Origin of the sequence: Paenibacillus sp. NFR01 (assembly GCF_900111565.1) — a bacterium.
Taxonomy (GTDB): domain Bacteria; phylum Bacillota; class Bacilli; order Paenibacillales; family Paenibacillaceae; genus Paenibacillus_AQ.
Genome location: NZ_FOIK01000002.1, coordinates 229,003 through 286,673, shown reverse-complemented (window position 1 = coordinate 286,673; position 57,671 = coordinate 229,003). Strand labels below are relative to the sequence as shown.

Here is a 57,671-nt window from a genome sequence, read left to right as displayed (position 1 = left end):
GGATGAAGTGGCGCGGCGCCCGCTGCTGCATGCGCTTAGACGGATCGAGCCGAGAGTGGAGGAGACGCTTGAGCTTGAAATCGCGCCGGAAGGGCTGGCGGCGTGGATGACGCTGTTCCGCGAGCTGCAGGCCGCCGAGATCTGGGCGACCCATGGCGCATGGATCGCGCGCGAGCGGCCCGCCTTCGGGCCGGACATCGCCGCCCGCTTCGCCTGGGCGGAGCAAATCGCCGGAGCGGATCACGGCCGCGCGCGGGCCCAGCGCGGCGATATCGCCCTGCAGCTCCGGCAACTGCTCGGGGATGACGGCGCGCTCGTCATCCCCACTGTGCCCGGCGCGGCTCCGCTCCGCGGCGGGGACGCCGCCCAGCGGGAGCGCAGCCGCAGCGGGGCAATGATGCTGACCTGCATTGCCGGCCTGGCCGGCCTGCCGCAGGTCACCTTGCCGGTGAGCGGCCCCGGCGGGCTGCCGCTCGGCTTGTCCGTGGTCGGGGGCCACGGTCAGGACCTGCGCCTGCTGGCCTGGGTGCAGCAGGTCTGGGGATGGTAAGGCGGAATGGCCTGGAAGTAAGCCTGCAGCAAGCGTTTTGACGCGCTGTGGGCTTTTTGGCATGCAACTAAATTATTCAAAAATATACGTAACGAGTTAGATAACTTTACATAAAATACGTAAAAAACAAACTTTACTCTTTTCTAAAGCAGTCATTTTAAATATAATGTTACATAAAGTAACATAAAGGACGCATTGACACAATTAATCGAACAAAGGAGGGGTGGTCATGCATCTTACCGTTGAAGAAGCGTTGTCCATTTATCCTTTATCCGAAGCGAGACTGATTGCCGGCTCCAAAGGAAAACACCGGGTCATCAAGTCAATCAATGTCATGGATGCTCCCGATATCTCCGACTGGATCAAAGAAGGGGAAATGCTGCTGACGACTGCTTATCTGATAAAAGACAATCTGCAGGAGGCCTCGAAGCTGCTACGTACGCTTAACCGGCGCGGCTCGGCGGGGCTCGGCATCAAACTCGGACGCTTTTGGAACGCGGTCCCTGAAGCGTTGATCCAAGAGGCGGAGGCGTTGAATTTTCCGCTGATCGAGCTGCCGTTTCAGTTTACGTTCTCGGATCAGATGAACGGTTTGTTCCGGGCAGAGCATAGCCGCAGCACGAATGTTTTGCAGGGCGTGTTGGAAAAACAGCGCAAGCTGATGCGGTTTGCTCTGCGTTCCGGACGCGGCCGGCCCTTGCTCGAGGAGATTTCGGAGGTTGTCGGATATCCCCTGGCGATGATCGGCTCTCGCGGTGAACTGGTGTTCAATAATACGGAATACTCGAAACAGGAACTGCTGGAGGGCTGGCCGTGGCAAAAGAGCAACCGGCGCTTACGGATCGGCGGACAAACGGGCTACAGGATTCCGCTGGTGCAAGGAGAGAAAGGTCTCGGTTATGTACTGTACGGGCCGATCGATCCGCAGATTCTTCCCGTTGAAGAAAGCTTGTTTGTGCAAGGGGCGGAGCTGATTGCCTATCACGTCGATCTTGGGCTAGAGGAATGTTTTGCGCAATCGGCGCATCGGGAATTCGCGGAACAGCTGCGGCGCTGCCTCGCCGGCAGCTTATCCTGCGACGAGTTGGCCCAAACGGCAGTCCGTCTGGATATTTCGCTTCTGCAGGCGCCGTTCCGGATGCTGTTGACCGGGGCGTCAGGAAGCGGCGAAACGCGTCCCGGCGAATTGCTGCAGTTGAAGGAAGCCTATGCCAATCATCCTCAATTGGGCGGGCTGGATGCTGTGCACGTGCTGCTGGAGGACGGTTTGTTGTCGTTATTTCCGGCTGAACCGTTTGCCCCGGATGATTTTTGCACAGCAATCGAGGATGCGATCGGTGAATTGAAATTGGCGGGGGGCGTTCAGCCGAAAGCTGCGCTGAGCAGCGTTAAGACGAAGACGGAAGGCGTGCGCGAGGCTTTTGCGGAAACCAGGGAGTGTCTGGAACTGCTGAGTCGCGGAGGCGGCCATGTCGTGCATTACCGGCAGCTCGAGCTGCCCTTGCTGCTGAGCCGCTTGCCGCTCGAAGCAATGGAGAAATATTGCGCAGATGTACTGCGCGGGTTGATGGTGCGCGAACCGGAGTATGTCAAGGAGATGCTGCGTACGCTGGAGATTTATCTCGAAAATGACGGCCACGTCAACGAGACGGCCAAGAAGCTGTTCATCCACCGCAACACTGCCACCTACCGGATCGAAAAACTCAGCGAACAGCTGGATGTCGATTTCAAAAGCATTGATGATCTGCTGCGGCTGAAGCTGGTATTTATTTTTCGCGCGCTGCTGGAGATGAAATAACTGTAAAAATAAGGAGGGAGCTGCATGAACGACGATGAGATTGTCCGTTACATCCAGATGCATGATGCTCCCGCCGTCCTTGCTTCATTAGTGGCGACGGAAGGGCATTCGTACCGCAAACGAGGCGCGGCGATGCTGTTCTTTGAAGGCGGCGCGCTGGGCAGCTTGAGTCCGGGTTGCCTGGAGAGCGATCTGGCGCTGCGGCTTCCGGAGGTTTGGGCAAGCGGAGCGCCGGAGCGGGTGGAGTACGACATGCGCACCCCGGATGATTTCGCCTGGGGTGAGGCCGTTGGCTGCGGAGGTAAGCTGACGGTCATGCTTGAGCCTGTAAAAGGCGAATTGCGTAAGGTTTTATTGGAAGCTGCCGAATGGCTGGGCAACGGCGATGCCGTTATGTTGGAGCGGAGCGTATCGGGATGGCGTTATGAATACCGGTTAACCAGCGGAGCGCCGGAAGCTGCGGCTGCGGCAGGCGTGGTGCGGGCGGCAACCGCAGCGATGGTTCCGCCGGAAACGGAAGAAGTGCCGGGGGCTGATGCGGTTCTGCCTGTATTCGCAACAAGGTTCGCCCCCAAACCGCGGCTGATCCTTTTTGGGGGAGGGCTGGATGCGGTGCCGATTGCAGAGCTGGCTGCCCGCAGCGGGTTCCGCGTTGTTTGGAACGATTGGCGGGAGGGAGCGGCGGCAGAAGGCATATATGCCGCAGAGCGTGTAATCTGCCATCCGAATGAAGCAGCCGCGAAGCTTGCGATTGGCGGCGGCGATTATGTGCTCGTCTGCAGCCATCAAACGCAGCGGGACCGGCAGTTTTTGAAAGGGGCTCTGGCTGCCGCCCCACGGTACATCGGAATTGTTGGTTCAAGAGCGCGAATTGCGCTGCTGCTGGAGGGTATGGAGACGCCTGCGTCGGTGCATGCCCCGGTGGGCTTGGCGATCGGAGCGGAAGGGCCGGAAGAAATTGCGGTCAGCATCATCGCCGAAATGATTCAGGAGCGGAGAAAACGCGCGAAGCCGCTGGTGAAGGGAGAAGAGTGTGATGAAAATAGCAGGGATTTATCTGGCGGCGGGCCAGAGCCGTCGCATGGGCGTATCCAAAGTATCGCTGATGCTGCCCGGGGAGGTGCCGCTCGGAAGCGTCGCGCTCAGTGAACTGGAGAGCTGCGGGCTTGAACCGCTGGTCGTCGTTGTCCGTGCCGATGATCCATTGAGCTGGCTGCCTCCGGCCAGGGAAGGAAGCGGAAGGCGGACCGAGACCTGTCTGACGGCACATCTGGGCTTGTCTTTTTCGCTGCGCTGCGGGCTTAACGCCGTGCTTCCGATGCAGCCCGATGCCATCGTTGTTGCGCTGGCGGATCAGCCTTTCGTCAAGGCGGCTCTGGTGCGAGAGCTTATCGGGATCTTCAAGGCGCACCCGGAGCTGGATTATGTAGCCAGCAGGAACGATGGGACGGCAATGCCGCCGGTACTGTTCGGCAGATCGATGTTTATGGCGCTGCAGGGGCTGGACGGAGATCAAGGGGCTGCAGCCTTGCTGCGATCGCCGGATTACAAAGGGCGTGTGCTGTCGCCGGAATCCGCGCTTTGTTTTATGGACGCCGACACGAAAGAGGATTTCGGAAAAATACAAACCGAATGGCTAATGAGGAATGGCTCATAGATCCATGCGGCATATTTTCGCACTTGTGTAAGAGAATATCACATATTTTAAGTTAATTTTTTTGCACTATTATGCATTAAACACAAAATTAACACATTTTATTATAGACACAGCCAAAGCTATGTTATATAAATTTACGTAAAGGCTGTGGCTAAGTATAGTAGAGATACATTAATGGCGCAGCCATAATGAGAGATTTCCTGGAGGAGGAGAATTATGAAAAAAAGGGGTCAGGCATTATCGATCAGCTTTGTCCTTGTGTTTCTGCTCGCGGTGATTATGGCCGGCTGCGGTAACAACAACAACTCGGCGGGTGCCAATGCAGGCGCCAATGCAACCGAAGCTCCGGCGGCAACCAATGCCGGAACTGCGGAAACGGCAACGGAAGCGCCGGCGGCGGAAAAGCCGAAGGTCGCATTCGTATACATCGGGCCTCCGGGCGACGGCGGTTACACGTACCAGCATGATCAAGGCCGCCAGTACATGGAGAAGGAGCTCGGCATTAAAGCGGACTTTGTAGAGAACGTTCCGGAAAGTGCCGATGCCGAACGTATCATTACCGAGCTGGCGCAAAGCCATGACATCGTGTTTACGACAAGCTTCGGATATATGGATTTCACGCTGAATGTGGCCAATAAATTCCCGAATGTGAAATTCGACCATGCTTCCGGCTATAAGACGGCTGCGAACATGGGAACTTACTTCGGCAAGAACTATCAAGCCAGCTATCTCACCGGCATCGCGGCGGGCAAAATGACCAAAAACAATCACCTCGGTTATGTCGGCGCCTTCCCGATCAGCGAAGTCATCTACAACCTCAACGCCTTTACGCTCGGCGCTCAAAGCGTCAACCCGGACGTAAAAGTCGACGTGGTTTGGACCAACACCTGGTATGATCCGGCGACCGAACGCCAGGCGGCCATCAGCCTCTTGGATAAAGGCGCGGACGTACTCCTCGCTTACCAGGATTCTCCCGCAACCCTTCAGGCGGCTGCCGAACGCGGCGCATTCGCAGGCGGCAATGATTCCGATATGAGCAAATACGCTCCAGACAATTATTTGACCAACCCGGTCTGGAACTGGGGCGAGTATTACGTGAAAACCGTTAAATCGGTGATGGACGGAACCTGGACGAATGAGCAATACTCCGGCGGTATGGCTGACGGGATGATCGAGCTGGCACCGTTCGGCAACAAAGTGCCCGACGATGTGAAGCAGCTGGTGGAAGACGCCAAAGCCAAAATCATCAGCGGCGACCTGGATGTATTCACCGGTCCGATTTCCGACAACACCGGCAAAGTCCAAGTACAGGAAGGCCAAAAGCTGACGCTGGAGGAAGTACTCTCCATGAACTGGCTGGCTAAAGGCGTGGAAGGCACGATTCCTCAATAATTGTTGGAGTCTTAATCGCATACTGCAAGAAGTTATGGGTGGGGCGGGTTCCAAGGCAAGCGGAACCTACCCCACCTATACTACAACTATAAGGAAAGGAGCGTCCCACAATGCAACAGTATTCGGTAGAAATGCGCGGGATCGTGAAACGGTTCGGTTCGGTAGTTGCCAGCGACCAAGTCGATTTTTCGGCAAACGCGGGTGAAATTCATGCGCTGCTTGGCGAGAACGGAGCAGGTAAAAGCACAGTCATGAGCATGCTGTCGGGGGTGTACCGGGCGGATGAAGGCGAAATCCTCATTCACGGCGTACCGGCCAAAATCCGTTCCCCCAAAGATGCGGCACAGCTAGGCGTCGGCATGGTGTTCCAAAACTTCAGACTGGTGCAAAGCCTTACGGCAGCGGAAAACATCGTGCTTGGCGAAAAGTCGTCTTTTTGGCGGGGGAGCAAGTGGATTAAACGAAAGCATGAAGAAATCGAAGCGCTCGGCGAGCGTTTCGGACTGAAGTTCCCGGTGGACCGTCCGGTCTGGCAGCTGTCCGTCGGCGAGCAGCAGCGGGTGGAAATCGTCAAGACGCTGTACCGGGGCGCGGACATCATCATCCTTGACGAACCGACCTCGGTGCTTACGCCGGGCGAGGTAGAGCAGCTGTTTGAAACGCTGCATGTCATGAAGGCAGCGGGAAAAACGGTCATTATGACCACGCACAAAATGAAGGAGGTTATGGCTTCTTCCGACCGTATCTCCGTCATGCGCAAAGGCAGAATGATTACCACGCTCGTGACCAAAGAAACGAACGAACTCGAGTTGGCCCGGCTGATGGTCGGCAAGGAAGTCAGCATTACCCGTCAAGAAAGGGAGGAGCTTGCCGGCGAGGATTTGCTGGTCGTAAGCAATCTTGAAGTCTATGCCGACCATGGCCGTAAGGCGCTCGACGGCTTGTCGCTGAAGGTTCGTTCGGGGGAAATCGTCGGTGTGGCCGGCGTGGCCGGAAACGGGCAGAAGGAGCTGGCCGAGGTGCTCACCGGCTTGCGGACCTGGCGCAGCGGAGAGATCGAGTTTGACGGCAGTCCGGTCAAGACGGCCTCCGTCAGAGGCGCTATCGATGCCGGCATTTCCCACGTACCGGAGAACCGGATGAAAAGCGGACTCGCCGGACGCCTGGGATCGGTCGACAATCTGCTGTTTAAATCGTACCGCAGCAATGAGCATTCGCGATTCGGCTTTCTGAAGGCGGCGAAAAATCGTTCCTGGTCCCAGGAACTGGTGCACCGTTTCAATGTCAAAACGCCTGAGCTGGAAACGCCGGTACAGCAGTTGTCGGGCGGCAACCAGCAGAAGCTGCTGTTCGCCCGGGAGGTCAGCCACCAGCCGAAGCTGATGGTCGCCGTCCATCCGACGCAAGGTCTGGATGTCGGCGCAACCGCAGGCGTTCACGAGCTGCTGATGGAGCTGCGCGCATCCGGAAGCGGGGTGCTGCTCATTTCGGAGGATCTGGATGAGCTGCTGCAATTATCCGACCGCATTTTGGTCATTTATAACGGTTCGATTATCGGCGAAAGCGATCACGAGCAGGCGGACAGGGAGCAAATCGGCCTCCTGATGGCCGGCATCCGCGAGCGCGAGAAGGAAGGAAGTGCGGTATGAGTCCAGAGCATGGCAGTTCCGCCGGAGTGGCGATGACTCCGAAGGCGGCAAAATCCTTTAATTTGTTTAAATTGCGGCTCGAATATGACGCCAGCCGTACCCGTTCTCCCTGGTGGTCGCCGGTATTGTCGGTCGTGCTTGCCCTGCTGCTCTGCGCGATATTCATCGCTGCCAACGGCATGAACCCGGTGACGGTCTACGAAAAAATGTTCAAAGGCGCATTTGGCACCTCCTACGGCTTTACTGAAACGATGGTCAAGGCGATTCCGCTGCTGCTCTGCGGACTCGGCATCGCCGTTGCTTACCGTATATCCGTCTGGAACATCGGCGCGGAAGGGCAATTGACGGTTGGCGCAATGGCGGCTACGGCGGTGACGATATATTTTCCAAATCTGCCGTCGTTCTGGGCAATTACGCTGATGCTGCTGTTCGGAACGGCTGCCGGCGCTTTATGGGGGCTTCTGACCGCGATTCCGCGGACCCACTTCGGCGTCAATGAACTGATTACTTCATTAATGCTCAATTACGTTGCGCTGCTGGCGCTGGATTACGTCGTCTTTGGCCCGTGGAAGGATCCGAAGGGCTTTAATTTCCCCGGCTCGCCGATGTTTACCGCGGCGCAGTCTTTGCCGGTGCTGGGCTCTACGCGGCTGCATATCGGATTGATCTTTGGCCTGGTCGCTGTACTCATCTACTATTTAATGATTAAGTTTACGCGTTGGGGGTATGAATTGAAGCTGATCGGCGCCAACCCTACGGCGGCCCGTTATGCGGGAATTCACATCAAACGCCATATCATCATCGTCATGCTGATCAGCGGCGGACTAGCCGGAATTGCCGGGATGGCCGAGGTTTCCGGCGTTACGCACAAGCTGATGCAGGGCATCTCGCCGGGTTACGGCTACACGGCCATCATTGTCGCCTGGCTCGCCAAGCTGAATCCGCTCGGTCTCATCGTAACGGCGATTTTATTCGGCGGTTTGATCGTCGGCGGCTACAGCGTGCAGACGATCGGCCTGCCGTCGTCCATCTCGGAAATGCTGCAGGGCTCGATCCTCTTTTTCCTGATCGCGGGCGATATGATTCACCGGTTCCGCGTCCGGAAAAGCGCGTAGGACGGAACATTTTTTCCTCCGATAAGAAGGGAGCTTTATTATGGACTTCACGACACAGCTAATCATTGCGGCCATTTCCGCGGGAACGCCGCTCCTGCTGGCCACGCTGGGCGGCATTCTGAACGAACGCGCCGGCATCATCCAGCTCGGTGCCGAAGGGCTGATGCTGATGGGCGCGGTCAGCACTTGCATTGTCTACATCCGCAGCGGCAATCTGCTGCTTGCGCTTTTGGCCGCCATTGGGGTAACGGCCGTTCTCGGGCTGGTGCATTCCTTCCTTACCGTAACGCTGAGAGCGAACCAGACGATGTCCGGCCTTGCGATGACGCTGTTCGGCAGCGGACTCAGCGCGTATCTTGGCAAATCGATCAGCGGGCTGCCGCTGCCGGGCACTTCGCCGAAGCTGCACCTCGGTTGGCTGGAGCCGGTTCCGGTGATCGGAGATATTTTCGGGAAGCTCGATTATATGACCTGGTTTAGCCTGCTGCTCGTCGCAGCGCTGCACTTGTTGATTCACCATACCTCATTCGGCCTGCATTTGCGGGCAGTCGGCGACAGCCCGGCTACGGCGGATGTCATGGGCATCCGCGTCCAGCTGATCCGCTACAGCTACGTTACAATCGGAGCGGCGCTCATCGGCCTCGCCGGCGCGGATATGGTGCTGGCTTATGCGCCGACCTGGAACGAAGGGTTGACGGCCGGCCGGGGCTGGATCGCCGTCGGTCTGGTGATTTTCGCCAGATGGAATCCGCTTCGCGCACTCTTTTGCGCTTATTTCTTCGGCGCGCTCGATTCGCTCGGCTTCCGCATTCAGCTGCTCGGCAGCGTCATTCCGTCCTATTTCCTGAAGATGATTCCTTATGTATTGACCATCCTCGTGTTAATGTATCTCGGATACCGTAACCGCAACAAGCCTTCCGGCACGCCGGAATCGCTGGGCGTTCCGTATATCCGCGAACAGCGCTTCTAAGCGGATTGATGTTACAGAACAATGTAGAGTGATGCAGTTAAAGCTATGGCGCAGGCCAAGGAGGCGGATGTTGGATGGAAGCCGCATATGATCACCGGTTATCGCCGCCCTGCGTCCATCAGCCGGTCGGCTTGCAGGAAGCGTGGGCGCTGAAACGAATCTATGGAGACCAAGCGATCTATGTCTCCGGAGGAACGCTGATCCGGACCTGGTGGGAAGCAGGAACGGCAGCGGTGCCGCCGCATTTGATCGATCTGCGCGGCATCGCAGGCATGGAGGGCATTTCGGCCGAAGAAGCGTTTATCTCAGTGGGGGCGTTGACGACGCTGGAGGATTGCCGCCGCAGCGGCGGGCTGCAGCGTCATTATCCGGCGCTGGTTGAAGCCGCGCGGGGCATCGCCGCCCCGCCCGTACGCAATCTCGCCACGCTGGGCGGCAATATCGCCTCCGGTTACGGCGATATTCTGCCGGCGCTGCTGGCGCTGGAGGCGGACATTGCCGTGTTCGCCGGCAATGTCCTGACCGTCAAGCCGCTGGAAGCCTGGCTTGATGAGCGCTGGAGCGGCGGCGGCGAGTCTGCCGCCGCGCTGGTGGCCGGCATCCGCCTGCCGCTGGCGGATGCGGAACCCGCGGAACACAGGCTGAGCCTGTTCCGCAAGGTCGGGCGCCGCGAGGCGTTTACGGCCTCGCTGGTCACGGCCGCCGCCGCCGCGCGGCTGGAGCCGGGCACGCGCCGCTTCCGCGGCGTGCGCCTGGCCGCCGGCGGCGGCAGCGGGCGGCCGCTGCGGCTGCGCGCCGCAGAGGCGCTGCTGGAAGGCGCCGCCTGCGATGCGGCGCTGCTCGGCCCCGTCTTCGAAGCGATCATGGCCGAATTCGCCACCTACGGCGATCCCTTCGCCAGCGAAGCGTACAAGAAGAACACCGCAGCCAATCTGCTCGTCTCCGAGCTTTGGAAGTTCATGCAGGCGTAAGCATTAAGCTTAGCCCGCAGTTTGCCTTGAAGGTCCATGAATGTCAATTCGAACATCGAAACAAAAGTCCGATACGGGAAACTTAAGTAGATGGAAGGAATGCAGGCATGGGCTTTTTTAGTCCTATCATTTTAAATTTTACAAATAATTTGGAGTATATATCGAAAGGAGCGGAGCGCTATGCTGCTGAACAGGGAGTCCAGCGGGGCGCGCTGGCGGACGCGGCCCGACGGAGCGGAGAAGGTGTCCGGGCAATTGAAGTATTTAACCGACCTGACGGCCGAAGGGATGTTGACCGGCCGGGTGCTGCGGGCCCGGGAGCCTCATGCCCGCATTCTCGCCATCCGCACGGAGAAGGCGCGGGCGCTGCCCGGCGTGCATGCGGTGCTGACGCATGAGGATGTACCCGGCCTGAACGGATTCGGCATTGCGCATCCCCACCAGCCCGTATTCTGCTTCGATAGAGTGCGTTACACGGGGGATGCGGTGGCGGCGGTGGCGGCGGAGAGCAAAGAGCTCGCCGAATATGCCCTCTCCTTCATCGAGGTCGATTACGAACCGCTGCCTCCGCTGGTTGATCCCGAAGAAGCGATGAAACCGGAGGCGATGCTGCTTCACGAGGAGGGGAATGTGCTCCACCATACCGAATTCCGCAAAGGCGATCCCGCAGCGGCATTTGCAGGGTGTGCGCATATTGTGGAAGAGACTTATTACACGCCGCGCCAGATGCATACCTATATGGAAACGGAAGGCGGCTTGTTCGTCCCCGGGCCGGACGGCAGGCTGACCGTATATTCGGCCACGCAGCACGGCCTGATGGACCGGATGCAGCTGTCCCGCATTCTGGACCTGCCGGAAGAACAGATCCGGGTCGTCTCCAGTCCGATCGGCGGTTCGTTCGGCGGCAAGGATGAACTGAATGTGCAGCCTTACGGGGCGCTGCTGGCGCTGTGCACGGGCCGCCCGGTGCGGCTGCATCATTCCCGCGCCGAATCGGTACGCGCCGGATTGAAGCGCCACCCGATGAAGATTTCGATGAAGACCGGCTGTGATGCGGACGGGCGGCTCCTGGCCCATCAGGTGCGCATCATTGCCGACACCGGCGCATATGCGACGCTCGGAGCGGAAGTGCTCAACTTCTCGACAGAGCATGTGAACGGTCCGTACCGGATCGGCAATGTAGAGGTAGAGGGCTTCTCCGTTTATACCAACAACGGCGTTTCGGGCGAGTTCCGCGGCTTTGGCGGGAATCAGGCGATTTTTGCACTGGAAGGGCAAATCGAACGGCTGGCTGACAGGACCGGCATCGATCCATGGGAGTTCCGCCGGCGTAACCTGCGCCGATACGGCGATCCGGGGCCGCTAGGCCAGGAGATTGCCCAGACTGAAGGTGCCATGCAGGTGTGGCGGGCGCTTGCCGCGTCGCCGCTGATGGCAGGCGGACCGGAGGCGGATTCAGATGTGGATATGGATGCGGATGACCCGAGCGACAAGGTTACCGGCTGCGGGTCGGGTGATCCCCGCACCGCCGAGCCTTGGATCGTCACGGCAACAGGCGCGGCGATCGCGATGCACGGGGCGGGACTCGGCTTCGGCATTCCTGACCCGGGCGGCGGCCGCTTGAAGCTGGCGCTGGACGGCAAGATCGAAGCGGTATTCGGCTACGAGGAATTCGGCCAGGGACTGATCGCGACAATGGAGCAGATGCTGGTGGAGCAATATGGTTTTGCTGCCGAAGATTTGCGGATCATTATCGGCGATACCGACGTCGTTCCCAACAGCGGTTCAAGCACCGCCTCGCGTTCCACCAGCATGATGTGGATGGCGCTCCGGCGGCTGCATCCCGAGTTTACGTCGCTGCTCATCAAGGAAGCTTCCGCCAAAACCGGGATATCCGCCGAAGTGCTGCATACCGGACCAGGCGGCATCTGGCATAAGGAAGGCGGCAGAATTATAACGTATGCCGAGCTTGTGCAGGAGCGGACGGAGCCGCTCGTGTGCGAGACGGTCTTTCATTATCCGACGACGCCGATGAAACGGGTGGGGGCGCATTTTTTATACACGTACGCCGCCGTTGCCGTAAAAATAGAGATCAATCTGCTGACCGGCAGAGTGCGTGTGCTCGACCAGTACCACGCAGTGGCCGCCGGACCCGTAGCGAACCCGCAGGGTTATCTCGGGCAAATCGAAGGGGGCAGCAGCATGGCAGTCGGCTTCACCCTTTCGGAGGACGCGCTGATGTCGGGTGGGTATTATGTGACGAAAAATATGGATACCTACCTTGTGCCGACGATTGCCGATATGACGGGCCGCATTCAGGTCGAAGCGATCGAAGAGCTGCCGGAGCACGACACGTACGGACCGCGCGGCGTCGGCGAGGTCGGTTCGGTCACGTTGGCCCCGGCCATTGCCGCCGCAGTATATAACGCAACCCGTAAACGGTTGAACCGTTTGCCGATCGAACCGGAATGGCTGCAAGAGACACCTTTTAACATGCGGAAGGCGGTGAACGAACGTGCAAATTCCTGAAGAGCCAGGCATCCTCCAGCATCCGGTATCATCTGAATTCATCCTTGAATGCTCGGTCAACGGCGAAGCGGTGTCGCTCCGCGTTCCGCCCAGCCGGCGACTGATCGATGTGCTGCGCGAGGATTTGGGTTTGGCAGGCACCAAACGTTCCTGCGAAATCGGCCGCTGCGGCGCCTGCATGGTGCTGGTCGACGGCCGGCCGGTCAACAGCTGTCTGGCTATGGCGTATCAGTGTGCGGGCACGGCGATTACGACGATTGAGGGGCTGGGCGGCGCGGAGCTGCATCCGGTGCAGCGCGCATTTTTGGAAGAAGGCGGATTTCAATGCGGATACTGCACGCCGGGGATGGTCATCTCCGTGGTTGCGATGCTGCACAATCACCCGCAGCCGACGGCTGAGGAAATCGACGAAGCGTTGTCCGGCAATATTTGCCGGTGTACCGGTTACGGCGGCATCCGGCGTGCGGTGGATAAAGCGATAGAAAGCTGGGAGAGCCGATGAGCATACAAGAGACCCTTACCGTGGAACAGATCAATGCGATGGATCAAGAATCATTTACGAAAGCTTTAGGCGGAATTTTCGAACACTCCCCTTGGGTTGCGGAAGCGGCCTACCGGCATCGCCCGTTTGCTTCGGCAGAAGTTTTGCATGAAGCCATGTTGGGTGAGGTCCGGGAGGCGGGAGAGGAGAAAATTCTGGAGCTGCTGCGGGCCCATCCCGATCTTGCGACAAGGCTTAAGGTTACGCCGCTGTCAGCGGCGGAGCAGCAGGGCGCCGGTCTGGACCGGCTGACCCCGGAGGAATTCGCGGCGCTGACGGAGCTGAACGCAGCTTATACCGCGAAATTCGGTTTTCCGTTTATTTTGGCCGTTCGCGGCAAGACGAAGGAAGAGATCATCGTGTCCATTTCCTCCCGCGTGCTTCGGGCTTATGAAGATGAACGGGCGCAGGCGCTCACTGAAATCGGCAAAATCACCGGGTTCCGGCTCAGCGATCTGTTCCAGTTACCGGGAGGATCGCTGTCATGAGCGGGCGGCTGACGACGCATGTGCTGGATCTGTCGCGCGGGATTCCGGCGGCCGGAATGAAGCTGGAGCTGCGGCGGCTTTCTGGGGCAGAGAAGTGGGAGCTGGTGCGCAATGCCGTCACAAATGGCGACGGGCGCCTGGATACGCCATTACTGGAAGGGGCCAAGTTTGTCACCGGCAGTTACGAGCTGCTGTTTCATGCGGGTGAATATTTTCGTGCTGCAGCTGCAGAGGCTGATCCGGCGGGGGGGCTTTTTCTGGACCAGATTCCGATCCGGTTTCAGGTCGCCGATTGTGCGGCGCATTATCATGTTCCGCTGCTCGTCGCCCCGGGAGGCTACAGCACGTACAGAGGCAGTTAATTTCCAAGGCATGCAGCCTGTAGATCAGAAGCGGAGGTGGCCCATAGAATGGAACAATCATTTGAGCTGATTATCGTTAACGGAGAAGTGGTTTTACCCGGCGAGGTGCGCAGGCTGGACGTCGGCGTCCGGGATGGAAAAATCGCCGCGCTCGGCAGCGGGCTGCCGGCGGGCGAGAGCACACGGATGATCGATGCGCAGGGGCTGTACGTGCTGCCCGGCATGATCGACATGCATGTGCATTTCAATGAACCCGCCTTCGGGCATTGGGAAGGCTTCCGTACCGGTTCGGCCGCGCTGGCTAAAGGCGGTTGCACCTGCTACGCGGATATGCCGCTCAACGGCAATCCGCCGACCGTCAACCTCGAGGCGCTGCAGCTAAAAGCGCAAGCGGCGGAAGGACAATCAGCTGTCGACTATATTTTCTGGGGCGGGCTGGTTCCGGGCAATCTGGAACAGCTGGAGAAGCTGGCTGCCGCCGGAGTCACGATTTTTAAGGCCTTCATCTCCAATCCCGGCGGCAGCGGGGAAGGCCGTTTCCGCGAAGTGGACGACGATACCTTGTTTCAGGGAATGCAAAAAATCGCCGCACTCGGCGGCATTCTCGCCCTGCACGCGGAGAGCGAGGATATGACTGCCGCGCTGTCTGCAGCGGCGGTGCGCGAAGGACGAAGCGGGGCGCGGGATTTCGCGGCCGCGCGTCCGCCGGAGGCTGAGCTGGAAGCGGTAAGGCGGGCGCTGCTGTACGGCGAGCGAACCGGGTGCCGGCTTCATTTTGTGCATATCAGCACCGCGGAAGCCATCGAGCTGATTCATGCTGCCAAAGCGCGCGGCCAGGATGTCTCCGCCGAGACTTGCCCGCATTATCTCCTGCTGGACGAGAGCAGCATGGAGACGCTGGGGCCGGTCGCCAAATGCGCGCCTCCGCTGCGCAGCAAAGCCGCGCAGGAAGCTTTGTGGACGGCGCTGGCCGAAGGTAAAATCGATCTGGTCGCCTCGGACCATTCTCCTTGTCCGCCGGAACTGAAGCTTGATCCCGCGATGACCTTTTTCGACGCCTGGGGCGGGATTTCCGGCGCGCAGAGCAGTCTGGAGCTGTTGTTCCATGAAGGCGTGAACCGGCGCGGACTGCCGGTTCCGCTAATCTCGTCGCTGCTGTCGGCGCTGCCGGCGAAGCGGTTCGGTCTTGATCACCGCAAAGGGGCGATCGTTCCCGGACTGGACGCCGACCTCGTGCTGCTCGACCCGTCTGCTTCGTATACGCTTAAGGCCGAGGATCTGCTGTACCGGCACAAGCATAGCCCATATACAGGCATGACGTTATCATGCCGGGTACAGGCCACGATTAGCCGGGGGACGGTGGTTTACACCGCCGGTGCCGGGGATGGCGTACTGGCCGAAGGCGGCGGAGCGTGGCTGCGGCTGGGCCGGAAGGCGGCCGCGTTATGAGCGCGGCCGCGATTCAGGCTCCGGCCGGGGCGATGCTGAAGCTGCTGGAGGAGCTGGCTGCTTTTAGCGCGCCCGGTCCGGGAGTGACGCGCCTTTTATATACGCAGGAGTGGTGCGCCGCCCAGCGGCATATCTCCGAGACTATGGCGGAGCTGGGGCTTGACGTCCGCAGCGACCGGGTCGGCAACGTGTACGGCCGGCTGGCCGGAACAGCGGACGATGTCGGCGCAGGCGATAAGGTGATCCTCACCGGCTCGCATATCGATACGGTGCGGTGCGGCGGCAAATATGACGGCGCCTACGGCATCGCAGCCGCCGTGACAGCGCTCGGTTATTTGCGTCAACGGTTTGGTCCGCCGCTGCGCACAGTGGAAGCCGTTTCCTTTAGTGAAGAAGAGGGCAGCCGCTTCCCGCTTGCCTTTTGGGGCTCCGGCCATGTAACGGGGCTCTATAATGGAAGTGAGGCGGAGCGGACCGCCGATCCCGCCGGCGTGACACTGCGTCAGGCGATGGAAGCCTGCGGGCTGCCGCCGTTCGGGCCTGCGGGCAGCGGCGATGCAATCTCCGGCAGTTCCGCCGGGGCCGGGGTGCCTTCGGGCATTGCCGCCTACATCGAGCTGCACATCGAACAGGGGATCGTGCTGGAGGAAGCCGGGCTGTCGCTAGGCGTCGTCGAGGCGATCGTCGGGCAGCGGCGGGCAGAGCTCATCCTCCGGGGGAGCGCCAATCACGCGGGTACGACGCCGATGGGGCTCCGGCGTGACGCACTGGCCGGAGCGGCGGAAATGCTAGCCGGCATGGAGGGGCTAGCGGTGACCGCCGGCGACCCGCTGGTGGCGACCTCCGGCCGGCTGGAGACCTTTCCGGGCACACCGAACGTCATCCCCGGCGAGGTGCGCTTTACCGTAGATATTCGCCACAGCGAGTCTGCCGTGCTGGAGGACTTCTGCACGCGACTATTTGCCGATTTTGCAGCCATTGCCGCACGGCGCGGTCTCGAACTGCAAGTGAAAGAAACATTGTCCACGTCGCCGGCGGCAATGGACCATCAGCTTCGCCGTTCTCTTGAGCGGATCTGCCGCGAACAGGGACGAAGCTGGCGCTCCATGGTCAGCGGCGCGGGCCATGACGCCCAGTTGTTTGCGCCGCTGTGCCCAGCGGCCATGCTGTTTGTACCGAGCCGTGGGGGAATCAGCCACGCGCCGGAAGAATATACTTCGCCGGAAGAACTAGCCGCGGGACTTGATATACTAACGATGCTACTATATGAGCTGGCTTATCGATGAAGCCGAAGCTTTGAGGAGAGATAGAGATGAAGCGATTCGAGCCATTGTCGCCGTCCTTGCGGTGCATCATGACTCCGGGACCGGTCGAGGTCGATCCGCGGGTGCTGCGGGCGATGTCGCTGCCGGTGCTGGGACAGTTTGATCCGGAATTTACCCATATCATGAACGAAACGATGGAGATGCTGCGCACGCTTTTTGCCACGAAAAATCAATGGGCGTATCCGGTCGATGGTACCTCGCGTTCCGGGCTGGAGGCGGCCATGGTCAGTCTGATCGCGCCGGGCGACCGGGTGCTCGTTCCGATCTTCGGTCGTTTCGGCAATCTGCTGCATGAGCTTGCCGAACGGTGCGGCGCGGAGGTATTCACCCTCGAAAGGCCGTGGGGCGGCGTTTTTCCGCAGGAGGAGATTGTCGAAGCCATTCGCAGCCTGAAGCCGGATGTGGTGGCGGTGGTCCACGGCGAGACGTCTACGGGCCGCGTGCAGCCGCTCGACCGGATCGGCGCCGCCTGCCGGGAACAGGATGCGCTACTGATTGTGGACGCGGTGGCGACGCTAGGCGGCGTTCCGGTGGAGACCGATGCCTGGATGCTGGATGCCGTCATAGGCGGAACGCAGAAATGCCTCTCGATCCCCGCGGGAATGGCGCCCATTACCTATAATGACCGGGCGGAGGCGAAGGTGCTGAAGCGCAAGGCGATCGAGCGGGGGTTGCGGACGGCGGATGCTGCAAACGGCGAACTCCCGGTGGTACGCAGCAATTATTTCGACCTTGGCATGCTTCAGGATTATTGGAGCGCCCAGCGCCTGAACCACCATACGGAAATGACCTCCATGCTGTATGCGCTGCGCGAAGGGGTGCGGCTTGTCCTGGAGGAAGGGCTGGCGGCGCGCCATACGCGGCATAAGCTGCACGAGCAGGCGCTGGTGGCGGGCCTGACGGCCATGGGGCTTGAATTATACGGGGACTCCGACTGCAAGCTGACCGTGGTCACCTGCGTAATCATTCCTGAAGGCATCGACGGCGAAGCGGTGCGGACGATGCTGCTGGAGCATTTCGGGATCGAAATCGCCAGCTCCTTCGGCCCGCTTAAGGGAATGATCTGGCGGATCGGCACGATGGGCTTCAGCGCCCGGGAAAATAACGTGCTGCGCCTGCTCGGCGCGCTGGAAGCGGTGCTGCTCCGGCACGGCCATACGGTTGCCAGCGGCCTTGCGGTCCAGGCGGCGCTTGACGTGTACGAGGTTAAGTAAGATAATCGGTTGAATACAAGCAGCCGATATACAAATCATAGATCCGGCTGTCCGAAGGGGAGTGGAAATTATGACATTTGCCAGAAAACCGCTCGCGGATTGCATTCCTGAGCTTGTGGCTACAGCACGGGGCGACCAGCCGGCTACCCTGGTCATTACCGGCGGGAAGCTCGTTAACGTTGTTTCGGGGGAGATTCTGGACGGCATGTCCGTGGCGGTGCAGGGCGGCCGCATTGCTTATGTAGGCAAAGATGTGTCCCATACGATCGGCGAAAATACGCAAGTCATCGACGCCGAGGGAAAATATATCGCGCCAGGCTTGCTCGACGGCCATTGCCATATCGAGAGCACGCAGCTGACGGTGACGGAATTTGCCCGCGCGGTGCTGCCGCTGGGCACGACGGGCGGATTCTTTGACGCCCACGAGATCGCCAACGTCTTTGGCCTGAAGGGCATCCGGCTGATGCTCGATGAAATGCGCGGCACGCCGCTTGCCGCTTATATGCAGGTCGCTTCCTGCGTCCCGTCCGCCGGTCCGGAGTTCGAGACGACCGGCGCAGCGCTCGGCCCCGAAGAGGTGGCGGAAGCCTTCACCTGGGGGCCGGATGTGATCGCGCTTGGCGAGGTCATGAATTTCCCCGGCGTCGTCTACGGAGACGACAAAATGATCGGGGAAATTCAGGCAACGCTGCGCGCAGGCCGCTACGTCGACGGCCATTTCACCTGGCCGTCCCATGACTGGCGGCTGCCGGTGTATGCCGCCGCCGGCGTGACCGGTGACCATGAATGCGTCACCGCCGAAGACGTCATCGAGCGCGTACGCCTGGGGATGTACGCCAAGATGCGCCGCGGTTCCGCTTGGCACGACGTGGCCAAGACGATTACGGCGCATACGGAGCGCGGTCTTGACCCGCGCCGGATGATGCTCGTCACGGACGACCGCAGCTCGGAATCGCTGCGGGACGAAGGCCATATGGACTTTGTCGTCCGGCATGCCATCGCCCAAGGGCTGAAGCCTGTGACCGCCTTCCAGATGGCGACGATCAACACCGCCGAACGCTTCGGGCTTTCGCGCGACATCGGCTCGATTACGCCGGGCTCCTTCGCGGATATTATTCTCCTGGACGGCAATCTGGCTGATGTCAATGTTGTCACGACAATTGCCGCGGGCGTCGTTGTCGCCGAGAACGGCGTAATGACCGCGGAACTGGCGAAGTATACGTATCCGGAGGAAGTGCGCCGGTCCGTTCATTTGGCCGCCCCGCCGGTGGCGGAGGATTTCATCATTCACGCGCCGGTCGCCGAAGGCCGCATCGCGGCCAGAGCCATTAAAGTCATTGAGAATCATGTTGAAACCTCCGAGCTGATCGTCAAGGCACCGGTCGTTGACGGTAAGCTGCAGCTGGAAGCCGGCTTGTGCAAAATCGCCGTGCTGGAGCGTCACAAAGGGACCGGCAATAAAACGGTCGGACTGGTTGACGGGATCGGTTTTCATGAGCCGGCCGCCATTGCAATGACGGTCGCCCATGACAGCCATAACATTCTCGTCATCGGCAATGACGATGCCCTCATGGCCGAAGCGGCCGGTGCCGTGGCCCAGGCGCAGGGCGGCGTAGCCGTGGTGTCCGGCGGGGGAACGACGCTGTTCCCTCTCGCCATCGCCGGCCTGATGTCGGCGGAGCCGTTTGAAGTGGCCTCCGCCCAATCGGCTGCGATCAGCAAAGCGCTGTACTCCGCCGGCTGTACGCTCAACTATGCCTTTATGACCTTGTCGCTGCTCGCGTTGGCCGTTATCCCGACGCTGCGCATTTCCGATAAAGGCCTGGTCCATATTTCCCCGGAAGAGGGCATCCGTCTGGTATCGTTATTCGTCGAAGAGTAGTTCAGGAGACGCATTATATATTGAAGCGAATGAAAAATGCAGCGCCGCAATCTACCCGTCAGGGAGACCGCGGCGCTGCATTTTTCCTTTTATAGCAGGTTGTTTATGAACAAATCGAACAACGGAGGTTATATTTAACCAAATTTTCACGATTTGAATCAGACTTTTATAAAATTTTAATAAAAAACATTCAAAAACCAGGTCTATTGGACGATAATAAAATTAAAGAAAGTAAACAGAATCTTACATTTCAATCAATTTGCCGATACTTAACAGCAGCTGTTCCAATACATTAGCGGAAGATAGCCAAATAAGAAGGGGCGGGATGGATCAGATGATCAGATTGGATACACAGGAGATCATGAACATCACCATGAAGCAAATCGCCGGCATTTTTAAGATGGAGCCGCTGGCACTCCGGTTTGTGAACGATTTTCAAGGCGAGCAGTACCTTTTGTCCAATGACAAGCTGCATCTGGGCAACCAGCACTACTGGGCTAAAGTTATGGAGTGCGTGTTTGATAACCAGGTCCGGCCGGTATTGATGTGCGAGGTGCTGTATTTCCTCCGGAATGAATATATGGAGAGCGATATTAAGCTCAGTTTTTCTTACGACTTTGCAGAAGGGGCGGAAGGCAAAGCGTCGGCCGTGGCTGAGGTAAGCTTCAATGATAACCCCGAGCTGTCGCCGGTAGAGATTGCCGAGCTTATTGATTTTGCCCTGTCTATCCAGGATAAGCAGTGGTTTGAGGAATTGACCGCCAAGTACAATCAGCTGACGGCGTAAGGGTAAGGGCTCTGCGATTATTAGAAAAAGCATACAGAAGCCGCCCGGGCATCGGCTCACGCTTTTATGGGCGGCTTTAGCATTTAAGGAGTCCCGGTCCAGCCTTGGGCATGGCTGCGGATCAGATCTGCCATAAAGCTCAGCCATTCCGCCTCCGCATTTAAGCAGGGGATGAAGGAGAACGCATTGGCATCCCCTCCGCCTTCTGCAAACAGCACCCGTCCTTCGATGGCCAGCTCATGCAGCGTCTCCAGACAGTCGGTAACCAGCCCCGGCGAAAAAATCAGCGGCCTGCGCACACCGGAGGCTGACAATCTCTTCAAGACATCAGCTGTTGCTGGTCCAACCCATTCTTCGCGGCCGAAACGCGATTGGAAGGCAATCTGCCATTGACCGTCTTTCCAGCCCATCGCTTCGGCGAGCAGCTGCGCTGTTTGCCGGCACTGCTCCGGGTAAGGATCGCCCGTGGCGGCGTAACGGCTCGGAATGCCGTGGAAGCTCAGGATAAATTGATCCGGCGCTTCTTCAAGTCCGGCGATATGCCTGTGCAAATGCGTCTTCATGGCCGCGATATATCCGGGCGCATTGTAGTAGGCATCAACAAAGCGCAGCGCAGGAACATAACGTTTGCTGACCGGGCCGGAGGCGCTACGGCGTCCAAGGGCCGCAAAACAGGCGGTATCATAGACTGAGGCTGTCGTGGTTGAAGAGTATTGCGGAAATAATGGCAGCACAATGATGCGTTCAATGCCGGAGGCCTCCAGCTTGGCAAAGGCCTGCCGCATATCCGGCTGGCTGTAGGCCAGTCCAAGCTCCACTTGATAATCCGGTCCGAGCAGCGTCTGCAGCCCGTCGCGTTGGGCAAGGGAACACGTCAGCAGCGGGGAGCCTCCATTCTGCCAAATTTCGCGATAGAGCTTCGCCGATTTACGTGGACGCACGCGCAGAATGATCCCGCGCAGCAGCGGTTGCCACAACAAAGGGGAATAGTCGATGATCCGGCGATCGGAGAGGAAGCGCCGCAGATAGGGACGAACGGCTGCGGCAGTCGGCGCTTCAGGGGTGCCGATTTGGGCTAATATGATCCCGACGGACGGAACAGTGGAAGACGGATGCATCTGAAATCTCCCTTCTCAATGAAATGGACATTTCTTTAAATTACCATGACATTCCCGTTCACCGCTGTTGGTTGAATCACATCATTCCCAAAAATAGGAGATATCAGGAGAATACGAGAGTTTGGTTAACTATTTTTTTGAGGTAAAAGGCAAATAGTGATATTTTTTATAGGGCCTGTGATTTTATATACAGCAAAAATAATCTTTAATTTGATAATATCAAGCCATAAATTACCTGCATGAGTTTGCTATTGCCCTTTGTGAATTGTTTCACCATTAATGTGAATTTTTTCACTGTTTATGCGATTTATTTCACCTTAGGGCTTGAATGGCAAATCTTATGTCTATGTTATCCGTGAATAGAATCCGAATCGGTTCGGGAGAGGGGGGATGAGATCTTATGAAGGAGCGTGCGCTCTTTTATAAGAAGGGGTTGGAGAGCACGATGAGCAAGGATTGCAATAAAGGGCTACATATTTCTGGGGTTATGGCAAAGGAGAAATCGCATTGAAAAAACTAATTACATTGACTGTCAGCGCGGCTCTGCTGTTGGCGCCGTTCGCTTACACCATTCAGGCACCGGCATTGAATCTGAAGGTTGACGCGGTATCCGCCGCTTCTGAAGAAGAACCGGCTGCAACTGCAAAGCCTGCAGCAACGCCTAAAGCCACTGCAAAACCGGCGGCTACACCAAAAGCGACTGCAAAACCAACTGCAAAACCGACGGTAAAACCAACCGTAAAACCAACGGTAAAACCGACTGCAACACCAAAAGCGACTGCAAAACCTGCAGCAACACCTAAAGCAACTGTAAAACCTGCAGCAACACCAAAAGCTACTCCTAAGGCAACCGCTAAACCGGCTACAGTTACAAAGAATGTATACCAAGACGGCGTATATGTCGCTTACGGCGAAGCCAATACCAAAGGCACCGAAGGCGTTAAGGTAACCATTAAATCCGGAAAAATCGCAGCGATCGAGCTGATGAGAACAAGTCCGAAACTTCTGGACCGCAACGTTCGCGAGAATTACAGCGGCCTGTGGAATGCCTACAAGCTGATGACTGACAGACTGATGGGCAAAACCAGAGAAGGCGCTGCCGCAGTTGACGCCGTATCCGGCGCAACCCGCTCCACTCCGGGCTGGAAACTGGCTGTAGACAGAGCTTTCGAAAGATCGCTCAAAGTAAAACCGGCTGGCGAAGTTTACTTCGACGGCATGCATATGGGCGTTGACCCTGAAGGCAAATACGCGGTGTTTGCTACGTACGAAGCCAACAAGCTGACTGGCGTGAAGCTGTACCCGATCGATGCCAAAGGCAACATCGTTGAAGAAAAAGCATTCACTGCCGCGCAATCCGCAGCAGTAGCGGCAATCACGCCTGCGCTTCTGGCCGGCGGATCTTCCGCAAAACTGGTAACTGGTTTTGAAGCAGACTCCAAAGCGGCTATCAACGCGTTCTGGGATGCTGAGCAAAATGCAAGTGTGAACAACAACTCCGCTTATGTTGACGGATTCTACTCCGCTTACGGCGACGGAAGAAGCGTAGGCGAAGAACGCGCAGACATCGTTATCCGCAACGGCAAGCTGGTAGACGTGAAGCTGTACAGACTTGGAACTGACTTGATCGACAAAGGTAACACAGCTTATGCAGAAGTTGTTAAAGCAAACGCTCCAATGACTGCGAAACTGCTGGCGAACGGCTCTTATATCGCTAATTATGACGAAAAAGTCGACGGAATTTCCGGCGCAACCGAAAGCAGCCACGGCTGGAACCTGGCCGTACAACGCGCATTCGAAAAAGCTTTGAAAGTACCTACAGCAGGCCAATACTTTGACGGTATTTTCCTGGGCGTAGACAACCAATCCAAGATCCAACTGATCGTAACCGTTGCCGGTGATAAAGTAACCGCCGTGAAACTGGGCCTGTTCGGAACCGACGGCAAAATCATCGCTGCCGACAAGCTGACCGCCGACCAAAAAACGCTGGTGGATCAACTGACTGCAGGATTGCTTGACAAAGGCGTTAACTTCACCGATATCATTGGGCAAGAAGCGCTGTCCAAAGCAGCTAAAGCCGCCCTGGCCGATGCTTTGACCAATGCTTCCAAAGTTCAAGGCGCATACAAAGACGGCACATTCACCGCTTATGGCGATGCGTATGACAAAGGTACAAACAGAGCCGACGTTACCCTGCGTAACGGCACCATCGTTAAGCTTGCTCTGACCCGTGTCGGTATGGACATGGTTGACAAAGGCAAAACCGCTTATGCTGAAGTTATCAAAGCGATCCCGGTCCTGACTGCAAACATCCTGAATGCAGGCACAAGAGAAGGCGCAGCTTCCGTTGACGCCGTATCCGGCGCAACCAGCAGCAGCACCGGCTTCAAAACAGCTGTTGACAGAGCTTACGGCAAAGCAGAAGTTGTAGAAACAAACAAAGCCGCATATTTTGACGGTACATTCATCGGCGTTAGCGCTGATAAATCCGTTAACGTTATGGTAACCACCAAATACGGCTTGCCATTGACTATGGTTGTTTACTATATGGATGCAACCGGCAAGATTAAAACAGCCGATCAGCTGACAGCAGCTGAAAAAGCAGTTAAAACAGAAATCGAAACGACATCGAACGGATTCTCCCTGCATAAATACGGATACCGTCCGGCAGCGTTCGGTGCCAACGATGCAGAAAAAGCTGTCTCCGCTAAAGTGGTAGAAGCAATTAACGCTGCATTGGAAACCGCAGGCAAATAAGTTTTCCAGATAGGCATCAAGGGGATATCCTTTAGCCACAGATGTGGTGGGGGTATCCCCTTTTTTTTGTTCATACCTGCCAGGACTTATTTAATAAAAGTGCCCGTATAGTAATTTGAAGGGTTTTCGGAGGCAAATGTCTAAATTTAATATATTAGGCAGACGACAATCTGCCAGTTACGGGAGGCACATCAATGACATTAATTAAACAGCTATCTCCGCAGGATGAATTCACGGGTTTTTACCTGCTGCGCGAGCTGGCGGTCAAACAAACCAACGGCAATCCTCCGAAAGATTATTTTGATATCGTCCTTGGCGATTCCACCGGACAGCTGCCGGCCAAATACTGGGATGTAAGCACCACCGATAAAGAAACCTTTTTTCCGATGGCGTTAGTGAAGGTGCGCGGCCTGGCACATTTATACCGCGAGAAGCTGCAGATCAAAATTACCAAGATCCGTTTGGCGACCGAAGAGGACGGGGTGTCGATGACTGAGTTCATCCGTGCCGCACCGATTCGTCCGGTGGATCTGATCTATACGATCCAATCGGCGATCTCCGGCATTGCTGATCGGGAAATCGCCGATATCGTCTCCTTTTGCGTCAAGAAAGTGGAGGAGAAGCTGATGCACTATCCGGCGGCCAAAACGCATCACCATGCCTATTTTGCGGGACTCGCCTATCACATGGTGCGGATGCTGGAAATCGGCGAATTCCTCTGCAAGCAGCGGCCATTCCTGAACCCTGATTTAATGCGCGCAGGTATTATTCTGCATGACATCGCCAAACCGGAAGAAATGATCTCCCAATTCGGCATCGTCTCCGATTACAGCAATCAAGGTAAATTGATCGGGCATATTGCCATGGCAGCCAACTGGATCACGGAAGCGGCTATCCGCCTCGGTCTCGATCCGGACGGTGAGAAGGTTATGGCGCTGCAGCATCTGGTGCTGTCGCATCATAATCTCGGCGAATGGGGCAGCCCGGTTCAGCCTCAGACCGCTGAGGCGGTAGCGCTGCATCATATCGATGCGATGGACGCCAAGCTGCAAATGGTCGAGGATGCGCTGGATACCACGCCCGAAACGGAAGAATGGACGCCGTTTATCCGCGGGCTGGAGAATAAGGCGGTCTACCGGATGAAGTTTTAACAAACTCCCAGGAAAACGATGACATGACTTCGGAGCCCTTCAGGATATTGGCAGGCTCCGAAGCCGTAGCTCTAATGCAATAACCCAAAAAAGGATGAATCCGGGCGATGTTCAGCCGGAATTCATCCTTTTTTCTTTTTGGTTAAGCGTTAGCTATCTCACCTTGCCGGGCCTTATTCCGATTTACGCTGGCGCAGGCGCTCCAGTTCGGCTTCCACTGCGCTGTTCATTGCAGGGTCGATGCTGCCGTAACGTTTTGCAGACACTTCGGCATGGCTCTCCCATTCATTGATCTTGTTCTCCATCCGCTCAAATCCGCGGGAAGCGGAACCGGTGTGCAGCGGATAACCGTAAGCACCGGGCTGACCATAACGTTCGCCCTGCGGTGCAGCTTGTTTGGCCAGTTCCGCGGCTTTGCGGGCACGCTCGGTAAGCTCGGCCCGTTTCGCTTTGAGGCGTTCGAACTCTGCTTTGGCATGGGCCAAATCCACTTCCAGCGCTGCCAGGGTGCTCCGTGTTTGCTCCAGCGACGCAAGCGATGTTTGCGCGGTTTCCAAGTACCGCAATTTAGCTTCAAGCGCAGCGCGGGCCGCCGGCTCATTGCCTTCCCGCATGGCGGTAACCGCATCTGCTTCGCAGTGTTCGGCAAGCGCCAGGTTGTCGGTATGGCGGCGTTCCAGCAGGGCTGCCGCTGCGGTAAGCTCCCGTTGCTTGCTTTCGGCTCCGGCAATTTTATCGTCCAGATCACGCAGATACTGCCCGGTCATCAGAATCGGGTCTTCCAGCTTGTTCAAACCTTCGTTAATAGCGGCCTTCGTCAATGTGGCAATGCGTTGAAATATACTCATTTTACATTTCTCCTTTAAGTTGGTTTCTTAATAAAAGTCGTAATCGCTGCCCACGCTGCCATAGGTTTCCTTCGGCACGATTACGCTGGCGATGACATAGAGGATAGCTACTGTTCCGAAGCTAAAAAATGCGGCGGCGGCTACGAGCAGGCGGATCAGCGTCGTGTCGATATTCAGGGCTCGGGCGATGCCTCCGCATAAGCCGGTAAGCATTTTATCGCTTTGCGAACGGTACAGTTTTTTCATGGTTAACTCTCTCCTTTAGGATTGTTCCGTATTTGATGTCTTAATTGTACGGCGGAACCGGCTCCATCAAAACGGGCCCGAGACCGTTCTTTGCACCGGACCAAAGTCGGGGGAGACTTCCGCTGCAAGGCGGGGTTTAGTAAAAAACGGAGCCAACGGCGTTAACATCGGCTTAATCCGTGCTTAACAGTCGCCGTTTATACTGGAGTTGCCACTTCCACTCAAAACATCAACAGCATATGCGACAGAGGAGGAGCAACCGATGGGAATTCATCAGTATTTTCGCTCGCTGAACGGCTTGGAACGGATGATCCGTTGCCCGGGCAAATTCAAATTCGAGGAACATAGCGTCGCCGCCCATTCCTGGAAGGTTGTGCAGTATGCCAAAACGCTTGCGGACATCGAGGAGAAACACGGCGGAGCGGTCATCGACTGGAAAAAGCTCTATGAGATTACAAGCAGTCACGACTACGGAGAAATATTTATCGGAGACATCAAAACGCCGGTGAAACATTCCTCCTTGCAGCTTCGTTCGCTGATCCAGCAGGTGGAAGAGGGAATGATCAACAATTTTATCGAGGAGCATATCCCGGAGGAGTTCAAAAGTATTTTTTATCAGCAATTGCGTGAAGGAAAGGACAATTCGCTGGAAGGGCTGATCCTTGAGGTGGCGGACAAGTTGGATCAGGTTTACGAGGCTTTTGCCGAAATTCAGCGGGGGAATACGGAGAAGGAATTTGTGGTGATGTACCGCAACGCGATCATCAAGATCAAAAACATCAATTTGAAGTGCGTGGATTATTTCCTGACCCATATCCTGCCGGACATGGTCAACGAGGAAACCTTATCTCCGATCGATATTAAACGCATTACCGAAGAAGCGCTGGCCCATTAGAGGGTTCAGGGCTTTTATATTTTCAGACAGGCCGCAACATAAATTTGCAACAATTCACGGCAGATCGTTCGTATCGCCTGAAATTTCTAAGCGGCAGCCCCGGTCCGGGGACTGCCGCTTGCTTACGCTTAAGGATAAATTTCGGTAATGCCCGTATCGACAAATTCGGGGACTGTGAAGCCTGAGGCCGCTTTCAGCAGAGTAGCGATAATCGACTCGCCCCAGTGCTGCTCATTTTGTGAAATAATACCGCTGATTTGTCCATTATTCAGTGATTGCTTGACATCAGGAGTGAGTCCAAGGGCGACGTTGATCCGCTTGAGCCCTTTGGCCTTCCAGATCAGGATCGAGCTGGCGCTGGAAACGAAGTCCAGGCTGATCAATGCGCTGAAATGGGGATGCCTTTCAATCATGGCTTCCAATTGTTCGGTTGCGCCTGCTTCGCTTCCATCATTGTTTTGCGTTTCAAGGACATCGATTTTTGTGTTATGCAGCAAATAATCGAGTAGCCCTTTCTGCCTTTCGCCAAGCCCGAGCATATGGGGCATGCCGTTCTCCACCAGAATCATTCCCCTGCCTTGAAGCAGCCGGTCGACGGTGCTTCCGATAACCTCTCCAGTCTTGTAATTATCCGCTCCGATAAAGGCGATCCTTCGGCTGTCCGGCGAATCGGACTCAAAGCAGACGACGGGAATCCCGCGGTCCCGGGCTTTGTTGATTACAGGGATAATCGCGTCGGAATCGACCGGGTCGATGGCGATGCCGTCCACGCCTTGCTTGATCATCATTTCCATGATGCGGATTTGCTGCTCCAGATTAGCCTCGTCTGGCGCCTGCACAAGCAGGCGTACGTTACGCAGGGAAGCCGCTGTTTCCGCATTCTCCGTGATGGTCTCGTAGGTGGGGTTCACCATCGGGTAGATGATGCCGAAGGTTAAGGGATCGCCGCTCCCGGATGCGGCGGGAGTGGCCTTGACGCCGCCCAAAGCTTGCGCCGCTCCGCTGTTCCCTCCGCTGCCGCATCCGCTTATCAGGAGGGCGGCAATCAGCAGGAAGAACAGTGATCCTGTGCAATGGTTGCCCGGCTTAACCATCGGCGGTATTCCCTCTCTCTCCCGGCTGTCCGCCCTGGGGCTGGTACAGGCCTTGCTTCCGATATTCGATCGGTGTCATGCCGGTGATTTTTTTGAACAAATTGGAAAAGTAATGCTGATCGTTATATCCCACTCTGTAGGCAATCTCAAGCGTTTTGCAATTGGTCGTCTTCAGCAGTTCCTTCGCTTTGGCGATCCGGGTTGCCGTCAAATATTCAGTCATCGTCTGTCCGGTTTCCTGGCTGAATATTTTACTCAGATGGCTGGAACTAACCCCGATTTGCCTGGAAATCTCGTTCAGCGAAAGCTGATCGTCGGCATAATTCTCACGGATATGCAGCTTCACCTTGCTCAGCAACTCGCTGTATTTGCCCGCACCTTCATAACGCCACTGCCACAGCCGCTCCAGCAGCTGCCGTAAATAGCGGATGCCATCCTGCACATTCGTTATTTTCCGGATTGCAGGCTGAAGCGATTGAACAAGTGCAGCGGGATTTTCAGCCGGTTGAAAGGTCAGGTTGGCTGAATGCACCAGTTCAAGCGTCAAATCGTTGATCAAATAAAAAGCATACATGGAGTTCCAATTGATTCGGTCAAATGCAGCCGTAAACGTCTGCAGAAAGGCCGGCGCCTCCGCGGCGCTTCCGACTTTCATGAAATCGACAATCTGATTGCGGTCCAGCAATACTGCCTGCGAGTCGGCATTCAGCGAAGATTCGAACAGCGAGCTTTTATTTTGCCGCGCCATACGCCTCCATACCAGATTCTCCTCTGCTTCGAGATAGGAGAGATGGACACCCAGCAGCCGTTCCTTGGCGCTACCGGTGCTGATGGTCACCTCACAACCGAATGAATTGCCGAGTTCGGCGGCGATTTGCGCGCCGTCCTTCTCCAGCAGTCCGGTCAGCTTGCCGGGATGGTTTCCTTTGACGATCCAGACGGTCTCCGAGCGGCTACGCTTGAAGACGTAACCGTCTCCGGCCATGCGCAGCCGCTCCCCAAGCGTTTCTTCCAGTAGCCCGAGGTTTGACGGAGCAGGCTCCGGCTGCTGCGGACCGACCCCATGGACGGCAAAGATCGCCACGGCATAGCAAGAGGCGGATAACGGCATATCGAGCTGTGCCGCCGCTTCGATCGCGGCTGCGGTTCCGATCAGTCCGCCGCACAAATCGGCCAGCAGCTTACCCGGCGTATAGGCTTCCATCCGCCGAGCTTCCCGCTCCTTGTCGATCTGAGCGCTTGCGGCATGGAGCAGTCCGACCAGATCCGCCGAACTGACCGGTTTCAGGCAGTAGTCTTCGACGCCCAGGCGCAGCGCTTTCTGCGCATATTGGAAATCATCGTGCCCGCTTAAAATGATGATCTTTGTTTCGGGCATGCGCTGTCTGACAACCGAGCTGAGCTCCAGCCCGTTCATGAAGGGCATTTTGATATCGGTAATCAGAATGTCGGGCGACCACTCCTCAATCAGCGGCAGCGCCACTTCGCCGTCCGGGGCGTCGCCGCAGTAAATGAACCCTTCCTTTTCCCAATTGACGCAGTCCCGGATATTCTCCCGGATTGAAATTTCGTCGTCGACCAGCATCACTTTTTTCATGTTCGACTCTCCTTGTTCATGGGAATGCGGACGTGGATTTGCGTACCTTCACCGGCTGTGCTTTCCAGTGTGACTCCGTACGGTGCGCCGAAATAGAGCTTAAGCCGCTGATGCACGTTTTGGAGACCAAAGCCATTCTCCTTCGCTTCGCTTTCTTCGGCCTCGATGGGCAACTCCAGATCTGCCCTTAACCGTGCAAGCCGTTCTGAGGGGATGCCGATGCCGTTGTCCGTCACGGTCAGAATGACCGCCGCATCGCCTTCGGCATAACTTCTAATGGTAATCAATCCTTTGCCGCGTTTGTTTTTGATGCCATGATAAAGCGCGTTTTCAATCAGCGGCTGCAGCGTCATTTTGAGAATCGGATATTGTCGCAGTTCCGGTCCGACTTCGATCCGGTAGTCCAGAATGTCGCGGTAACGTATTTTTTGAATTTCCAGATAGCTTTCCGCATGGTCCAGTTCCGTTTGGATCAGCACCCAGTCCCGGCCTTTGTTCAAGCTGAGGCGAAAAAACCGCGACAACGATTTGACGAGTTGAATTACGTTGTCGTTTTTGCCGGCTTCGGCCATCCAGACGATGGAATCCAGCGTGTTATAGAGAAAATGGGGATTGATCTGTGCCTGCAGGGTGCGCAGCTCCGCTTTTTGCAGCTGCTTCTGCTCTAAAATGCTTTGTTCGAGCAGCTGTTTGATTTTCTCCACCATAATGTTGAAGCTTTGACCCAGATCAGCGATTTCGTCCGTGCCGCCCGCTTTGAATTTGGCTTCCAGGTAACCGGAGGCGGTCAGGCGCATTTTGTGCTGGAGAAGCTGAATCGGCCGGGTCAGCTTTTGCGTGAGAAAGAAGTTGAGCGTAATGACAAAGACTGCGCTGAGAATGACGCTGACGATAATGAGCTGGCGGATGCGGCTGGCTTCAGCGACGATCTCCTCCAGCGGGGCCATGCCGACGACTTTCCAGCCGGTGGAAGCGGAAGAGGTATAGACAATGAATTGCGGCGAACCGCCGGTCTGCAGGACATAACTGTCGCGGGGAAGTCCTTCATGGTCCGAGAAATCGTTCTCCGCAATGCGCTCGCGGTCCCGGCTGTTTACGGTAGGCACATAAATCGGGTTGCCGTATTGATCCAGAATGTAAAAGAACCCGGTTTTGCCGATCGTCACCTTGGCGCAAAATTCCTTGATAAAGGAGTCGTCGAGGTCAATGACCATAAATCCGATCACTTCATGCGTAATCCGCTGTCGGACGGCGGCCATGATGGAGATGACTCCACGGTTGCCGTAAGTAAAGCCGTCGATCCGGTCGTATTCGGAATTCAGCGCCGGAGGAATTTTGAGCGCGAGGTCGGGAGTTTGCGTGAGCTGCAGAAAATGCGGGTTGCGCAGCGGGTTCAAATTGGATTGAAAGACGCCCCGCCGCTCGCTGATGCCTTTGCCGTACAGATTGATAAAGCTGATATTAATGACGTTCTCGTACTTATAGGTGTCACGATACAACGAAAAAGTCTGCAAAATCTCTTTGGCTTCCTGATACGTCTCCGACTGGGAGAACAAGAAGTGAATGACCGCGGGATTTTTGCTGAGCTCGAGCAGCCGCTCCGTATCGTCGAATAAAATATCGATGTTCCGCGCGAGCAGATCGGCTTGCAGCATGCTGGTCGCTTTGCTGTGGCTGGAGACCGAGTCGTAAGACTTCTGATATGAAACGATGCCCACCACCAGCAGCGGAATGGAGGTCAGGACGATAAACAGCAGAAGCAGTTTGGCCCGCAGACTGGAGGAGACCCGGCGTATGACCTTCATGAAATCTATCCCCTCGCCTTAAATGCAATCGCTTACCTGTTTATTTTATACCAAATTCCGAATCCCCGGCAGCAAAAAAAGAAAACGCAACGATAATTCACACCATTTAAACAAAAAAATACACATCGTCCGGATTGAAGCCGGAAAAAAAGAAAAAAACGAAAACTTCCCGCAAATGGCTCCATATCCTGCAATTTTGTAAGCGGTTTATACTTTAGCCATCACCAGAGGCTGGTGAATGACCAGGGGGAGGAATTTAAGCGATGAAAAAACTTGGGAAAATGGGAATTGCCCTCGCCATGACAATGTCCATGGTGCTGGTAGGCGCTTGCGGCAACAACAATAACGGCGGAAACACATCGCCGAACGAAGCAAAAGGGACGAATGCGCCAGCGGCAACGGAAGCGGCGGCCGACACAGGGAATAATGGAGACACCTCGTCCGGCAAAAAAATTACGCTCGGCTTCTCGCAGGTCGGCGCGGAAAGCGGCTGGCGGAGCGCGAACACGACTTCGATTCAGGATTCTGCAAAAAAAGCAGGTTTTACGCTGAAATTCTCCGATGCGCAGCAAAAGCAGGAAAACCAGATCAAAGCGATCCGATCGTTCATTCAGCAAAAAGTGGATGTGATCGCCTTCTCGCCGGTGGTTGAATCCGGTTGGGATACGGTGCTCAAGGAAGCGAAGGATGCCGGCATTCCGGTCGTGCTGACCGATCGCGCCGTCGATTCCAAAGATACCTCGCTGTATATTACTTTCCTTGGCTCCGACTTTGTCGAAGAGGGCCGCAAAGCCGGACAATGGCTGCTGGACCAATACAAGGATACCGCGGAAGATGTGAATATCGTGGAATTGCAAGGCACCACCGGCTCCGCTCCGGCCAATGACCGCAAAGCGGGATTCGATGAAATCATCAGCGCCAACGCCCATCTAAAGGTTATTGCTTCGCAAACGGGGGATTTCACCCGCGCCAAAGGCAAGGAAGTCATGCAAGCCTTCCTGAAAGCGCATAAGGACATCGATGTGCTGTACGCCCATAATGACGATATGGCGCTGGGTGCCATTCAAGCGATTGAAGCAGCCGGGCTCAAGCCGGGGCAGGATATCAAAATTATCTCCGTCGATGCGGTGAAGGACGGTATGACCGCGGCGAGCGAAGGCAAAATCAACTTTATCGTCGAATGCAACCCGCTGCTCGGACCGCAACTGATGCAGGTTGTGCAGGATGTGGTCGACGGCAAAACGGTAGAGCCGCGCATCGTAACGGAGGAAACGACATTTACCTCCGATCAAGCCAAAGAAGCGCTTCCTAGCCGTCAATATTAATCGGCCCCCCAAACCCAAAGCCACTTCGCCGGCCGGTATTGCAACCGCCGCCGGAGTGGCTTCTGTCCAGAGAGAGGAGTGGAAGGCAAATGAGCTCTGAGAAGCCCATATTGCAAATGAAGCAGATCCATAAACGTTTCCCTGGTGTTAAAGCTTTAAGCGGCGTCGATTTCCGGCTGTTTCCGGGCGAAATCCATGCGCTGATGGGCGAAAACGGTGCGGGCAAGTCCACGCTGATCAAAGTGTTGACCGGCGTGTACTCCATCGACGAAGGGCAGGTCGAAATGAACGGCGCCCCGATTTCGGTGCACAGCCCGCTTGAATCGCAGGCGGCCGGGATCAGCACTGTGTATCAGGAGGTCAATCTTTGTCCTAACCTTACGGTGGCGGAAAATATTTTTATCGGCCGGGAGCCGCGAAAATTCGGCCGCATTCAGTGGAAGGAAATAAACAGCCGTGCGGCTTGGCTGCTCAGCGAACGCTTGAATTTGCATATTGATGTTACGCAGCCGCTGCATATGTATTCGGTGGCGGTTCAGCAGCTTGTAGCCATTGCCCGGGCACTGAATATTTCGGCCAAGGTGCTGATCCTGGACGAACCGACCTCCAGCCTGGACCGCAGCGAGGTCGCCCAGCTCTTTGGCGTTATCCGTAAACTAAAAGAGGACGGATTGGCCATTCTGTTCGTCACGCATTTTCTCGATCAGATGTACGAGGTGTCCGACCGGGTGACGATTCTGCGTAACGGCGAATTTGTCGGCGAATATATGGCAAGCGGATTGTCGCGGCTGGATCTGGTACTGAAAATGATCGGCAAGGAGCTGCATCTGCTGGAAGAGCTTCCGAGCCTGGCGGAAGAGTATAAGGAGACCATCGGCGAGGAACTGGCCGTCGCCGAGGGCTTGGGCCGCAGAGGGGCGATTGAGCCCTTTGACCTTGCGATCCGCAGGGGCGAAGTCGTTGGCCTAGCCGGACTGCTCGGCTCCGGACGGACGGAAGCGGCGCGGCTGTTCTTTGGCGCGGATAAAGCCGATTCGGGCAAACTGACGGTGAAGGGCGGCAAGGAAGGCGTCCACTCGCCCCGTGAAGCAATTGACCGGCGGATCGCCTTTTGCTCGGAGAACCGGAAAACGGAAGGCATTATCGGCGATTTGACTGTTCGTGAGAACATTATTCTTGCGCTACAGGCCACGCAGGGCTGGGCCAAAACGATCTCCCGCAAACGGCAGGAAGAGCTGGCGGAGCAATATATCCGACTTCTTCATATCAACCCGCCAAACCCCGAGCATCTAATTAAAAATTTGAGCGGCGGCAATCAGCAGAAGGTGCTGCTGGCACGTTGGCTGTTGACCGAACCCCGGCTGTTCATTCTGGATGAACCCACCAGAGGCATTGATATCGGCGCAAAGGCGGAAATTCAAAAACTGGTGTTGTCCCTATCCCGGCAGGGCATGTCGTTTCTGTTCATTTCCTCCGAGCTGGAGGAAGTGGTGCGGGTCAGCGACCGGATCGCGGTACTCCGCGATCATCGCAAAGTGAAGGAAATATCGGGCAAAGAAATGAACCAGCATGAAATCATGCAGGCCATCGCGGGAGGCTGAGCAAACATGGGGAAATGGGTAAAGCATCATTTATTCTGGCCGCTTTCCGTGCTGGCCGCGTTGCTGTTGTTTAATTTGTTCTATTCGCCGGATTTCTTCTCCATCACGATGCACGACGGCCATCTGTACGGAAGTCTGATTGACATCCTTAATTTCGGCGCGCCGCTGATTCTGGTCGCCATCGGCATGACGCTGGTCGTCGCCACCGGCGGCATCGATTTGTCCGTCGGCTCCGTCGTCGCCATCTCCGGCGCAATCGCCTGCCTCACGATCAGCAAAAGCGCCGAGCAAAATGCGTTTAGCCTTGTGCTCACGGCCATTCTGCTCTCCATCGGCTTGTCGCTGGTGCTAGGCGCATGGAACGGTCTGCTTGTCTCCCAGATCGGCATCCAGCCGATTATTGCCACCTTGATCCTGATGGTTGCCGGGCGCGGCATTGCCCAGCTCATTACCGGCGGTCAAATCATTACGATCACAAGCAAAAGCTATTCGTATATCGGGTCGGGTTCGCTGGCGACGCTGCCGTTTTCCATTTTTATTGTTGTTGCCATGTTGTCCATTGCCCTGCTGCTCACCCGAAAAACGGCGCTTGGCCTGTTCATCGAGTCGGTCGGCTGCAATCGGGTGGCAAGCCTCATGGCGGGCATCCGTTCCAAGTGGGTCATGTTATCCGTGTATATTTTCTGCGGACTTTGCGCCGGCCTTGCCGGCCTCTTGCTGAGCTCAAACGTCTCCAGCGCCGATGGCAACAACGCCGGGCTTTGGTATGAGCTCGACGCCATTCTGGCCGTTGTCATCGGCGGAACCTCCCTGAACGGAGGCCGGTTCTATATGACCGGTACGGTCGTAGGCGCGCTGATTATTCAAACCTTAACTACGACGATTTATATGATCGGCGTGCCTCCCGAAATTACGCTTGTCGTCAAGGCGGTTGTGGTGCTGGCCGTCTGCCTGATCCAATCGGAAGCTTTCCGCCAGGCGATTGCCGCCCGCTGGAGAACGCGGCATTATCCCCTACAGAAGGAGGTGACGCGCCATGTCTCTTAACCGAAAATACATTCCGATTCTTGTGACCGTTATTCTTTTCCTGGCGATGTTTGCCGCCGGCTCGTTCCGGTATACCGGGTTCTTCTCCTTGCAGGTGCTGATGAATCTGCTGGTGGATAATGCCTTCCTGCTCATAACGGCGGTAGGCATGACCTTCGTTATTCTTACCGGCGGCATTGACCTGTCGGTTGGATCGGTGATTGCGCTATCTACGATGGTGTCGGCGAGCCTCGTCGAGCAGCACGGTTGGCCCCCGGGCGTTGTCATCCCGCTGGTGCTGCTGATGGGCGCCGTCCTCGGATGCGGAATGGGCGCGATAATCCAATATTTCAAAATCCAGCCGTTCATTGTCACGTTGGCCGGAATGTTCCTGGCCCGCGGCTTGTGCTATGTGATCAGTATCGATACAATTACAATTGACAACGGTTTCTATACCTCGGTCGCGCAGACCAAAATTCCTTTGCCGGGCGGCAGCTTCATCTCCATCAGCGCAGTGATCGCGCTTGTCGTCGTTACCTTTGCGGTCTTTGTTGCAAGCTATACGCGTTTCGGACGAAATGTGTATGCGCTTGGCGGCAGCGAGCAGTCGGCGCTGCTGATGGGCCTTCCGGTCGCGAGGACCAAGATTATCGTATATACGTTCAGCGGCTTTTGCTCCGCGCTGTCCGGCGTCGTGTTCACCTTCTACATGCTTTCAGGTTATGGCCTGCACGCCGTCGGCTTTGAGCTCGACACGATTGCAGCCGTCGTCATCGGAGGCACCTTGCTCACCGGTGGAGTCGGCTACGTGGTCGGTACCTTTTTCGGTGTGCTGATCCAAGGCGTAATACAGACCATTATCAGCTTTGAAGGAACGCTCAGTTCGTGGTGGACGAAGATTGTAATTGGTCTGCTGTTGTTCGTGTTTATTCTGCTCCAGCGGCTGCTTTCGGCAAAGCGGTCTGCAATCAAACCATAGCCGAACGGAGGAACTATGGGCACATTGGCAAAATGGGGTTTGGCATTGATTCTGCTGCTTCCGGGCTGTTCCGGCGGCGGTGGCGCGACGTCCACGGCGTTGTCCGCTCCAGAATTAACAGCGCTTCCCGATGCGCTGCTGCAAGCGCCGGAGCCTGCTGATTCGCCGCCATCCAGGCCGTATGTGCTCGGTTTTTCGCAGCTCGGTTCGGAAAGCGCCTGGCGCGAGGCGAATACCGCCTCTATCGTCGAAGCCGCAAGGGAGGCCGGCATCACCCTCAGGATGAGCAATGCCGAGCAGTCCCAGAAAAAGCAGTTCGATGCCATACGTGACTTTATCCGCAGCGACGTGGATATCATTGCGATTGCCCCCGTAGTCCAGACGGGTTGGGAGCCGATTCTGCAGGAAGTCAAGCAGGCCGGCATTCCCGTCATTATTCTGGACCGTTCCGTCAACGTTCAGGATAGTTCCCTGTACATCACTTTTATCGGCTCTGACTTTTACGATGAAGGTGCAAAGGCAGCCAAATATGTACTGGATAAAATGCGTCATGTGCCGGGGACCATCCGCATCGCAGAGCTCCAGGGCACGGTCGGCTCCACGCCTTCCATTGACCGCGGCCGCGGCTTTCGGGAGACGATTAAAGATCATCCCGGTTATGTCATTACCCAGAGCCAATCCGCGAACTTCACTCAAGCAGAAGGCAAAGCGGTGATGCGGGAGTTCCTAAGTGTGGCCAAGGAAAAATGGCCCCAGGTATTGTACGCCCATAACGACGATATGGCCATCGGCGCTTTGGAAGCGATCGAGGAAGCCGGTCTGAAGCCGGGAGCCGATATTGTCATTGTATCGGTGGACGGGACACGCCGCGCCTTCGAGCAAATGATCACCGGGCGGATTAATGCCGTCGTGGAATGCAATCCGCTGCTCGGCCCGCTGCTGATGCAGGCGACCAAGGAAATTATGGCCGGCCGGACGTTGCCTAAGCGCATGGTTCCGCCGGAGGACATTTTCACTGAGGAGCTGGCCGCGGCGGAAGTGAAGCATCGCCAATATTAAAAAATGCCGGAAAGGAGGACTCCTTTGCCGGCTTTTTTCGGTTTGAATATCATTTGAACGGCTATGACGGTGAGATAGGAATATTTAGTCTGTACCTGACTATATTAAATATCTTCTATACGCGGGAAACAGGCCACCGCTTAAAATTAAATTGAATGCTATTCATTCCAGTGAACTTGAAGAGGTGGCTTATGCAAAATAGAATCCTGGTTTTCGCGAATGAGTGGACAAGCGGAAATGAACGCCTCCGTGAGACGCTGGACCTTGTACAAGAGGAATGGGCCGGCCTTTGGTTTGGTGCGGAGCAACCCCTGCCTGTTGTATACGGCCAAACAGAAGAGGCCACTGCCGGCGATCTCATCGTTGAGCTGCAGAAGAACTACAACGATTCCGACATTCTCCGGACCAAAGAAAGTTACTCGCTTGAGGTCGGTAGTCACGCCGTCATTCGCGCTGCAAGTGAACGCGGGGTGCTGTATGCCCTGCGGGCGTTATTTGCGATGCTGCGGCCGGATGGCTCGTTGCCCTACTGCCGTCTGCACGATGAACCATTGGTGCCGGAGCGGGGGGTGCATATCGATATCGGGCGGAAATATTATACGCCGGAATGGATTAAAGCGCGGATTAAGGAGATGTCGCGGCTGCGGCTGAATAAGCTGCAGCTGCATTTTTCCGAAAACGAAGGGTTTGGGCTAATGAGCGAACGGCATCTTGAAGTGATGTCCGAGCCTTATTTAACGGTAGCCGAATTGAAGGACATTCTGGAGACCGCCCAAAGATACCATGTCGACGTAATCCCCTCGCTGGACTCTCCCGGACATCTCGGACAAGCGCTCCGCAGTCATCCGGAGTGGCTGCTGAAGGATCAAGCCGGAAAGCCGGCTAAAGGCGCGCTGGATATTACCCATCCGGAGGCCCGGAGGTTCGTGCTGGAACTGATCGACGAATTTGCGGATTTATTTGCCGGAAGCACGCATTTTCATATCGGCGGGGATGAATTTATCGACTTCGGGCAGTTTGCCGCCTACCCGCAATTGGCGCGTTACGCGCAGGAGGGATTGGGCATCTTCGGCGGGAGCGGCGTCGACGCGTACATCCACTACCTGAACGGTATCGCGGAGCATCTGGAGCGCAAAGGCTTTACCGTGCGGGCCTGGAGCGACGGGTTCTACCGCGCTGACCAGACCCAACTTGTACCGCTAAAGCCTTCGATGGATATTACTTATTGGACCCAGTGGCATCCGGCCATGGCGCCGGTATCAACGTTCATCGAAATGGGCCATAAGGTGATCAATTACAATGACGCTTATTTGTACTACGTGCTCGGCGAACATGCCGGCTACACCTATCCGACGGGCGAGCGAATCCGCAGCGGCGGCTGGCATCCGGGGCTGTTTCCAAGCCGCAGCCAAAGTGGTCCGAAGGAATATCGCACGCCTTATCCATCCGCGATCCGGGGCTGCTCTTTCTCCATCTGGAGCGATGTTGCGGAGGCACAGACCGAAGAGGAAGTGGCGGACGGCATCCGGGAACCGCTGCAGGCGATGGCAGAACGGGCGTGGACGGGAGGGTTTTTCCAACCTAACTAAAGTTCGGACATGATTTCTTTAAATTGTCCACTGGTTGGGGTTATTTCCATATGTTACATTTTCCCTGCAATTCAATATGAATTTGGGGAGGCAAGTAAATGTTTAAGAACATCCGTCTTTTCTCGTTTGCTCTCGTCCTGATCCTCAGCCTGATTGTCACCGGAATACCGTCCGCAGGGGCGGCATCATCAAACGTGCGCAGCATTTTTCTATTCAAGGATGCCATGCAGTCGAACACGAATGCGCTTAAAACCTCCGGCTTCAACACCGTGCTTCTCTTCCGTATCGGCGTTTTGGCGAACGGCAATCTCGTCTATTATTCTACCGGGGGAGCCGGAGAGGCAGTCGATGTGCCGGTCGTGACGGGTGGCTCATATGTCGGAGGCACGGCGCTCGCGGACAAAATCAAGTCGTTCAAAACCGGTACCACGCAGATTACCCGGGTCGAGATTTCGCTTGTGTCGCATGACACCACGTTTCAAAATATCAAGAGCCTGATTAACGCAAACGGCACAGGGGCCACTACCGCCTTGTATAAAAACTTCAGCGCACTGAAAACGGCCTGGAATCTGGATGCCCTAAACAATGACGACGAGTCGGTGTACGATGTGTCCAGTACAGTGAGCTTCGCCAAAATGCTCGGTACGATCGGATATAAATATTCAATTGCGCCTTACACGAACATGAGCTTCTGGAACAATGTAAAAACCCAGATCAACACCGCTGTGCCCGGCCTGCTCGACCGTGTGTATGTGCAGTGTTATGACGGCGGCGCGGGCAACAATCCCGGAACCTGGCAGAACACGCTGGGGATGAAGGTGATCCCGATCCTGTGGGTGACCAACGACGCCAAACCGTCGCAAGGCCAAACGCCCGCTCAAGCCCAAACCAAATTTAATAATTGGAAAACGCAGTACGCCGTCACCGGGGGCGGATATTGGAACGATTACGACATTGAAAAAATGGGCTCGTCCTACACCGCTTATGAAGCGTTTTAACGACGGTATTCCCGTAAGTACAAGAAAAGCCGGAGAAGGGTTAGCCCTTCTCCGGCTTTTTGCGATATCTGTTTAAGGTTTTGCTGCGGCTACACGATAAGGATCAGCTTGCCGTTGCGGAAGTATAGATAAGTGTTGCCGTAGATGGCTAATTCGAGCGCGTCATTCACGCGGTCAGGTTCGCCCCAGGCAAGCAGCACTTCATTGACGGTCATTCCCGTCACAACGCGCTCCTCTTGAATGGCCTTCCACATTTTATCGCTGATCTTGAGCACGGTTTTCGGATTTTTGAAAAAGAGGTCGTCCGTGATCTCATCCTCAGGATCGGTGTTGTTGTCGATAATCAAATTTGTGAGTTCGCCGTTTGAACGGCGCACCTGCACGCGCAAAGTGCCCTGATCAGGGTCCGGGAACACGCCAACGACAGTCACCTTCTCCATATTTACAAACCGGCTGTTGCTGGCAAGTATCGTGTTGTTGACCCATGCGGACAAGCCGACATACCTGCTTTTCAGATATTGCAGGTAGCTATCCGAATACATCAAGATATCGCCGTTTGTCGGATAATCCAGCGTCCAGACCGTGCCGTCATCCTTCAGCATGGTGAATTCCACGTTGGCTCCGCCGTCATAGCTGACGCCGGTTACCCAATGATAGCCGGGAAAACCGTAGACATAGTTTTTTTTGCCGATCACTTTGGCCAAGGTTCCTTGCATCTTGCTGATGCTGGCGAGCATGGCCTGACTTTTCGTTTTGCCTTCTTCCGTCGACCAGATGAACAACGTTTCTGCCGTTGAGGCATATTTGCCGTCAAGGCTGGCGATTTTCAGCAGCGTTTTGAAGGTAACGTAATTGGAATTTTTGTAGGAGAGCGAATTGGTCGCATCCAGCTTGGCGGTTCCTTTGTCACCGGTCAACACGATGCCCGCGGTGGTATTGACGGTAATGCCCGGAATTTGGGCAGCCAGCTTCACCGGCACATAAGTGCTTCCGTTCGCGGCCATCGATTTCACGGGCGAGATGAGCAGAGTACCGTCCACAAAAGTGGCGAGCTCCGTGTACACAGGCGCTTGGGCGGCTTTGGCCTGCCCGGTGCCTACCGGCGCTACGGCTCCAATCAGGAGCAGCACGGCCGTCAGCAATAAAACGAGTGTCTTTTTCATGCGGTAATTCCCCCAGTGGTTAATTTGCTGTTTTGACATGATTTAGCAGCGATTAGCAGCTTATAAAGATTTGACAGGATATGAGGAAAATCCTGCTATTTTGCAAAAAAAAGATCGTATGGTGCATCCGCTTTGTCGCAGCCCGTCCCTATTTCCCGCGTACAGGCACTTCCGGGCATTAGCCCACATACAATAATAAGGACCGTGAACCCGCAGTTCCCACTGCTGACCGGTTTTATTGTACACGTGCGGGAGGTGTCGCCAAGTTGCCGGGAATTTTTAGCACCATAGCCTTGCTTATCAAAGAACTGACCCTGCTGGTCTCTTATGTCAGAAACAATGCATTTCCGCAACCGCTCTCCGAACAGGAGGAAAGCAAATATTTGGGGATGATGGCCGAGGGAGACGCCAAGGCCCGGAATCTTCTGATCGAACATAATCTGCGGCTGGTAGCCCATATTGTCAAAAAATTCGACAACACCGGCGAAGACATGGAGGACCTCATCTCCATCGGCACGATCGGGCTGATCAAGGCGATCGAGAGCTACCGCCCGAATAAAGGGACAAAGCTCGCCACCTTCGCCGCCCGCTGCATCGAGAACGAAATACTTATGCACCTGCGGAGCCTAAAAAAGACGCGCAAGGACGTATCTCTGCATGATCCGATTGGAACCGATAAAGAAGGCAATGAAATCACACTCATCGATATTCTGGGTTCGGAAACCGACGATGTGATTAAAGAAGTGGATTTGAAGATCGAGAAGAGCAAGATCTATCGCAACCTGGACATTCTCGACGACCGGGAAAAAGAGGTGGTGGTCGGCCGTTTCGGCCTCGACACCGGAGGGGAGGAGCGCACGCAGCGGGAAATCGCCAAGGAGCTGGGGATTTCGCGAAGTTACGTGTCAAGGATCGAGAAGCGGGCGCTCATGAAGCTGTATCATGAGTTTTATAAGGCGAAGCGGTAAACCCCGACCTCATCAAAACTAGAAGCTTCTTAATAACCAATGGATACAAAAAGGCGACGTATCTTCGGAGACGCCGCCTTTTTTGCATTAAGAGCAATTAAGCCCTGATCATCGGACTTCATCGCATGGGACAGATGCTTTGGGTTGTTTATGACTTCCGCACGGGTCTGATATATTTCCAAAACCGCTCCGGATCATGATAAAAGTAAATAATTCTACCGGGGGAAGTATCAAAGCAGTAACCGGTGTCTGCAAAATCAAAAGTTGCCATTTCCTTCTCTACTTGTTCCTCCACGCTGCGATTTTCCTGCTCATAATCGAATGGCCCATGTTCAAAGACAATATACTCGGCTTCGGGAACATCAATCATAAGCATTTGTGGAGGGATATCGCCTTTATAATCAAAAGGAAGACGTACACCATAACACTCTGTACGTGGAATTCCCCAATCACAGAGTCTGCCGTCGGGGTCGTTAATGTACGCCATAATCTGACCGCTGCTGCTGTTGGATTCGCTTCCGCCATCATCATCCAATTTGCCCTTGATACTATCGAGCAAGCCGCAAATGGTTTCGCAGTCCTGTCCCGGAATAAGGCTTTGCTTTTGCCAAAAATCCCAATACCCGTTACTCTCATAGTTTTTAATGTGCAAAAATTTGTGTGCGGGAACGGTTACAAAATAAATTTTAACCTCATCTGCAGATTTCATCATACCCATCTCTCCAAATCCGAAAAAGTAGCGGTCGAAAGGGTTGATTTTTGTACGAAGGACGACAGGCATAGGCTTTTTTCGGTATTCATTTGGAGCTACGCCATATGTTCCCTTGAAAGCGCGCGTAAAGGCTTCATGCGATGAAAAGCCGTAGTCAAAAGCAATATCAATAATGCTTCTTTCACCATCCCGCACATCTTTCAGCGCAAAGGCCAACTTTCTATGCCGCATATAATCCCTAAACGGCATCCCCGATACTTCCTTGAATTTTCTCGTGGTATGGAATTCGGAATAGCCCAATTTGCGGGAAAGAAACCTAAGCGTTATGGCTTCACAGTTATGCAGTTTAATGCATTCGTCAATTTCATCTACGATGATTTGAATTTGCTTTTGCCATTCGTACATTCGTCCGTTCACCTCGATTCAACCACCCTATCGTCATTATGAGGCAATGGGGATCGCGCAACTTGATTTTACTTGCTCATTCACTTTAATTATAGCGATTGACCTGTCGTTCAAGTCAATGTCGGAATGAAGCTGTATCCTCAGAAGCCTCAATTTAGGATAGGCATTAGGCTTGGAAATGGATAATGTTACGAGAAAATGCCGTTCTGATGCGCTTATTAGTCGAATTTTTCATAGAAATGTTAACTGCCCAATGCTACCATAGATGAAAAATAAACTGGCTGCGGGAGCTGTTATATGGGTGGTTTCTCAGTTCACGACATGATGCATTATTCGCTTTATTCTTTTGCGGAGCATAGTCCGGATCCGATTTATATTCTGGGCACGGATAAAAGAGTGATCTACGCCAATTCGGTTTTTGAGGAGCTGTACGGCTGGACATCTGAAGAACTGAAGCAGCTTGATTTCCCGCATGTCCCTCCGGAGCTTCGAGAAGAGCTTGCCCAGATGTACGAGTTCATCGATCAGGGACGGCGGTTGTTTGCACTGGATACTATTCGGGTCAAAAGAAACGGAGAACTCATCAGCGTCAAGATAACAATTTCTCCGGTTAAAAACTCGAACGGATGCATCACGGCTTACGTATGCGTGCTGAGAGACGTGACCGAGCTTAAGTTCTCGGAGTTGAAGTATTATAAATTATTTAATGAGGCGAACGATCCTATTTTTATCTACGAACAGGGCCCGGACGGAAAACCGTCAAGGTTCTTGGACGTGAATGAAGCAGCTTGCCGGATGTTGGGGTATTCGCGCCAGGAAATGCTGGACCAAACGCCTTATTCCATTGCAGCAGAATCATTGCAGACCGAAGTGGACCGGATGTTCAATTGCATTCTAGAAGGGGACGGAATGTTTGTCGAATGGATTCAGGTCACGAAGGATGGTAAGCAGATTCCCGTGGAAATTAGCGCCAAATCGTTTATGCTAAATGGCCGGAAAATGGTGATATCGATTACCCGCGATATGACCGAACGCAAAAAAACCGATGAGTATCTCCGGTATACGGAGAATATCTCCATGATCGGCGAGCTGTCCGCAGGCATTGCCCACGAAATCCGCAACCCGTTGACCAGTATCCGGGGGTTTGTGCAACTGCTTTTTGCAGAGTCCGACAGGGGCAGAGAGTTTTATCAGGTCCTGGTGTCGGAGGTGGATCGGATCAATTCGATTATCGGCGAGCTGCTCTTGCTGGGCAAAGAAGCTCCTTCCAATTGGTCGGAATGTAATTTGGTTCAGCTGCTGAGGCAAGTAGTCGTGCTGCTGAGCGCCCAGGCGCATCTGACGGACAACGAAATTGTCATGCATACCGACATCGACAGCCTGATGCTTAAAGGGGCGGCCAACAAGCTGAAGCAGGTGTTCATCAATATTCTTAAAAATGCGATTGAAGCCAGCCCGGGCGGAGCGGAAATTAACGTGGAACTATACCGTGAAGAGGATACGGCATGGATTCGAATCCGCGATGTCGGACAAGGCATACCCGTAGAGAGCATGAACCTTATCGGCTCGCCTTTCTTTACCACCAAATCGGGAGGACACGGGCTTGGGGTTATGATTAGCCAAAAGATCATCCATAACCACAAGGGGAACCTCCTGTTTAGACCGAACAAGCCGACGGGAACGATTGTTGAGATTACGCTGCCTGTGGTTTGAAAAAATACGTCATACATAAGCCGGCTTAACAATAGCTCTGAGAAGCTCCTGATGTTGGAGATTTCTCGGAGCTTTTTTGCGTAAAGCAGCAAAACGACATCAGATTTAAGAAGTTATCCTGTAAGCGTTTTGTAAGGATTGTCGAATAAAATGAGTATTGGGGCCTAATTGTCGAAGAATCGGAGGATTCCGTAATTTTATTGGGGGATTAACATCACAGGAGGGAAAAGGATGGGGAGTTTTTTTAGAGGGAGAGCTAAACGCCTGATTTCTGGGTTTACAGCTTTGTTATTGGCGGCATCGTTGTTTGGAGCGGCAGGACATGCTGGAGCTAATGTTAATATGTCATTGGCTGTCAATGTGGACAAGACGACATATGCACCTGGTGAAGTAGTTTCAGTAACAGTTTCACTAAAAAATGTAGAGAATGCAGGATTGACGGGAGGTTTAGCCTACCTCGGTCTGGCCATTAGTTATCCGACTTCCATTTTCAGCGCTAACGATTATGTAACCGTTACAGATGGAAAGCGTGTCTATGGTGCGACAAATTATAGTTATGGGAGCGGCGTTATCGGCCAGGATTATATCGTTCAAACTCCTATAGACAGAGTTTCAACTTCTAATGGAGGCACGGCATATAATGAAGTCCAATTTTCCATTTTGAACGCTTCGGAGGGGAAAACATTTATTCGAAATGGGGATTTATTGACGTTTAAACTTAAGGTTAAGGAAGATGCACCGATTTCCAATCAGATCCCTATTTCTATTAATAGTTCTACACTGGATACTATCGATGGGGGGGAAAGCTCGGTTCCTACATCCAATATTAGCTTAGATGCTGCATATGTGAACATTACATCTAACGGAGATTCTAACCCATCCGGTGGAACAAGCAATCCGCCTAAGACGGAAACCGGCATAACCCTCAGTCAAACAGATCTTATGCTTGCCGAGAACGACAACCGAGGAATAACTGCTTATAAAACTTTCAGCGATAACACCAAAGAAGCACTTGAAGCATCAGCAGTAACTTGGTCCTCTTCAAACGAGATGATTGCCGAAGTAGATAATTCAGGCCAAATTACAGGCATGGCCAAAGGCGTTGCAACGATAACAGTACAATATAATGGTTACGAAGCAAAGATCAATGTAATTGTTTTTATCTTGGATCTAGATATAAGAAATTACATTGTTAAAGGCGAATTGGAATCGAATATCGTAAACGTTCGCGAGACCGATACATTTACGGCAACCGCTCTGTATGATAACGATAAAAGTTCAATAAATGTTACGAAAGATTCTGTATGGATTAGTTCAGATCCAAGCATTTTTTCGGTTACCGATGGAGTTGTCACCGGCGTATCCGAGGGGTCGGCAAAATTGATCACTGTTTATTCCAATATAAAGTATGAACAATGGGTTTCTGTTGCCTCAGGCGGAGGCACTTCTCCAGGCGGCGGAACAACCCCCGAACCGCCTGCCAGGACAGAAACGGGAATCTCGTTTATTCCGAACGACAAACTTTTGCTTACAGCTCCAAACAAAAAGTCCATAGCAGTCTCTCAAAAATTCAGCAATGACACGACAGAATCTCTTTCAGCGGAAAGCGTGACTTGGTCTTCCTCCGACGAGACCGTCGCTACGGTGGATGATAAAGGTTTTGTTACCGCCGTGGCAAAGGGCGTATCCGTTATAACGGCCAAGCATAACGGTTTTGAAGCAAAAATCAATGCAATCGTGTATACACCGGACGCAGGCAAGATTATGTCGTTTGGGATTACAGGCGCCTCTGACTCCAATAAAGTGAAGGTCGGCGGAAAACATGCCTTCACCGCTTCGCTGAAGTATTCCGATCATACTACGAAAGACGTAACGAAAGATGCGGTCTGGGTTAGTATGAATCCTGGGGTATGTACGGTTAAGGATGGTGTGGTCACGGGAGTTTCCCCCGGTTCGGCTGAACTGAAAATCTACTATGCAGGTGAGGAATACAATACTTGGGTATTGGTCGAAGCGGGAAGCTCATCCGATGGTTCCACGGGAGAAAATCCTCCAGGTGACTCATCCGGCGGGAACCCTTCCAATGAGAACCCCTCCGGCGGCAATACGGGTACGAATCCAGGCACAACCACCGGAACCGGCAGCACTACTCCAGCCCAGCCGTCTGCACCGCCAACTACCGAAGTGTTTAACACGAAGGTAGTAAACCCGGAGGTTATGGTCAGCAAAGTGCAAAACCTGGTGGCTTCGGCTACGCCTGCCGCCAGTTTCCAACAACCGGCAGATGTGAAAGGAAACTGGGCAGAGAAAACGATCAACATGTTCCTCAAGCTGAATATCATCAAAGGGTACACGGACGGAACGGTGAAACCGAACCAGACGATTACCCGTGCCGAGTTTGTGGGCATTCTGTCACGCATCTTTGATGTGCAAGGGACAAGTACGGTAGCGTTCAAGGACGTAACGGGCAATAACTGGGCCAAAACGGCGATCGATCAGTTTGCCGCGGCAGGCGTCATCAACGGTTACAGCAACGGCGAATTCAGACCGAACCAGACGATTACGCGGGAAGAAATGGTGATCGTTCTAAGCCGCTTGATGAACCTGAAGAGCGTAGCTTCCGATGCTTCAAAAGGCGGCTTCAGCGACGTACAGGGCGCCAAAGCAGCCGACAGCATTCAGCAGGCAGCGCAAGCGGGCATCATCAGCGGAGCGGGCAACGGAACTTTTGCGCCGGAAGGCAATGCTACCCGTGCGGAAGCTTTGACGATTATCTTGAATGCCTTGAACCTGAACGGGCAAATCAAAACGATGCTGGATTCCTTGGAATAGGCTGAACAGCGAAGCAACAAATGGCTAAATCATGGTTGCATCCTGCGGATCACGGTTAATGAATGGCATCTACGATCTCAGAAGGAGGTTACCGTGATGCAGGCGATTTGGAAAGGAGCCGTCAGCTTCGGGCTGGTGCATGTGCCTGTCAAAATGTATCCGGCTACGGAAGACCGGGATATTCCGCTGCGGATGCTGCACCGGGAGTATAAGGAGCCGATCCAGTATAGACGCACCTGTCCCAAATGCGAACAGGAGGTCCCGTGGAGCGACATTGTCAAAGGCTATGAATACGAGAAGGGGCATTTTGTGACCTTTGAGCAGGAAGAATTGGAGCAACTGGCTGCGGAGACCTCCCATGAAATCCGGATTTTAAATTTTGTGGATATGACCGAGATCGACCCGATTTATTATCAGCGAACCTTCTATCTTTCTCCGGAGGAGACCGGAGAGCATGCCTACAGACTGCTCGTGCGTGCGCTGGAGGCCACCCGGAAAATCGGCGTTGCCCAGGTAACGATCCGCCAGAAAAGCAGCCTTGCTGCGGTTAGGGTGGTCGACGGTGTATTGTCTCTCGTCACTATGTTTTATGCAGAGGAATTCCGCGACCGGTCGCAAATCCCGAATTTGCCTGAAGAGGCGAAGGTGGACCGCAGAGAGCTGGACATGGCAAAAATGCTGATCGACCAGTTGACGGGCAATTTCGAACCGGAGAAATACAGGGATGAATATAAGGAGCGATTGACGAAAGCAATCGAGGATAAAATCGAAGGCAGGGACATCGGCACGGTGCCAGAGGTGAACACGCCTAATGTGCTCGATCTGATGGACGCCCTGCAAGCCAGCTTGAAGCTGCTCAAGCCTCTGGAAGAGACGGGCAAGGGGGATAAGGCCTACAAGCGGAGAAGGGCGAAAAATCAAAAGAACCGGACGGGAGCATAAGCGTTTGAAGGATGCCTCCTGAAAAGCAAAAACAGCACGCCGACCACTCCTTTTATCGGAGGGTTCGGGGTGCTGTTTTTTAACGATTACCATAGTTAGAACGCTGATTATGTAAATTGCCGTTATCCGATCACTTCTTTAATCTTGATGTCCTGCCATTTGGCGAGATCGACAATCTCCTGGTTGTCCAAGACAACTAGCGGTTTGGAGGGATAGTTAAGGTTGGTCAGCAGAACCTTGCCTTTCCGGTTATCCGATAAAAGCACCTCGCAGCCCACTTGCCGGGACAGAAGCATGTCCAGCAGGGTCAGCCCGATTTCGGAGTCGAAGCGCTTCATAATAATCTGGTTATGTATTTCATCGATGACCTCGAAAAAATTGTAGGTCTGCCGGTGCGGGCGTTCCGAGATTAAAGCCATGTACACATCGGACAGGGCTACGATTTTGCTCAACCGGTCAATTTGGTCACCCCGTAAGCCGTTCGGATATCCGCTGCCGTCCTCCCGTTCATGATGCTGCAAGGCCACCAGCGCAATCCGGGGATCCACCTCGGAGTTTTGCAGGAGCTCATGCCCGAACACGGTATGCTGCTTCATGATCGCATATTCGTGATTGTCGAAGCGGTCGGGTTTGCTGATTAAGGAAGTGGGAAGCTTCACCATGCCGATGTCATACAACGTGGCTGCCGTACTCAGCAGCGCCAGTTCGTTCTCATCCAGTCCGAGCCGTTTGCCGAGCGATGTGGCGATCACGGCAACGCCCATGCTGTGCTTTTGGCGATAATCGCCTTGTTCCCGGAGCTCCGAGAAGACCTGAAACAAATTATACCGCTTGGACGTTTCCTCGATATAAGGCAGCACTTTCTCTTCAACCTCGTTCATCGGGATCACGCCGTTGTGGTGAACGAAGTTATTGATGTCCGATAGATGTCTTTCCGTCTGTTTGGCATGTTCGATGGGGTCCGTAATATCGATGGCTTGAACATCGTTTTTGCGGATTCTGAATTTTGTCAGCTGCTTGATGTGGCTCTCTAGGAGAATGGTCCCTTTTGCAATTAACAGCGTACCGGATGCTTCGTAAATATTGTTAAGTAAACGTTTTCCAATCAGCGGTTTGTAGTCTTCTGCCGACATTGCATGTATTACCTCCCGAGAAAAATCATTTCAGTATCTAGGAGAAACTTACCAATTTATGGACGAGGATATGGGTATACAATTATAACGGCTCATTTCGCTCCAAATATTAGCAGGAGCCGTAAAGTTGATTCTAAAGCATTACCGGATAAAGGCTGGTTGGGTTGTTAACGCAAAAGTAGGACTATAGACTATGAGCTTGCTGCAGTGAGGAAGAGAAGGGCTATACATCACTCATAACACGTGTTATACTCATGCCGAGGTGTAGCTATGGGCAAAAAAAGAGTGACCAGCCACGATGTCGCCAAGCTGGCGGGGGTATCCCGCAGCGTGGTGTCCGCCGTGCTGAACGATACGCCCGGCATCGGGGTTAGTCCCCAGACCCGGGAGGCGGTGCTGCGCGCGATACAGGAGCTGAATTACCATGTCGACGCCCAGGCAAGAAGCATGAAGACCGGCCGCAGCATGACGCTGGCCGCTTTCGGCGATACCCGCCATCCGCTGTTTATGCGGCTGCTGGAGGGCATGCAGCGGGAAAGCGAAGCAAGAGGGTATCACCTCTTGCTGTGTTCGCCGGGCGAGCGCAAATCCGGCGACGCCAGAAACGGGCTGCTCGATCTGTACCACCAGCGGAAGATCGACGGGATCGTCACGCTGGACAATACCAGCTACCGCAGCGCCGATTGGGCGGCGAAAGTGACGGAAGCCGGCGTTCCTTATGTGTCCGTCGAGGGGTATGCCGAGACGGAAGGCGTATTCTCCGTGCTGGCCGATTACCGGCAAAGCGTCATTACCGCGCTGGATTACCTGTGCCGCAGCGAGATTGGAACGGGCAGGACGCCGGTCTATGTGGAGATTTCCCCCGGGGGACAAGGCGGTAAGCGGGTCAACTGGGCGGAGAAGAACCGCCGGAACGCTTACAAAGACTGGTGCACCGCACGCGGCATGAAGCCGCTGATCGTCCAGCTGGATGAGCGGGAATGCCGCGAAGGCTGGGTAAACCTGTTGACGGAGCTAGGGGCGGAAGCCGGCGGCGGAAGCTTGCCGCCGGTGCTGGTGAATTGGTCGAGCGCTGTGCCGGAGCTGTACCGCGCGGCATTTCGCCTTGGCCTGACGATCGGCAGCAGCCTGAGAGTCATGGCCGCCGACAACACGATCCAGGGCGACCGACTGAGCGTGCCGACCCTCAGCTGCGTGGAGATTCCCTACGTCGGTATGGGCGAAGCGGCCGTACGCTCCATCCTCCAGCAGCTGGAGCAGGAGCCGGGCGCGGCGCTTGCGCCCGGCAAGCTGTGGCTGCCGGCCGTACTGAAGCCGGGCGAAAGCGCGTAAGCGCTTGGTCTTGGCAGGCACGGTGGGCCAACTGGCCCACCGTGCAGCAACATCAATGGCATTACCCTGATGGGATGCCATTTCTTTTTGGCATATAACACGTGTTATGACAAAGGAGGACAAAACATGTTTTGGACAGAGGAGAAGCTCGGCGCACGCATCGCGGAACTGGAAGGCTACCGTTACCGGGAGAACATCATTTTGCAGGAATGGCTGGGTATGGAGGATAAAGAGGGTGCGAACGGCGCATATCCGCCGAATTTTGAAAGCGGAGACAGCTACAAGGTCGGCGATTACTGGACGGGCCGGGATCTGTATCTCTGGCTGCATAAGCAGGTGAAGGTGCCGGCCGAGTGGCAGGGCCGGCGGGTGGTCGGGCTGTTTGACTTCGGCCGCACCGGCGGGGGGAACAACAGCGGCTTCGAGTCGCTGCTGTTTCTGAACGGCAAGCCGTATCAAGGCGTCGACTCGAACCACCAGGAGGTGTTCCTGGAGCCGGAAGCGACAGGAACGACCGTGGATTTCTCCTTCCGCCTCTGGTCCGGCCTCGAAGGCGGCGGCAAGCCGGTTCCCCAGGAGCACCGGATCAAACGGGCGGAGCTGGCCTATCTGGATGAAGCGGCCGACAATTTATATTATACGGGCCGCGCCGTGCTGGCCGTATCCCGGACGCTCGGCGGCAGCGACCCGCTGAAGCAGGAGCTGCTGACGGCGCTGGACCGGGCGTTCCGCCTGCTCGACTGGTCCCGGCCGGGCAGCGAAGCCTTTTATGCTTCCGTTGCCGAAGCCGATAAGCTGCTGCTGGCGCAGCTGGCGGCCATGAAGCGGGAGCATCCGGTGACGGTAACCGCCGTCGGGCATACGCATATCGACGTAGCCTGGCTTTGGCGCCTGACGCATACGCGCGAGAAGGCAGCCCGCTCGTTCTCTACCGTGCTGCGATTGATGAAGCAGTACCCGGAATATATTTTTCTCCAGACCCAGCCGCAGCTGTACGATTATATCAAACAAGACTATCCCGAACTCTACGCCCAGATTGCCGAGCGGGTGAAGGAAGGGCGCTGGGAGGCCGGAGGCGCCATGTGGCTGGAAGCGGACTGCAATCTGACCAGCGGCGAGTCGCTGGTGCGGCAGATTTTGTACGGCACGGCGTTATTCCGCAAGGAGTTCGGCGTCGAATGCAGCTATTTGTGGCTGCCGGATGTGTTCGGGTACAGCTGGGCGTTGCCGCAGATTTTGCGCAAGTCGGGCATCGATACGTTTATGACGACCAAAATCAGCTGGAGCCAATACAACCGCATGCCGCATGATACGTTCCACTGGCGGGGCATCGACGGCAGCGAGGTGCTGGCCCATTTTATTACAACCCCGGAAGCGCCCGACTCCAGCGCCTGGTATTATACGTACAACGGCCTGATCGAGCCGTTCTCCGTCCAGGGCATCTGGGATCAGTACCGCGACAAAAACCTGAACCGCGAGCTGCTGTTGTCCTACGGCTACGGCGACGGCGGCGGGGGCGTGAACCGCGAGATGCTGGAGATGCGCCGCCGGATCGACATCATCCCGGGAGTGCCCCATATTCGAACCGGTCGGGCGGACGAGTATTTTGGACGTTTAAACGAGACCATCCGGAATACGGATCAATACGTGCATACCTGGGACGGCGAGCTGTATCTGGAGTACCACCGGGGAACGTATACCAGCCAGGCGTACAATAAGCGGATGAACCGGAAGCTGGAGCTCTTGTACCGTGAAGCCGAGTGGTTGCAGGTGCTTTTGGCAGCGCAGTCCGGCGGCCTTAATGCATACCCGGCCCAAGAGCTGTATGAAGGCTGGAAAATCATCCTCCGCAACCAGTTCCATGACATCATCCCCGGCTCGTCCATCCGCGAGGTGTATGAGGATTCCAGGCTCGAATACGCGGAAGCGGAGCGGCTGGGCAATGCGGTTGCGGAAGCGGCAGTAGCGGGGCTGCTGGGGCAAGCGGAGGCGCAGGCTGAAGTGCAGGGAGCGCAGGCGGAGGTGCAGGCAGAAGCGCAAGCGGGAGCGGAAGCTCAGGAGGGAGGAACGTCATACACGGTATTCAACGGCGCTTTCTTTGACCGGGGCGGACTATTGTCGGCGGCGGATTCCGATCCGGCGCCGCTGGAGTGGCGGGACAAGGACGGACATACGCTTCGTTCGCAGCGGCTGGGCGGGGAATGGCTGATCGAAGCGCCGGTTGTGCCGATGCTCGCAGCGGCGGTGATTTCGGCGCATCCCCTGCAGCCGCAAACGCAGGACCCGGCGGAACTCCCGTTTGTCTGGGAAGGTTCCTGCCTGACCACGCCGTATTATGTGCTGGAATGGAACGAAGCCGGGCAGCTCAGCCGCCTGTATGACCGCGAGGCTGAACGGGAAGTGCTGGCGCCGGGCGAATGCGGAAACGTGCTGCAGGTGTTTGAGGATAAGCCGAAAATGTTCGACGCGTGGGATATCGACCTTTTTTACCAAGAGAAAAAGCGCGAGATTACCGATCTCCGTTCCATCGAGCTGGTAGAAGCCGGCGAGCTAGCCGCGGTGCTCAAGTTCACCTGGCAGTACATGGACTCTTCCATTATTCAAAAAATGAAAGTGTATGCTACGAGCCGCAGAATCGATTTCGAGACGCTGGCCGACTGGCATGAACAGCATCAGCTGCTGAAGACGGCGTTCCCGGTAGCTGTCCGGTCGACGGAAGCTACTTACGATATCCAGTTCGGCAACGTGAAACGCCCGACCCACTGGAATACCAGCTGGGACTACGCCCGCTTTGAAAGCGTCGGCCACCAGTGGGCCGACCTGTCGGAACGAGGCTACGGGGTGAGCCTGCTGAACGACTGCAAATACGGCTACGACATCAAAGACCATGTCATCCGCCTGTCCCTGATCAAGTCGGCGACCGAGCCGGATTGGCAGGCCGATCAGGGCGAGCACCGCTTTACGTATGCGTTGCTTCCGCACGAAGGGGACTTTATCGCCGGCCGGACGGTGGAAGAGGCGTGGATGCTCAACAACCCGCTGCGTTTGGCACAGGGTACATTGACCGGGCAGCCAGGACGATCGCTGGTGCGCACCGATCTTGAGGGCATCGCCGTCGATGCCGTGAAAATGGCGGAGGATGGGGAAGCCTGCATCATCCGGCTGCATGACTATACGGGAGCCCGCCGGAGGGTCACGCTGAGCAGCGAATATCCGGTGGCGTCATGGCAGCTCTGCGACTTGATGGAGCGTCCGCTGGAAGAGCCGGCAGAGGGCGGCCGCATCGAGCTTGAATTTAAGCCGTTTGAAATTCATACCCTGCGGGTGAAGTTCTTGTAAATCAGCGAATCGAATTTCCCGCTGATAATGATGCCAAACAGCCGCGTCCCGGTTAAGGGACGCGGCTGTTTTTTCACAAAAGGGATGGCTTAGCCTTCGGGCAGCTCCTGCGGAACCTCGACCAGCTCCACGTTATCGATCATAATGTGATTTCCACCTTGAATCGCCTGATTTGTGCCCTCACTGTTGCCGCCGATAAGACCCAGCAGAAACACGAGATGCGCCAGCGAATCCGTAGCCCCGGTCATGGTAAAGGTGAAGGTATGTTCTTCCATTTTATCCGTCAGAGTAATCTGCTGTGCCGTCAAATATTTGGTATAATCTCCGCCCTTGTGCTCCACCGCGACTTCAATCAGCCGATTAATGTCGGAGCGGGCCTGGAACGTCAGCTTATAGGTCTTGCCTTGAACAAGCTTTAATTGGGCGTAATCCACCTGTGCGCTGTAATTGAAGCCGCCTGTACCGGTCAGGCTGATCGCCAGTTCTCCGTTCGACGCCTGGGCAGAGCCTGTTCCGTCAAAATACTGCGACCAACCGCTCAAGCCTTTTGCCTCGTCGAAGGTTCCGTTATCCAGTCTGCCGCTTGCCGGCTCTACGGGCGTGCTGCCGGTTACTTCAGAGATGTCAATGTCGTCCAGGGACAGCGTATGGGCTGTGCTGTTGGCTGTTTTGTCGCTGCCGGCTGTTGCCCCGATCAGGTAATTCAGCTTCAACGCCTTGTTGTCTGCCACTGTAAACTGTGCACTGTAGGTTTTCCAGTCCGCGGTGATATCGAATTTCGCCTGCTGGGAGGCGGCGGAGGTTCCGCTATATTCCACAATGATCTGCCGGGGAACGGTCGATTTGGCCTTGAAGCTCAGTTCATAGGTTTTGCCGGCCTGAAGCCGAATGTCTCCCTGATAGAACTGGTTGGCCCAGGTCTGGTTGCCGGCTGCGCCGATTGCAAGATTGGCTACGCCATCCTGTACCCCCAGGAGAGCGGCGCCGCCCTCGCCGGACCAAGTCTCCCAGCCTGCGGTCCCGCTGCCGAACGAGCCGTTTAACACCAGATTGCTGCCTTCGGCCAGAACGACCTGCGTTACAGCCGCATTCACGTACCCCTCGGCTTCTACCGTAATGGCATATCTGCCCTCAGCCGGAAAAGCATCGGCCGCAAGCGTAATAACGCCAGCCTCGATCGTATATTTGCCTTCGGCAAGTGCCGTTCCGTTCACGCTGACCTTGAGAATCTTGCTGCGCCAGGCTTCATTGTCGATAAACGTCAAAGCAATCGGCTGTCCTATGCGGTTATTGCTGCTGTCCGACAGCAGTTCCTGTGGCTTGGACGGCGCATTCTTGATCTCGAATTTCACGTTATCAATGATCACGTCATGAGAACCGGTAATGCCGACGCCGTCTATTTTGCCCATCATGAATTTCAGCGACAGCGTATCCTTCGCGCCCTGGCGGAATTCAAATTTGTAATGGGCGCCATCCGGCGTTAGTTCAACCGTCTTGCTTAAAGAAGGCTGATACTTCGCATTCTCCGCGTTAACGGTGATTTTGCGGGCAGTTGTGGATTTGGCATCGAACTCCAGGACGTAGTCTGTTCCACTGGCTACCTTCAGCCCGTTCTGGAACAGCATGACCGAATAATTCTGGCTGCCGGTATTCGTAATGCTGAATTTGGCGGCTCCGGTCGTTATGTCCTCCGTGCTCTGTCCGCCTTGCTCGGTCAGCAGCCGTTCCCAGCCGTTCCAGCCGAAGCTGAAATCCCCGTTGGTGAGCGGATAATATACCAGAGACGGATCATAGTAGGTGCTCGTGCGAAGGAGTACAAAATTGTCCAGCTGCACGGTGCCCGGCGTCCCGCCAAGCCGCAGGACGAATTGCCCTTCATGATCCGTGGCTCCGGCAAGCCCCTTGAACTCGGCAGTAATCGTGTGCGCTCCTGCAGCAAGCTGCACGACCTGCGAAGCATAGAGCGTTCCGTCTTTGCCCAGCAGTTCTACTGTACCCGTGCGGGCGGAAGCGACGTTTGCGTCAAAGGTCAATTGATAATCCTGGCCGTTCACCAGGAAGATACCTTTCTGCAGCAGGCGTACATCGGCACCTTCCGATCCGCTGCCTGTAATCTTCAGCTGCAGACGGTTGTTATCGTTCACGCTGCTGCTGACGGCCGCTCCGCCGGTTGCTGCGGTATGCCAGTAGCTCAGCCGGTCTACCTCGCCAAGATCAAAGGTACCGTTGTACAGATGGTTACCGCTGCCGAGCGGCGTCTTGGCACCGTCATGATCGAACGGAATGCTCTCGATCTCCTCCAGCCGGGCATTGCCCAGCCATACCGGCGAGCTGTTGGTTCCCAGGTTGAATTCCACCCTTGCCG

Annotated in this window: 44 protein-coding genes (2 of these 44 only partly in view); 34 read left to right on the top strand and 10 right to left on the bottom strand. The window is 55.2% G+C overall.

The genetic code is table 11. The annotated features are described in order from the left end of the window. The 18 genes from BMW84_RS12500 to BMW84_RS12415 form a co-directional block, all read left to right on the top strand. Positions 1–550 carry the 3' portion of an amidase gene (locus tag BMW84_RS12500; RefSeq protein WP_091069721.1) on the top strand. It extends 665 nt beyond the left edge of the window, so only the last 550 of its 1,215 coding nucleotides appear in the window; its start codon lies off the left edge, out of view; its stop codon occupies positions 548–550. Positions 551–779: 229 nt separating this feature from the next. Beyond that, on the top strand, positions 780–2,348 hold the full coding sequence (locus BMW84_RS12495; RefSeq protein ID WP_091068811.1) for a PucR family transcriptional regulator: 1,569 nt from the start codon (positions 780–782) through the stop codon (positions 2,346–2,348). Positions 2,349–2,372: 24 nt separating this feature from the next. Further along, positions 2,373–3,497 carry an XdhC family protein gene (locus tag BMW84_RS12490; RefSeq protein WP_091068809.1) on the top strand — a complete coding sequence of 375 codons (1,125 nt, stop codon included), beginning with the start codon at positions 2,373–2,375 and terminating at the stop codon, positions 3,495–3,497. Further along, positions 3,430–4,005, top strand: coding sequence for an NTP transferase domain-containing protein (locus BMW84_RS12485; protein ID WP_175498793.1), 576 nt, complete (start codon positions 3,430–3,432; stop codon positions 4,003–4,005). Before BMW84_RS12490 ends, BMW84_RS12485 begins: the two co-directional genes overlap by 68 nt. Positions 4,006–4,221: 216 nt before the next feature. Continuing rightward, on the top strand, positions 4,222–5,397 hold the full coding sequence (locus tag BMW84_RS12480) for a BMP family ABC transporter substrate-binding protein (protein WP_091068803.1): 1,176 nt from the start codon (positions 4,222–4,224) through the stop codon (positions 5,395–5,397). A gap of 110 nt (positions 5,398–5,507) precedes the next feature. Next, on the top strand, positions 5,508–7,046 hold the full coding sequence (locus tag BMW84_RS12475; protein ID WP_091068800.1) for an ABC transporter ATP-binding protein: 1,539 nt from the start codon (positions 5,508–5,510) through the stop codon (positions 7,044–7,046). A 32-nt stretch (positions 7,047–7,078) separates the two neighbouring features. Further along, positions 7,079–8,161 (top strand): ABC transporter permease, encoded by a 1,083-nt coding sequence (locus BMW84_RS12470; protein ID WP_254772996.1) that lies wholly within the window; start codon positions 7,079–7,081, stop codon positions 8,159–8,161. 40 nt (positions 8,162–8,201) lie between these two features. Further along, complete coding sequence (locus BMW84_RS12465) at positions 8,202–9,131, top strand: ABC transporter permease (protein WP_091068796.1); 930 nt, start codon at positions 8,202–8,204, stop codon at positions 9,129–9,131. 74 nt (positions 9,132–9,205) lie between these two features. Further along, positions 9,206–10,102, top strand: a complete 897-nt coding sequence (locus BMW84_RS12460) for an FAD binding domain-containing protein (RefSeq protein WP_091068793.1) — start codon at positions 9,206–9,208, stop codon at positions 10,100–10,102. Between the two features lie 180 nt (positions 10,103–10,282). Beyond that, a complete protein-coding gene (pucD, locus tag BMW84_RS12455) occupies positions 10,283–12,631 on the top strand; it encodes a xanthine dehydrogenase subunit D (protein ID WP_091068791.1) in 2,349 nt (782 codons plus the stop codon). Continuing rightward, entirely contained in the window at positions 12,624–13,133 is a 510-nt protein-coding gene (locus BMW84_RS12450) for a (2Fe-2S)-binding protein (RefSeq protein ID WP_254772995.1), read from the top strand. Before pucD ends, BMW84_RS12450 begins: the two co-directional genes overlap by 8 nt. Beyond that, entirely contained in the window at positions 13,130–13,660 is a 531-nt protein-coding gene (gene uraD, locus BMW84_RS12445) for a 2-oxo-4-hydroxy-4-carboxy-5-ureidoimidazoline decarboxylase (RefSeq protein ID WP_175498792.1), read from the top strand. Before BMW84_RS12450 ends, uraD begins: the two co-directional genes overlap by 4 nt. Further along, on the top strand, positions 13,657–14,022 hold the full coding sequence (gene uraH, locus BMW84_RS12440) for a hydroxyisourate hydrolase (RefSeq protein ID WP_091068789.1): 366 nt from the start codon (positions 13,657–13,659) through the stop codon (positions 14,020–14,022). The genes uraD and uraH overlap by 4 nt, the downstream gene beginning before the upstream one ends. 48 nt (positions 14,023–14,070) lie before the next feature. Next, the gene (gene allB, locus BMW84_RS12435) at positions 14,071–15,471 is read left to right on the top strand and encodes an allantoinase AllB (RefSeq protein WP_091068786.1); all 1,401 of its coding nucleotides are present in this window, start codon (positions 14,071–14,073) and stop codon (positions 15,469–15,471) included. Beyond that, positions 15,468–16,757, top strand: coding sequence for a M20 family metallo-hydrolase (locus BMW84_RS12430; RefSeq protein WP_091068784.1), 1,290 nt, complete (start codon positions 15,468–15,470; stop codon positions 16,755–16,757). Before allB ends, BMW84_RS12430 begins: the two co-directional genes overlap by 4 nt. Positions 16,758–16,783: 26 nt before the next feature. After that, the gene (locus BMW84_RS12425; protein WP_091068782.1) at positions 16,784–18,010 is read left to right on the top strand and encodes a pyridoxal-phosphate-dependent aminotransferase family protein; all 1,227 of its coding nucleotides are present in this window, start codon (positions 16,784–16,786) and stop codon (positions 18,008–18,010) included. 70 nt (positions 18,011–18,080) lie between these two features. Next, positions 18,081–19,892, top strand: a complete 1,812-nt coding sequence (locus BMW84_RS12420) for an adenine deaminase (protein WP_254772970.1) — start codon at positions 18,081–18,083, stop codon at positions 19,890–19,892. Between the two features lie 334 nt (positions 19,893–20,226). Then, positions 20,227–20,679 (top strand): hypothetical protein, encoded by a 453-nt coding sequence (locus BMW84_RS12415; RefSeq protein ID WP_091069716.1) that lies wholly within the window; start codon positions 20,227–20,229, stop codon positions 20,677–20,679. An 83-nt stretch (positions 20,680–20,762) separates the two neighbouring features. Here the strand turns inward: BMW84_RS12415 and hemH are convergent, their stop codons facing one another. Beyond that, positions 20,763–21,797: a ferrochelatase gene (hemH, locus tag BMW84_RS12410; RefSeq protein WP_091068774.1), complete on the bottom strand. Its 1,035-nt coding sequence runs from the start codon at positions 21,795–21,797 to the stop codon at positions 20,763–20,765. Between the two features lie 507 nt (positions 21,798–22,304). Between hemH and BMW84_RS12405 the strand changes: the two genes are divergently transcribed. After that, a complete protein-coding gene (locus BMW84_RS12405) occupies positions 22,305–24,554 on the top strand; it encodes an FMN-binding protein (RefSeq protein WP_091068772.1) in 2,250 nt (749 codons plus the stop codon). A gap of 194 nt (positions 24,555–24,748) precedes the next feature. Continuing rightward, positions 24,749–25,705: a 3'-5' exoribonuclease YhaM family protein gene (locus BMW84_RS12400; protein ID WP_091068769.1), complete on the top strand. Its 957-nt coding sequence runs from the start codon at positions 24,749–24,751 to the stop codon at positions 25,703–25,705. Between the two features lie 173 nt (positions 25,706–25,878). On the opposite strand, the gene BMW84_RS12395 is transcribed toward BMW84_RS12400, so the two are convergent. Together BMW84_RS12395 and BMW84_RS12390 are read right to left on the bottom strand one after the other, a co-directional pair. Beyond that, positions 25,879–26,553, bottom strand: coding sequence for a PspA/IM30 family protein (locus tag BMW84_RS12395; protein ID WP_091068768.1), 675 nt, complete (start codon positions 26,551–26,553; stop codon positions 25,879–25,881). A 27-nt stretch (positions 26,554–26,580) separates the two neighbouring features. Next, on the bottom strand, positions 26,581–26,799 hold the full coding sequence (locus BMW84_RS12390; RefSeq protein ID WP_091068765.1) for a PspC domain-containing protein: 219 nt from the start codon (positions 26,797–26,799) through the stop codon (positions 26,581–26,583). 262 nt (positions 26,800–27,061) lie between these two features. Here BMW84_RS12390 and BMW84_RS12385 point away from each other — a divergent pair, with 262 nt between their 5' ends. Further along, positions 27,062–27,694 carry a YfbR-like 5'-deoxynucleotidase gene (locus BMW84_RS12385; protein ID WP_091068764.1) on the top strand — a complete coding sequence of 211 codons (633 nt, stop codon included), beginning with the start codon at positions 27,062–27,064 and terminating at the stop codon, positions 27,692–27,694. A 128-nt stretch (positions 27,695–27,822) separates the two neighbouring features. Here the strand turns inward: BMW84_RS12385 and BMW84_RS12380 are convergent, their stop codons facing one another. Genes BMW84_RS12380 through BMW84_RS12370 form a run of 3 tightly spaced genes read right to left on the bottom strand, consistent with a single transcriptional unit; the run spans position 27,823 to position 32,190 of the window. After that, positions 27,823–28,788: a sugar ABC transporter substrate-binding protein gene (locus BMW84_RS12380; protein ID WP_091068761.1), complete on the bottom strand. Its 966-nt coding sequence runs from the start codon at positions 28,786–28,788 to the stop codon at positions 27,823–27,825. Beyond that, the gene (locus tag BMW84_RS12375) at positions 28,781–30,385 is read right to left on the bottom strand and encodes a response regulator (protein ID WP_091068759.1); all 1,605 of its coding nucleotides are present in this window, start codon (positions 30,383–30,385) and stop codon (positions 28,781–28,783) included. Before BMW84_RS12375 ends, BMW84_RS12380 begins: the two co-directional genes overlap by 8 nt. Further along, positions 30,382–32,190 (bottom strand): sensor histidine kinase, encoded by a 1,809-nt coding sequence (locus tag BMW84_RS12370; protein ID WP_091068757.1) that lies wholly within the window; start codon positions 32,188–32,190, stop codon positions 30,382–30,384. The genes BMW84_RS12375 and BMW84_RS12370 overlap by 4 nt, the downstream gene beginning before the upstream one ends. A 263-nt stretch (positions 32,191–32,453) precedes the next feature. On the opposite strand from BMW84_RS12370, the gene BMW84_RS12365 reads away from it, so the two are divergent. From BMW84_RS12365 to BMW84_RS12335, 7 genes are all read left to right on the top strand, one after another. Beyond that, positions 32,454–33,515, top strand: coding sequence for an ABC transporter substrate-binding protein (locus BMW84_RS12365; protein ID WP_091068754.1), 1,062 nt, complete (start codon positions 32,454–32,456; stop codon positions 33,513–33,515). Between the two features lie 89 nt (positions 33,516–33,604). Then, a complete protein-coding gene (locus BMW84_RS12360; protein WP_091068752.1) occupies positions 33,605–35,116 on the top strand; it encodes a sugar ABC transporter ATP-binding protein in 1,512 nt (503 codons plus the stop codon). A 6-nt stretch (positions 35,117–35,122) separates the two neighbouring features. Then, the gene (locus BMW84_RS12355; RefSeq protein WP_091068749.1) at positions 35,123–36,163 is read left to right on the top strand and encodes an ABC transporter permease; all 1,041 of its coding nucleotides are present in this window, start codon (positions 35,123–35,125) and stop codon (positions 36,161–36,163) included. Then, a complete protein-coding gene (gene yjfF, locus BMW84_RS12350; protein ID WP_091068747.1) occupies positions 36,153–37,121 on the top strand; it encodes a galactofuranose ABC transporter, permease protein YjfF in 969 nt (322 codons plus the stop codon). Before BMW84_RS12355 ends, yjfF begins: the two co-directional genes overlap by 11 nt. A gap of 15 nt (positions 37,122–37,136) precedes the next feature. Next, positions 37,137–38,180, top strand: a complete 1,044-nt coding sequence (locus BMW84_RS12345; protein WP_091068744.1) for an ABC transporter substrate-binding protein — start codon at positions 37,137–37,139, stop codon at positions 38,178–38,180. A gap of 191 nt (positions 38,181–38,371) precedes the next feature. Then, positions 38,372–39,769, top strand: a complete 1,398-nt coding sequence (locus tag BMW84_RS12340) for a beta-N-acetylhexosaminidase (RefSeq protein ID WP_175498791.1) — start codon at positions 38,372–38,374, stop codon at positions 39,767–39,769. 98 nt (positions 39,770–39,867) lie between these two features. Then, positions 39,868–40,767, top strand: a complete 900-nt coding sequence (locus BMW84_RS12335) for a hypothetical protein (RefSeq protein WP_091068739.1) — start codon at positions 39,868–39,870, stop codon at positions 40,765–40,767. A gap of 89 nt (positions 40,768–40,856) precedes the next feature. On the opposite strand, the gene BMW84_RS12330 is transcribed toward BMW84_RS12335, so the two are convergent. Continuing rightward, positions 40,857–41,930, bottom strand: a complete 1,074-nt coding sequence (locus BMW84_RS12330) for a hypothetical protein (protein WP_091068735.1) — start codon at positions 41,928–41,930, stop codon at positions 40,857–40,859. A gap of 266 nt (positions 41,931–42,196) precedes the next feature. Between BMW84_RS12330 and sigK the strand changes: the two genes are divergently transcribed. Beyond that, on the top strand, positions 42,197–42,898 hold the full coding sequence (gene sigK / locus BMW84_RS12325) for an RNA polymerase sporulation sigma factor SigK (RefSeq protein WP_091068733.1): 702 nt from the start codon (positions 42,197–42,199) through the stop codon (positions 42,896–42,898). A 148-nt stretch (positions 42,899–43,046) separates the two neighbouring features. Here the strand turns inward: sigK and BMW84_RS12320 are convergent, their stop codons facing one another. Then, positions 43,047–44,015: a helix-turn-helix transcriptional regulator gene (locus BMW84_RS12320; RefSeq protein ID WP_091068730.1), complete on the bottom strand. Its 969-nt coding sequence runs from the start codon at positions 44,013–44,015 to the stop codon at positions 43,047–43,049. Between the two features lie 297 nt (positions 44,016–44,312). On the opposite strand from BMW84_RS12320, the gene BMW84_RS12315 reads away from it, so the two are divergent. The 3 genes from BMW84_RS12315 to BMW84_RS12305 all read left to right on the top strand — a co-directional run bounded on the left by BMW84_RS12315 (position 44,313) and on the right by BMW84_RS12305 (position 49,502). Next, entirely contained in the window at positions 44,313–45,728 is a 1,416-nt protein-coding gene (locus BMW84_RS12315) for a PAS domain S-box protein (protein ID WP_091068727.1), read from the top strand. Between the two features lie 231 nt (positions 45,729–45,959). Further along, positions 45,960–48,560, top strand: coding sequence for an S-layer homology domain-containing protein (locus BMW84_RS12310; RefSeq protein WP_091068725.1), 2,601 nt, complete (start codon positions 45,960–45,962; stop codon positions 48,558–48,560). Positions 48,561–48,656: 96 nt separating this feature from the next. Next, positions 48,657–49,502, top strand: a complete 846-nt coding sequence (locus tag BMW84_RS12305; protein WP_091068722.1) for a non-homologous end joining protein Ku — start codon at positions 48,657–48,659, stop codon at positions 49,500–49,502. A 122-nt stretch (positions 49,503–49,624) separates the two neighbouring features. On the opposite strand, the gene BMW84_RS12300 is transcribed toward BMW84_RS12305, so the two are convergent. Continuing rightward, positions 49,625–50,635 (bottom strand): HD-GYP domain-containing protein, encoded by a 1,011-nt coding sequence (locus BMW84_RS12300; protein WP_091068721.1) that lies wholly within the window; start codon positions 50,633–50,635, stop codon positions 49,625–49,627. 270 nt (positions 50,636–50,905) lie between these two features. On the opposite strand from BMW84_RS12300, the gene BMW84_RS12295 reads away from it, so the two are divergent. Beyond that, positions 50,906–51,967: a LacI family DNA-binding transcriptional regulator gene (locus tag BMW84_RS12295; protein WP_091068718.1), complete on the top strand. Its 1,062-nt coding sequence runs from the start codon at positions 50,906–50,908 to the stop codon at positions 51,965–51,967. Positions 51,968–52,093: 126 nt separating this feature from the next. Next, positions 52,094–55,306 carry an alpha-mannosidase gene (locus BMW84_RS12290; RefSeq protein ID WP_091068716.1) on the top strand — a complete coding sequence of 1,071 codons (3,213 nt, stop codon included), beginning with the start codon at positions 52,094–52,096 and terminating at the stop codon, positions 55,304–55,306. Positions 55,307–55,395: 89 nt separating this feature from the next. Here BMW84_RS12290 and BMW84_RS12285 read toward each other — a convergent pair whose 3' ends face one another. Further along, positions 55,396–57,671: the end of a carbohydrate binding domain-containing protein gene (locus tag BMW84_RS12285; protein ID WP_091068713.1), read on the bottom strand. 2,629 nt of this gene lie beyond the right edge of the window; only the last 2,276 of its 4,905 coding nucleotides appear in the window; the start codon falls outside the window, past its right edge — the gene reads right to left on this strand; the stop codon is at positions 55,396–55,398.

Bases quoted from the DNA above. Each gene is read 5' to 3' on its own strand.
- BMW84_RS12495 (WP_091068811.1), top strand. From the start codon at position 780: ATGCATCTTACCGTTGAAGAAGCGTTGTCCATTTATCCTTTATCCGAA.
- BMW84_RS12490 (WP_091068809.1), top strand. From the start codon at position 2,373: ATGAACGACGATGAGATTGTCCGTTACATCCAGATGCATGATGCTCCC.
- BMW84_RS12485 (WP_175498793.1), top strand. From the start codon at position 3,430: ATGGGCGTATCCAAAGTATCGCTGATGCTGCCCGGGGAGGTGCCGCTC.
- BMW84_RS12480 (WP_091068803.1), top strand. From the start codon at position 4,222: ATGAAAAAAAGGGGTCAGGCATTATCGATCAGCTTTGTCCTTGTGTTT.
- BMW84_RS12475 (WP_091068800.1), top strand. From the start codon at position 5,508: ATGCAACAGTATTCGGTAGAAATGCGCGGGATCGTGAAACGGTTCGGT.
- BMW84_RS12470 (WP_254772996.1), top strand. From the start codon at position 7,079: ATGACTCCGAAGGCGGCAAAATCCTTTAATTTGTTTAAATTGCGGCTC.
- BMW84_RS12465 (WP_091068796.1), top strand. From the start codon at position 8,202: ATGGACTTCACGACACAGCTAATCATTGCGGCCATTTCCGCGGGAACG.
- BMW84_RS12460 (WP_091068793.1), top strand. From the start codon at position 9,206: ATGGAAGCCGCATATGATCACCGGTTATCGCCGCCCTGCGTCCATCAG.
- pucD (WP_091068791.1), top strand. From the start codon at position 10,283: ATGCTGCTGAACAGGGAGTCCAGCGGGGCGCGCTGGCGGACGCGGCCC.
- uraD (WP_175498792.1), top strand. From the start codon at position 13,130: ATGAGCATACAAGAGACCCTTACCGTGGAACAGATCAATGCGATGGAT.
- uraH (WP_091068789.1), top strand. From the start codon at position 13,657: ATGAGCGGGCGGCTGACGACGCATGTGCTGGATCTGTCGCGCGGGATT.
- allB (WP_091068786.1), top strand. From the start codon at position 14,071: ATGGAACAATCATTTGAGCTGATTATCGTTAACGGAGAAGTGGTTTTA.
- BMW84_RS12430 (WP_091068784.1), top strand. From the start codon at position 15,468: ATGAGCGCGGCCGCGATTCAGGCTCCGGCCGGGGCGATGCTGAAGCTG.
- BMW84_RS12425 (WP_091068782.1), top strand. From the start codon at position 16,784: ATGAAGCGATTCGAGCCATTGTCGCCGTCCTTGCGGTGCATCATGACT.
- BMW84_RS12420 (WP_254772970.1), top strand. From the start codon at position 18,081: ATGACATTTGCCAGAAAACCGCTCGCGGATTGCATTCCTGAGCTTGTG.
- BMW84_RS12415 (WP_091069716.1), top strand. From the start codon at position 20,227: ATGATCAGATTGGATACACAGGAGATCATGAACATCACCATGAAGCAA.
- hemH (WP_091068774.1), bottom strand. From the start codon at position 21,797: ATGCATCCGTCTTCCACTGTTCCGTCCGTCGGGATCATATTAGCCCAA.
- BMW84_RS12400 (WP_091068769.1), top strand. From the start codon at position 24,749: ATGACATTAATTAAACAGCTATCTCCGCAGGATGAATTCACGGGTTTT.
- BMW84_RS12395 (WP_091068768.1), bottom strand. From the start codon at position 26,553: ATGAGTATATTTCAACGCATTGCCACATTGACGAAGGCCGCTATTAAC.
- BMW84_RS12390 (WP_091068765.1), bottom strand. From the start codon at position 26,799: ATGAAAAAACTGTACCGTTCGCAAAGCGATAAAATGCTTACCGGCTTA.
- BMW84_RS12385 (WP_091068764.1), top strand. From the start codon at position 27,062: ATGGGAATTCATCAGTATTTTCGCTCGCTGAACGGCTTGGAACGGATG.
- BMW84_RS12380 (WP_091068761.1), bottom strand. From the start codon at position 28,788: ATGGTTAAGCCGGGCAACCATTGCACAGGATCACTGTTCTTCCTGCTG.
- BMW84_RS12375 (WP_091068759.1), bottom strand. From the start codon at position 30,385: ATGAAAAAAGTGATGCTGGTCGACGACGAAATTTCAATCCGGGAGAAT.
- BMW84_RS12370 (WP_091068757.1), bottom strand. From the start codon at position 32,190: ATGAAGGTCATACGCCGGGTCTCCTCCAGTCTGCGGGCCAAACTGCTT.
- BMW84_RS12365 (WP_091068754.1), top strand. From the start codon at position 32,454: ATGAAAAAACTTGGGAAAATGGGAATTGCCCTCGCCATGACAATGTCC.
- BMW84_RS12360 (WP_091068752.1), top strand. From the start codon at position 33,605: ATGAGCTCTGAGAAGCCCATATTGCAAATGAAGCAGATCCATAAACGT.
- BMW84_RS12355 (WP_091068749.1), top strand. From the start codon at position 35,123: ATGGGGAAATGGGTAAAGCATCATTTATTCTGGCCGCTTTCCGTGCTG.
- yjfF (WP_091068747.1), top strand. From the start codon at position 36,153: ATGTCTCTTAACCGAAAATACATTCCGATTCTTGTGACCGTTATTCTT.
- BMW84_RS12345 (WP_091068744.1), top strand. From the start codon at position 37,137: ATGGGCACATTGGCAAAATGGGGTTTGGCATTGATTCTGCTGCTTCCG.
- BMW84_RS12340 (WP_175498791.1), top strand. From the start codon at position 38,372: ATGCAAAATAGAATCCTGGTTTTCGCGAATGAGTGGACAAGCGGAAAT.
- BMW84_RS12335 (WP_091068739.1), top strand. From the start codon at position 39,868: ATGTTTAAGAACATCCGTCTTTTCTCGTTTGCTCTCGTCCTGATCCTC.
- BMW84_RS12330 (WP_091068735.1), bottom strand. From the start codon at position 41,930: ATGAAAAAGACACTCGTTTTATTGCTGACGGCCGTGCTGCTCCTGATT.
- BMW84_RS12320 (WP_091068730.1), bottom strand. From the start codon at position 44,015: ATGTACGAATGGCAAAAGCAAATTCAAATCATCGTAGATGAAATTGAC.
- BMW84_RS12315 (WP_091068727.1), top strand. From the start codon at position 44,313: ATGGGTGGTTTCTCAGTTCACGACATGATGCATTATTCGCTTTATTCT.
- BMW84_RS12310 (WP_091068725.1), top strand. From the start codon at position 45,960: ATGGGGAGTTTTTTTAGAGGGAGAGCTAAACGCCTGATTTCTGGGTTT.
- BMW84_RS12305 (WP_091068722.1), top strand. From the start codon at position 48,657: ATGCAGGCGATTTGGAAAGGAGCCGTCAGCTTCGGGCTGGTGCATGTG.
- BMW84_RS12300 (WP_091068721.1), bottom strand. From the start codon at position 50,635: ATGTCGGCAGAAGACTACAAACCGCTGATTGGAAAACGTTTACTTAAC.
- BMW84_RS12295 (WP_091068718.1), top strand. From the start codon at position 50,906: ATGGGCAAAAAAAGAGTGACCAGCCACGATGTCGCCAAGCTGGCGGGG.
- BMW84_RS12290 (WP_091068716.1), top strand. From the start codon at position 52,094: ATGTTTTGGACAGAGGAGAAGCTCGGCGCACGCATCGCGGAACTGGAA.